Raw genomic sequence first — 57,671 nt, 5'->3', positions numbered from 1 at the left:
GTATACACCATCAACATCGGTCCAGATCTGACAGACATTGGCCTGAATGCACGCCGCTGCAATGGCAGCAGAATAATCCGATCCATTACGACCGAGGGTCGTCAATTCACCGGCACTATTACTGCCTGTAAAGCCAGGCATGATGTAAAACTGTGCCGGTTGAGCCTGTAATTGCGCCGTAAAGCGCTCACGGCTGTCGTCCAGCAAAGCTTCAGCATCCAGATAAGCGTCATTTGTCGCGATACAGGCAGTGGCATCAAGGTAATGGGCTTTGTGCTTACTTAGCATCGCCACCATCAGCGCCACACTCACACGCTCACCAAAACTGATCACATAAGCTTGCACCGCATCCGGGCATTGCTTAAGGAGTTTTACGCCCGCCAGTTTGTCTGCCAGCACGGTAAAATCGGGCCAATGTGTCACGTCACCAAATTCAGCTTCAACCTGTACTTTAAGCCCATTCAAACGCGCTGTGAGCGCTTGCCATTGATCACTAAAACTTTGCCCCTGACGCGCCAGGTCGCATAACTCAACCAGTTTATCTGTGACGCCCCCTGGTGCAGACAACACCACTAAGGCTTCGTGGTTACCCTGTGTCAAGATAAGCTCACGAACTCGTTGCAGGCAGTCGTAATCGGCCAGCGATGATCCTCCAAACTTCAATACTTGCATGTTTATTTTCCTCATTCCAAAAACAAAAAAGGCCTGTGCTCGCAGTGAGCACAGGCCTTTTCGAATACGCACCGACCTATGCCACTATCCCGTTAGGATGGTGGTGGTAATAATGGTCGTGGTGTTAATAATCTTGTTCATAGACTTTAGACTGCCTGAACAATCAATAAACTGTCAAGCACAAAAATTTAATTCGCACTGCAAAAAACTATGCAAAAAACTCAAGTTGTGTACAGCAGCGCGCAAAGTTTATGTCAAATTAATGAATTAACTGATGAACAAAGCAATATAAACTGAGGTGGGTGGAAGAAGTGGTCGTTTACCATTAACCCGATTATTATCGGATCCCGAACTTACTGAGCGTTGCCTGCAGGGATTCTGGCTTCACCGGTTTTTCCAGAAACTCAAGCGCCCCCAGTTTAGCAACTCGTGTCTTCATTTCGTCCTGAATGTCGGCTGAAATAACCACGACATAAGTTTCAATCACCTGGCGCTTGATCGCTTCGAGCACCCCGATACCATCCAAAACGGGCATAGTCAGATCGAGACACAATAAATCAATATGTCGTTCAGCCAGCACCTCCAGCGCTTCGTGTCCGTTATTGGCTTGGCATATATCAGCGTCAATGATCCCGTTAAGACAACGGATGACTTGTTTGCGGGCAACGACTGAATCGTCACAGACTAATACAGAGTAGCTCATAGAGTGAATTGTCAAATAATCTTTATTGTTCTGTTTTGGGATAAAGGTTATTGTTGTGGTTAAACTTATAACACAATAATCTCCATCCAGTAAGTGCCCAAGGAACAAATTCCTTGCGATATCAGATTGAGATTAATATTTATTTTTAGCACTTTATTGGCTAACTTTAAGTGTATTAAGCGCGCAGAAACTCGTTGTTAGGAGCAAAGAACACTTCATGCTGCAAAAAAGTCTGTCTAAGAAGCTGCTCACAAACGTCTTGTCGGTTTACTTTTTGCTCACCTTTGTCGTGACTTGCGGACAAGTGGTGGCCGAATATGTCAACACTAAAGACTATATTCGCAATGAGTTAACTATGCTGCAAAAAACCTTCAGTCGCAGCCTGACTCGCGCTATCTGGGAGCTCAACACCAAACAAACCGTCACTACCGCTGAGGGCTTGTTAGCCATCCCTATGATTGAAGGGATCATAGTGCGTGACGACAGCGGCGAGATCATTTCTCAGCTGGGTCGGTCGCTCAATATTCATGAGCTTTACAGCCAACAACTCGTACAAGAGGAGGCGCTCATTGAAGATACGCCGTCAGGTCTGTTTGGCTATACCTTTCCTTTGATCTTCGAGTTTTCCGGCAGAGCCACGCAAGTGGGCGATGTAACGCTGTTTTCAAGCCGGGAAGTGGTATTCAGTCGTATCATGATCTCTATTTACTTTCTGATTGGTAATGCGATGGTCAAAACCACATTTTTGATTATCTTGTTCTTGCTCGCTTTCAGAAAATTACTCACCGAACCACTCACCGATCTAACCGAACAAATTGACGATTTTGAAATCGACAATGTCGATGGTCATAAAATAGACATTGATACCACAGAGCGCAACGAGCTCAAAGTGATGGAAGAGGCCTTCAACAAACTCATTGATCGCATCGCCGACTATCGAAAAAAACTCGACCAGGCGCAAAAAGAGCTGTTAATAAGTAATGAAAAACTCGACCAGCACAACATCCAGTTAGAACAAGAGGTCGCGCGTAAAACATCTAACCTGTCACAGGCTATGATGGACCTGCAACAACAAAAATATGAGCTGGAAAAGCAAAAACTGACGCTGACAGAAGAGATCGATCTCAGACGCCAAACCGAAGAAGAGCTGCTGACTAAGCAGAAGGAGCTGGAAAAGTATGTTGATGAACTCAACATGGCTCAAGAACGTCTGGTTGGCTCTGAAAAAATGGCTGCATTGGGTGGCCTGGTAGCGGGGATCACCCACGATATCAATACCCCTGTCGGCATCGGCGTTACGGCAACCTCATTCCTGGAAGAGCGCCTGCAAAGACTGGAAACCGCGTATCGAGATAAAACTCTTTCACCCAAGGCGCTGGAAGAATTTATCAACGAGGCGAAACAAAGTACCAGCTTACTGACCACCAACCTGGATCGGGCGTCAGAACTGGTCGCCAGCTTTAAACAAATTGCGGTTGATCAGGCCAGTGAAGCGGTACGCACCATTAACTTTAAACAATACCTGGGCGAAGTTATCCGCTCTTTACACCCCAAACTCAAAAAGACCGCGCACATTGTCAACGTAGATTGCCCGGAAGAATTAACCCTGCATCTGCCCGCAGGGGCCATCAGCCAGATTTTCACTAATCTGATTATGAATTCCCTGATCCATGGCTTTGAAGGTGTTGCGCAGGGCACCATAGACATAGAGATCCGAGAAGAAAACAACGACGTCTTTATCGTCTACAAAGATAACGGCAAAGGCGTTAGCAAAGCGCAGCTTGAAAAACTGTTTGACCCATTCTTTACTACCAAGCGTGAGCAAGGCGGCAGCGGCCTGGGAACACACATTACTTTTAACCTGGTTAAGCAGACCCTGAATGGCGACATTGAAGTCAATTCAGAAGAAGGCAGAGGACTAACTTATTACATCAGGTTCCCTAAAGAACTACAGAAGAACATTGCTATGTTCAGTTAATGAACGCCTATATCAACAAGGCGAAATATCTGCGCTGAGCCTTTGCCCGAGGGTATGTCGATTTGCTATGATGCGGGTCGATTTTACTCTTCGGAACCTGTTCTATGTGGTTTAGCAATCTTATCTGTTACCGTTTTAAACAAGACGTCTCCTACGCCCAGGAAGACTTTGAAGCAGCACTGGAGCACGACGTATTTCGTCCGTGCGGTAGCCAGGACATGAGCACCTTTGGCTGGACCAAAGCCCTTGGCAAACATGGCCAGACCCTGAGCCACTTTTCTCAGCACTGTATTCTGGTTTGTGCCAAGCGGGAAGAAAAAGTCCTGCCTGCCTCTGTGATCAATGAAATGGTTGCAGAAAAGATCGAATCGATCGAGCAAGAAGAGAATCGTCCGGTTAAGAAAAAAGAAAAAGACGAAATTAAAGAAAATATCACTGCAACCTTGTTGCCTCAGGCATTCAAAAAGTCCAGCCTACAATTTGCTTTTATCGACCAGAAAAATGGCTGGTTAATCGTCAACAGTGCCAGCTTCAATAAAGCGGAAGAACTGACCGCATTACTGAGAAAATCCCTCGGCACCTTGCCTATCGTCCCAGCCTTTGCAAATTATGATTTGGATCTGTTCCTGACGGACTGGCTCACCAAATTCGAAGTCCCTGAAGGGTTTGCAATTGGCTCTGATGCCGAATTACAAGAAGCCGATGACAATGGTGCGCAGGTTAAACTTAAACAGCATGACCTGGCCGGCGATGAGATCAAATTGCACCTGGAACACGGTAAGCGCGTAACTAAACTGGGTATGGACTGGCGTGAACGCGTGCAGTTTACCCTGCAAAATGACGGCTCAATCAAGCGCCTGAGTTTCAGCGACACGCTAAAAGAGCAAAATGCCGACATTCCTAAAGAGGACATGGCGGTCAAGCTCGATGCAGACTTTATTCTGGTCTCTGAGGAAATCAAAGAGCTGCTGGAAGAGCTGTCACAAGGGCTCGGCGACCAGGACGACCTGTAGCGTCTGAGAGGCGGGGCTAAATGCCCCAGCCACTTCGTTTTAATAATTACGAAAATGCCGCTTTAATATCGTTCAGCATGTCCTGATAGGCATCATCATAAAACATATCCACTGAACCCAGCACCCCCTTCTCTTCGTAGACATGCAGTGCCGCCGCCTTATCAGACACTTGTAATATCCCTTCAACAATGGCACCGACACGGATAAAGTCCACATAACAAACATGCCCGGGTTTATAGTTTGGATTAGCCCAGCTTTCAGCGACTTCAACAAACTCTTCCGTGAACCCCCACTCGCGCATAATTGCCCCCCCTATGCGACCACCCAGCTTTTGGATTGCATGCGCTAAAAAGCTCGGATTGGCGAAGACTTCAGGGTGATTTTCAGCTTCAGTCAGGATAGGAAGTACCCCGATATTGAATACCAATGACGCCAGCGTAATGGTGTCTTTATTGAGCGAGGTATGTTTGTTAATGCGCAGATAAAAGTCCATCGTGGTGATCGCCTGACAGGCCACTTTCAGCGTCTTCTGCCAAGCTTTATCCATATACGTTTTGATGAGCTTATTTTGCGAAACAAACAGCTGCTCCATCGCCATTGCTGTGGCGACATTTTTGACCTGACGCAAACCTATCCGGGTGACGGCCTGATTAAGAGTGTTAACTTTTACAGTACGGCCCAGAAATGCACTGTTGGCCACTTTAATCATACGTGCCGCCAATGCGGGATCATGAGAAATCACCTCGGACATTTGCATCAAATTAACTTCCGGGTCATCCGCAGCCTGCCGGACCCTTACAGCAATTTCAGGCAAGGTAGGTAGTACCAGGGTATCATTGTTTATTTTATCAATCAGAATCGTCAACAAGGCATTTTCAGTAGACATATTGGTTCAATCCTCGAATTTATTGGCCTCTGGAGCGCAGCAACTGCCTGTGGCGCTGGGCAATGTGCTGTTCATGTTACTAGTATTGTCTAACTTAAAGAGTAAGTTAAGAAAAGTATAAAAATTATTCGTGATAGACAAAAAATTCCAACGCGCTGAGTAAAATAAAATATTCAGCGACTTTGTGCCGCAACAGCAGCAAGTTGCAGTCAATTCATGTAAGGTATAGCACCGAAATAATAATACGGATCCCTGCAGGCTGCTATGTTCCGAGCGGCCTCTATGCAGTAAAGGTCCGACTAACACTCCAAATGAAGGAAAAATGATGAAACGCGCACTCTTATCCACGGCGGTCATGCTGGCTTGTGGCATGCTACTCAGCGGCTGTTCTGAGCCACAGCAACCCAAGACTGAAAGTCAAGCACAACAGAGCACGACACACAGCGGCTATCAGCTACAAGACCTGTCGCCAGAGCGACTGGATATCTATACCCAGGTCACCCTGAATAGCGACCTGTCACACCTCAATGACAACCAGAAAAAAATGCTGGGGTTATTGATTGATGCGTCTAAAATCATGGATGATCTTTTTTGGAAACAAGCATTTGGCATGAATAAAATGGAGTTTCTGGCCAATATTCAGGACCCGAAGGTACGCCAGTTCGCTGATATTAACTATGGTCCCTGGGACCGCCTAAATGGTGACAAAGTATTCCTGAGTGGCTTTAACGCCAAAGCACCCGGCGCTGAGTTCTACCCTGGAGACATCAGTAAATCCGAACTTAATCAGACGGACGTAAAAGACAAAGCAGGTTTGTACTCTTTAATAAAACGAGATGCACAAGGCCAGCTATATAGTGTCCCCTACTCCGAAGCCTACCAGAACGAATTAAACACGGCAGCTCAGCTATTGCGCGATGCCAGCAAACTGGCAGTGGATAAACAATTTTCCAAATACTTAAATTTACGTGCAGACGCGCTGGTAAATAATAGTTACCAAACCTCTGACTTCGCCTGGATGGACATGAAAAATAACTCCATCGATGTGGTGATTGGTCCCATCGAAACCTACGAAGATCAGCTCTTTGGTTATCGTACTGCGTTCGAATCTTATGTCCTTGTCAAAGACATGGCCTGGAGTGAACGTCTGGCAAAATTTGCCGCTTTCCTGCCTGAACTGCAGCAGGGATTACCAGTCGATGAAAAGTACAAGCAAGAAGTGCCAGGTTCAGATGCCGACCTCAATGCGTATGACGTCATTTACTATGCCGGCCACTCTAATGCCGGCAGTAAAACCATTGCCATTAACTTGCCGAACGATGAAGAAGTTCAGCTCCAAAAGGGCACGCGTCGTCTGCAGCTGAAAAATGCGATGCAGGCCAAGTTCGACAAGATCCTGGTGCCCATTGCTGAACAGTTGATTGTCCCGGCACAACGTAAACATATTACCTTTGATGCCTTTTTTGCCAACACCATGTTCCACGAAGTAGCGCATGGCCTGGGCATTAAAAATACCATTACGGGTAAAGGCACTGTGCGTCAGTCACTACAAGAGCATGCCAGCGCCCTGGAAGAAGGCAAAGCCGATATCCTGGGTCTGTATATGGTTGAACAACTGCTGAAAAAAGGCGAGATCACCGAAGGTACGCTGGAAGACTATTATGTCACCTTCATGGCCGGAATTTTCCGCTCTGTGCGCTTTGGCGCATCCAGCGCCCATGGTAAAGCCAACATGATCCGGTTTAATTTCTTCAAACAGGAAGGCGCATTTTCAAAAAATGCGGATGGCCTTTATGCTGTGGATTTGGAGAAAATGGGCGCTGCCATGGAAAAGCTGTCTAACCTGATCCTGACACTGCAAGGTGATGGTGACTACCAACAAGTCGATCAGTTACTGGCCACCCATGGCGACATCAAAGAGGAACTTCAGGCCGATCTGGACAAACTGGCGGCAGCTAACATTCCGGTTGATGTGACGTTTAAGCAAGGTAAAGCGGTACTGGGACTATAATATCCCAATCCACATTTAGGCAGATAAACAGGCGCTAAATATCCAGCGCCTGTTTTATTTCGGCAATTTGCTGGTCACTATAAGGGATGGGTGGTAACAACCCCCACACAGGCTTTGGCCAGGCTGCATCATGCTCAAAACGCGCAATATGATGAACGTGCAGCTGAGGCACCATGTTTCCAAGGGCGGCCACATTCAATTTGTGCGGGTTAAAAACGGCTTTAATTAAGTGACTTAACTGGGCAGACTCCTGCCAAAACAGTTGTTGCTGCTCAGCACTGAGATCAATGATCTCACGCATGCCTGATACACGTGGCACCAGTATAAACCAGGGATACTGACTGTCGTTCAGTAATAGCAATTTACACAATGGCCAGTCGGCCAGTTCAATACAATCACGCACCAGTTCCGGCGCCAGTTGAAATGTACTCATTGGTCTTTTTAAGTTCATTATTGATGAGCTCACTGTAACTAACTTGCCACATAAAATCGACCCGATACGACAACGTTTTGTCTGCCACCACACCCATCGGATTTGTTTGCCATCAGGATTTACAGTCTTTAACATCGGGTGTTCAATCCAACATTACACAATTATAAAGGTGACTCTGTGCGCAATTTGCTATCTTATGCCGCGCTTGCCACCGGTTTGCTGGCCACCAGCCAGTTTACTGTGGCCCAGCCGCTGACGCTGGAACGTATTTTCGATGACCCCTCATTGGCAGGTAAGGCCCCTGTTAACCTTAAGTTTTCACCCGATGGTACTCGGGTAACCTACCTGCAGGGCAAAGTAGACGACTACAACCGCTACGATCTATGGGAATACAATATTAAGGCCGACACAAATCGTCTGCTGGTCGATTCCCAGGCCTTATTCTCTGGCCCTGAAACCTTGTCAGACGAAGAAAAGGCGCGCCGTGAAAGGCAACGTATCTTTGGTCGCGGGATCCTCGAATACAAATGGTCTAAAGATGGTAAAGCACTGCTCTTCCCACTCAATGGTGACCTTTACTATTATGAGCTCAGCTCAGGTAAAAGCCGCAAGCTGACCGATACTGAAGCCTTTGAAACCGATGCCCGTTTCTCTCCTAAAGGCAACTATGTGTCCTTTATACGAGAGCAAGACCTGTATGCTCTGGAGCTGGCAACCGGCAAAGAGATCCGCCTGAGCAAAGACGGTGGTGGCGTGATTAAAAATGGCATGGCAGAGTTCGTTGCACAGGAAGAAATGAGTCGTATGACAGGCTACTGGTGGGCCGGAGATGAAAGCAAAATTGCCTTCACCCGCATCGACGAAAGTCCGGTACAAGAAGCCATCCGCAACGAAATTTATGCCGATGAAGTCAAACTGTTTAACCAACGCTACCCGTTTACTGGCACGGATAATGTCCGCATCGATCTGGGTGTAGTCACCCTGAATGATCAGAAAGTGAACTGGATTGACCTGGGTAAAGAAAAAGACATCTACATTGCCCGAGCGAAATGGCTGGAAGACGACACCACCTTGTCATATCAGTGGCAAAACCGCGCTCAACAAAAGCTGGAATTGAGATTTTACAACGCCGACAGCAAGCAACAACGCGTCGCCCTGACAGAGACCAGCGACACCTGGATCAATCTGCATTTTGATCTGCACTTTTTAAAAGACAAAAAGCACTTTATCTGGGCCTCAGAGCGCGATGGCTATAAGCATCTGTATTTGTACCGCACCAGTGGCCAACTGGTTCGTCAGCTTACTCAGGGCGACTGGATTGTCGAAAAGCTTCAGGGCGTGGATGAGAAAAAGGGCCTGGTCTACTTCTCTGGTCGCAAAGATACCCCGCTGGAAAGCCATCTGTATGCAGTCCCATTGTTCAAAAAAGGCAACATTGAGCGGATCACAGAAGCCGGTGCCTATCACAAAGTGGTAATGGCGGAAGACAATCGCACTTTTATCGACAGTAAATCGTCCGTAAATCAACCTACATCGGTTTCATTGCGTAAAGCCAATGGCGAATTCATTACCTGGCTGGAACAAAATAAGCTCGATGATCAACATCCGCTGACGCCTTTCCTGAATGATTTGTCGACACCAGAGTATGGCACTTTGAAAGCGGAAGATGGGCAATTGATGCACTACCGTTTGTTTAAGCCTAAACAGCTTAAAAAAGGCAAAAAATACCCTGTGATCGTCAATGTTTATGGTGGTCCGCATGCCCAACGTGTTACCAATAGCTGGCGCAGTAAAAACCTTTATTTCCAGTATATGGTGCAGCAAGGTTACATCGTCTTCCAGCTGGACAACCGTGGTTCATACAATCGAGGCAAACGCTTTGAAGACCCCATTTACAAGCACTTAGGTGAAGTGGAAGTCGCCGATCAGATCCGTGGTGTGGAATTTTTACGCACACTGGATTATGTCGACCCGTCACGCATCGGGATTTATGGCCACAGTTATGGCGGTTATATGGCACTGATGACTATGTTTAAAGCAGGTGATTACTTTACGGCGGGCGTGTCTGGCGCGCCAGTAACAGACTGGGCACTGTATGACACGCATTACACTGAACGTTACCTGGGACATCCACAAACCAATGCGAAAGGCTACGAGCAAAGCGCGGTATTCCCCTACACAGACGGTCTGAAAGGCCCGCTGATGATCTATCACGGGATGGCGGATGACAACGTGTTGTTTACTCATGCCACGAAGCTGTTCAAACAATTACAAGATGAAGCAAAGCCTTTTGAAATGATGACCTATCCGGGCTCTAAGCACAGCCTGCGTGGTAAAAAAGTGCAGACGCATCTGCATCAGACCATCACCAACTTCTTTAATCGTCACTTTGACGTGAAGTAACACTCAAACACGGGCCATCGCTGGCCCGTGTCACTTATACGCACAAACACCCTCTGTCACTATTCGACAAATAGCTAATTGCCTTAAGCTTTCCACTGTAAATATATTATTCACTTGATTTAGAACAAGTTTTACCTCTGACCTTGTTGCAGAATACGCAATCATAGCTGATTCAGTGCACAATCTTGTGCTTTAAAAAGGAGTAGGTGCTATGGCATTTTTAAGACAGTTCACCATATTTGGCCGCCTTGCGATGTTGGTGTGCGTCGTCGTGCTTGGCCTGAGCGCACTGGGCATAATGAATTTGCAGCAGCAATATCAGGCATTGAGTGAACAGCAATACGAAAAAACCAAGAACCTGGTAGAAACAGCCCATAGCCTGATCGCCCACTTTCATCAGGCACAGCTCATCGGTACACTCAGCGAAAGTCAGGCCAAAAACGCCGCTCTGAGCGCACTGAAAGACCTCAGATACGATGAAAACAATTACTTTTGGGTCAATGATCATTACCCTCGCATGGTGATGCACCCATTTAAACCCCAACTCAATGGCCAGTCACTACGTGATAGTAAAGACCCAGACGGAGTTGCGCTGTTTCAGGAAATGGTGGCCGTTGTTAATAGTCAGGGAGATGGCTTTGTGCCTTACAAATGGCCCAAACCCGGCAAGTCTGCACCCGTCGACAAGATTTCTTATGTAAAAGGCTTTGCTCCGTGGCAGTGGATCTTAGGCTCTGGTGTGTATCTTGATAATATCGACGAGCAATTTGCTCAACTGCGCAATCAGATGCTGTTTAATATCGTCGCACTGCTCATCGTGCTGATAATTCTAAGCTTTATCATCGGCAATAGCGTGTTACAACCGATGCGTGCAGCTGCCAACATGATGCGAGACATTTCTCAGGGTGAGGGCGACCTGACACAGCAACTTGATGAGCATGGCCGTGATGAGATCTCACGCCTGTCTCGTTTTTTTAATGCCTATACAAGTAAAATGCGCCGCTCGATCACCTCGGTCGCGGGCAACGCCGCAGAAGTAGAAGCACTGGCCGATCGCGTAGATGACACGGGTGAGGTAAACCTGGAATACATTGAACGTCAGAATGACAGCAGTCGCCAGGTCGCAACAGCCGTTGAGCAAATGAGTGCCCAAATCAAAGAGATCAGCCAACATGCTGAGGCTGCAGAGCAGGCAGCCGGAGATGCAATGCGCACCAGTGAAACCGGTAAAACCACCATCAGTGCCACCATCAGTGCCATAGGTACGCTATCAGACACCATTGAAGAGGTCAGTGTGGTGACGCAGGCACTGGCAGAAGAGAGCCAGCATATTGGCTCAGTGCTGGACGTGATCCGGGGTATTTCGGAGCAGACCAACCTACTCGCACTGAATGCCGCCATCGAAGCTGCCCGAGCCGGAGAGCAAGGTCGGGGGTTTGCAGTCGTGGCAGACGAAGTACGTACACTAGCAAGTCGCACCGGACAAAGTACCGATGAGATCCAGACCATGATTGAAAAGTTACAAAAAGGCGCTCAGGCCGCTGTTGATGCCGTGCAAAACAGTCAACGTCTTTCTGCCAATACCGTGAGTCAGGTCCACGAGGCTGAGCAGGCATTGAGTGAAATTGAGCGTCTGATCACCGTCATTCTGGAAATGAACGGCCTGATCGCGCGTGCGACGGATGAACAAAGCAGTGCAGCTGCCGATGTGAATGTGCGTATTAGCGACCTGTCAGACGCAACCCATCATTCACTCGACACTACCCAAACCTTGTCTCAGGCTAGCAAAGAGCTGAAACAGGCAAGCCATCAGCTTGCCCAGATTGTGGAAGGTTTTAAAGTTTAAAGACAGTAGCGCACAAACAAACTGCTGACAGTGGCGGCTGTTGGCTTACCATGTTGCCAGTCACCTCCCTCAACACCACTGCCCGCGATGTCCATGTGGACATAAGGCAGTGGTAAGTCAGACTCACAGCCGTGCTTGTCCAGTCCACCAACAATAGCCAGGAAGGCCATTGGGAACTGGTGACCACGCGCAGTCACTGCCGACGGAGCGTTATTGCTCGACAAAACATCATCCGCCAGAGTACGTGGCTGCACGAAATCGTAATCTTCACGACGACTGCGCGATACCTCAGCACAGTCAGCCCACAGATCACCGATATCAGCAAGCTGACGAGATACCTTTTGTGCACGCGCCGGGCCGTTTTCAACATAAGCACTGTAAGGCCCCATCGCTCGGGCGGCGTGTCCGGTTAGTGTAGCCACCGTAAACAGCTCAGGATTCACTTCCTCAGTGGCCATATCTTTAAGCTCACTCAACAAATCTCCCATTGCCAGACGGCCTTCCGCATCCGTGTTACCAATGCGCACTTTCACGCCTTCACGCGTGGTGATGATTTCATCCGGGACGAAACAATCAGAGCCAATCGAGTTACGCACCACAGCCAGGTACGCGATCACTTTTACGCCTTTAGGTTGAAAGTCTGCAACGGACTTCATAAAGCCGGCGACTGAGGCAGCGCCACCTTTGTCACGGCTCATGCCCGCCATAAACCCGCCAACTTTCAGATCGGCACCACCTGTGTCATAAACCAGGCCCTTACCAACAAACATCAAGGTGCGCTCAATGTCTCCTTGTGGTGTATAGACGAGCTTAACAACACGCGGGTGGTGACGCTCTACCGCATAAGATGCGCGCGCAACGGTGCCCAGCATCGGGTAGTCTTTGTCTATGGTAGCCGGGTCTGACACGACTTCAACGCTGACACATGTGTCCTTAAATAGCTCAACACAGTAATCTGCAAACTTAGGGGGTGCCATGCGCTCCGGCTCCGTACCACACAAGTCTCGGGCTGCATACTGACCCGCTGCCATAGCGTTTAACTGACGACATTGCTCTTCAGAAGCCCCCAACAGAGCAATAGATTCAACAGGTTCGATCGCTGGTCCACGATATTCACGGGCTTCCAGAGGTTGCCACAACGCCTGACACGCTCCCAGGTAAGCCACTTCAAGAGCATTCTGATAACGCGCATCGCCAGGTACCCCAGCCACCATCAATACCGGCTTAACTGCACCGGCTGCTTTGGCTTCCAGCACAGCGGCTTTACCCGCTTCAAAAAAGCGTCGCACGTCATCATAGTCACGGTTAAGCGGGCCTGTTGGTGACACGATCAGGCGCTTGCCAGGTACACCTTCAGCCAGCAGTAAGCTGGCTTTGCTGTGTAATCGTGCGTCAACCGCAAGATAAGGGGCGACCGCACTGTTTAATGCCGCAACAGAAAGATCTGACACATCGGAGGTGACGACGATAACAGCATCGGCGTCCTGAACTTGCCAGTCACTGACCGGCAGAGCGAGAGGAAAAGACATATAATCAGCCCTTGGTTATTAAAATGCTGGGCTGATTATCGGTTATTTGTCCGCAAGAGCCAATACCATAGGGGTAATTGCCGGGACATAACAGAACGCGCGTCAGCGTATGACACACTGACACGCCCTGTTAAGCCGCAAAGTAATCGTTAATCCGACTGTGATATTGCGCCGCTGTCTTTTTGTAATTTGAGCTTACTGACCACAGACCAGGCTTCCAGCATCACCAATACACTGACAACCAGAACCACTATGTCCAGACCTACCAGCAACCAGTTACCCTGCTCATAGTACTCACCCAGCTTGATCAGCCCGGCAAAAAAGGCCATCAGAATCACAAACATCATCGGGATCAGCGTGAATTTTGCCGGACGCCCAAGCTTCATCAGATACACAGAGATCACCAGCAAGGTCAGGCTGGCAAGAATTTGGTTGGTCGAACCAAACAAAGGCCAGATGATCATACCGCCGCTGCCCGACGCACCACCTGCACCAAATGCCAGCAGTAAACAGCAGCCTACTGCCACCAGGGTTGCAAGCACACCGTTTTTCAGGGCATTGAGTTGATAAATTTCACCCCATTCCTGAATAATATAACGCTGCAAACGCACACCAGAATCCATGGTAGTACCGGCAAACAACACCACCATGACCGCAAGCAGAGTTGATGCGATCTCTACCGACAGCCCCCAACCATTGCTGATCAGGTTAGCCCCGCCCTGGATAAATGCACCGACACTGCCCGCGCCGAGGTGACTGTAAATTTCGTGCCATTCCTCAGGTGACACTGCCAGCATGACGCCGCTCACGGCCACCAGCGTGATCAATGCCAATGAGCCCTCGCCCACGGCCCCCAGGTAACCGACAAAGCGGCCATCGGTTTCTTTATCCAGCTGTTTCGAGCTGGTACCAGAGGATACAATGCCATGGAAGCCGGAAACGGCACCACACGCGATGGTAACAAACAATAAAGGAATGATGCTTGGCGTATCAATCGCGGTTTGCGTATTAAAAGCGGGTGCCGTGATATCCGGCATCACCACAAATACCGCACCATACAGCAATACCAGCCCTACCAGTAGCTGCATGCCATTAATAAAATCGCGCGGTTGTAACAACATCCAGACAGGTAATAAAGACGCCACAGCCGCGTAAATAAACAGAATAATAATCCAATTGGCTTTATCGGCCAACCCGAACAATTCGCTGGGCAACGCCAGTGGCATACCCGACCCCACGTAAATGCTGGCGTAAAGAATGGCGACCCCAATCACACATAAGGGTACCAGTGGCACCTGACGTTTAAGTAACTGGCCAATCACCAGCGCCACCAAAATGGCGGCCCAAGCAGGGAACACAGCACTGGGGTTAGCCACAAAGGAATTGGCGATAACGACCCCAAATACGGCATTCACCATCAGCAGTACCAGGAAAACCACAATCATAAACAATGAACGCGTGCGTGTACCTATAACAGTTTCTGACAGCGCCCCCATCGACTTGCCTTTGTGACGCGCACTAGCCCAAAGTGCGCCCATATCATGCACACCCGCAAAAAAGATGGTACCAAACACCACCCATAAAACCGCGGGGACCCAACCCCAGTAGACAGCAATGGCTGGGCCAACAATAGGTGCGGCCCCTGCTACGGATGTAAAATGATGCCCCCAGAGCACCACTTTGTTAGTCGGTACATAGTCTACCCCGTCATTTAACTCATGCGCCGGTGTAACGAACTTATCGTCCATTTTAAATATTTTTTCGGCGATGAATTTTGAATAGACAAACCAGCCAAACAGCATACCAAGTATGCCAAACAGCACGATCATGATTGACTGCATTGTATTCCCCCTGTTGTCCTGTTGTTGTTCTTGATGTCCGCTAAATATCAGTGTGTTATTGCCCGTGCAATTCAGCCATATTGCAGTACGCGGCAAAGCCAGCGACTCAGACAGTATCTGGTCGTCAGGTGATCCGCTATGTGCTATCGAGATTGTATTGCGCTAAATAAGTCTGAATTTAGCCGGATAGGCTATACCCTAGCACACCGCCGTGTGATCACAGAGCCTTGTCATTGTTATCTTTTAGTCGAAGGTCTGAACATCAAACAGGCCCAACTGAGCCTGACCGGATGCCACTTCACCTAACCCCAGCTGTATCCCTATCAATCTGACCGGTTTACTGCCAAAGCGCTCAACGGCCTGCTCCAGCAAAGTGAACAGCACCCCTTCATCAATCTCATGATACTGACACTCTTTGGTGGTTTGCGTAAAATCATAAAACTTCACTTTAACCCCCAGTTTGTTAAAGGTCCGCGTGCCGCGATAGGGCTCAGCACGCCGCTGCAATTCAGGAAGCAGCCGCTCGCGAAGCACGTCCTTAAGTGCATCCAGATCTTGTATGTCTTTTTCAAACGTGGTTTCAACACCGACCGATTTACGAATACGTTCAGTTTCCACTTTACGCTCATCAATGCCCTGACAACGCCGCCAAAGTACATCTCCGAATTTACCAAACCGCTCTGTCATCTGAGTTCTGCTGCTGGCCTTAACGTCGCGGCCATACTGCAATCCCATTGCCAGCAGTTTTTCATGTGTCACTTTGCCCACGCCGGGGATTTTTTTCAGCGGCAAAGTGTCAATAAACACATCCACGTCGTCAGGGGTGATCACATACTGGCCGTTCGGTTTATTTTCGTCGCTGGCGATTTTGGCCAGGAATTTAATGGGCGCAATGCCCGCAGAAGCAGTCAGGCCCGTTTCTTGATAGATATCGTTGCGGATCTGCTGCGCAATTAACGTTGCGCTGCCCTGACACAAAGTGCACTCCGTAACGTCCAGATACGCTTCGTCCAAGGAGAGTGGTTCTATTAGGTCTGTGTAACGGGCAAAAATCGTGCGGATCTGCGCAGACACCGCTTTGTAAACCGCCATCCTGCCGGGCACAATCACCAGCTCAGGGCACAGCTGCTTAGCCTTGTAGTTAGACATGGCAGAGCGCACACCATACTGGCGCGCGATGTAATTGGCCGTTGATAACACGCCACGGTGGCTATTCCCGCCAATCGCAATCGGCACATTGGCCAGCGCTGGGTTATCGCGCATCTCTACGGCAGCATAAAAGCAGTCCATATCAACATGGATAAACTTACGCATGAACTTAACAACTGGTTATTTATACAGTCATTATGGGCAAAGAAATTCAGTATGGCAATATGATTGTGTGTTTTTTGTCATCGCGTCTCACCTGTATTTTATGGCCAAATACTCTAAACTGGTCAGACAATGGCCGCGTATCAGTGCATAACTAAACTGAGCCGCCAGACCTATTTAACACAAGGAGCATTTATGAAGTACAGCCACCTGGGTCATTCCAATTTAGAGGTATCACGTGTCTGTCTGGGCAGCATGACATGGGGCGTGCAAAATAATCAGCATGACGCCGATGAGCAAATCAATTATGCACTTGCACAGGGTGTTAACTTTATCGACACTGCCGAGATGTATGCCGTTCCTCCGTCACCTGAAACCTATGGTAAGACCGAGGAAATTATCGGGGACTGGTTACGTCGCCACCCTGAAAAGCGTCAGGATATGGTCATCGCCACTAAAATAGCCGGTTCAGGGCTAGCCTGGATCCGTGGCGGTGCCCCCATCACGGCCGAAGCCATTGTCGCCGCTGTCGATGCTTCCCTTAAGCGACTGCATACCGATTACATTGATGTATACCAGCTACATTGGCCAAATCGGACTTCCCCCCATTTCTCTAAACACTGGCCCGGCATGATCACTTTCAGTGATGTATCAACGGAACAGCACAAAACAGAAATGTTAGAGATACTGGGTGCACTCAAACAGTGTATGGACGCAGGTAAAATTCGTCACTGGGGACTGTCCAATGACACACCCTGGGGCATAAACACCTACTTGCAACTGGCGCATCAACACCAATTGCCAAGACCGGTATCAATTCAGAATGAGTTCAATCTGTTACATGCTAAAGACTGGCCTTACATCATAGAAAACTGTGTCCATGAAGACATCGCCTATCTGCCCTGGTCGCCACTTGCCGGAGGCGCTTTGTCAGGTAAGTACCTGGGAGGTGCACGACCAGAGGGATCGCGCTGGACCTTGATCCAACGCAACGGCTTATTCCGGGACACTCAGTTTGCACAAGAAGCCACGGCGGCCTACGTCGAGATTGCCAAAGAGCACAACATCACCGCATCTCAGCTCGCACTGGCCTGGTGCGACCAGGTCGATGGCGTGACGTCTACCATCATAGGCGCAACAACGATGACGCAGTTAAAGGAAAATATCAAAGCCTTTGATTTGACTCTGCCACCAGAGGCGTTGGCCGAAATTGATACGGTGCTAAAAGCGTATCCATTGCCCTATTAACAGATACGCGCCCGACGGGGTTCCGCTCGGGCGCTGCTGTCTGAATCGAAATGTGGTAGACTCAGCGCTTTTTCGGGACTCTGCCATGCGCGTTCTTAATCCAGCCCCAGCTGTGCCTTTACCTGGTACCAGTTTCACCCGGCCTGCAACACGAGCCATTATTACCCGTCAATCGCAAATCTTGTTGCTCTACACCCAGCGCTATGATGATTACACCTTACCCGGTGGTGGGGTTGACGAAGGAGAGTCTCTCACAGACGCGCTGGTACGCGAGGTCAAAGAAGAAACCGGTGCCCGCTCTGTAACCAACATCGCGCCCTTTGGTATATACGAAGAATATCAGCACTGGTACAAGCCCGATTATGACAATGTACACATAGTTTCGCACTGCTATCAGTGTGAAATTTGCGGGGAATTTGATGAGCCAGAAATGGAGCATTATGAAGTTAGCAATGGTATGCAACCACAATGGGTGGAGATCACCGAAGCCATTGCCCACAATGAAGCCGTACTGGCAAATAGCGATAAGCAAGGACAATCTCTGCTCAGAGAAACCCGCTTACTCAAGCTCATTGCCAAAGAATTAATGCAACTGAACTTTTAACCCCTAGCCTGAGTCATACGTATGTTTTGGATAGAAAAACAAAATAAGAAAATCAAAACACTAAGGAAAAGTGATGCGTTCATGGCTCAGTGCAATTGTCATTTCCGTTGCCTGTCACTCAATATTACTATGGCTGCTGGCTCAACAAACAGTTGTGGCACCTGTCCGCACGCCTCAACCAAGCATTAAAACCTACTTGATCGTCTCACCGCCTGAACGCACACAGGACCCCAGGGATACCGAGCAACCATCACAGCCACCCACTGAGCCCATACAGGCATCTGAGCAGCAGATAGCCTCGGTGCAGCCAGTGCCCGAAACAAAACAGGCCGAATCACATATCATCTCTACCAAGACTACCCCCACGACTCACACTGACCCTCAGCCACAGGTTCAACAAACCAAAGCACATGTCAACAAACCCTATAAACGTATCGATCCAGCTCTGGGCCTGTCACGTCTGCGCCAGCAAATGCTAAATCAGCCTGTGATACGTCAGACACCACGCAGTAATACCCAGCCAAAACGCCTCGGCGTACCTAAGTCACATCAAACCTTGAACCAACCTCTGCGACAGATTGAATCGAAAAACCACATTTTCACGGAATATCGAGAAGGAGACCGGTGTTACAAAGAGGTTCAGGGTGACCCAAACAACCCACCACCTGAAGGGTTTGCTAAAAACTGGCTTACCGCAAGCAGCACCTGCGACAAAACAGCTATCTCGGATGCTTATGATGCTGCTATGGGCAAGTGGCTGAATAAAAAACGCTGACCACACAAGCTTAACAATGTATGTTTGCCCAACACTGTGCACCAACAAACTGTACTGAGATCAAAACAACTCCTGCTTTGACTCGCAACCTGCAGCTAAAGCGATTAGTATTTAGCTGTTAACCGCCCTTAGTCCGGCAAGTCAAGGAGTTAGTATGAGTATAAAGCGGATCAACCAGTTTTTTAACCCCCGCTCGGTGGCCGTTATTGGTGCCTCCAGCAACCCGGGCCGAGCCGGGAACGTGGTGATGCGCAATTTGCTGCACGGCGGGTTTAAGGGCCCCATTATGCCTGTTACACCAAAATACGCTGCCGTTCAGGGGGTATTGGCCTACCCAACCATTGCCGATCTCCCTCAGGTACCTGATCTGGCCGTTATCTGCACCAATAAGGCGACACTAATACAGATTTTAACCGAGCTATCGGAGCGCGGGTGTAAAAATGCCATTGTTGTGGCTGCGGGGCTCGACAACGAGCAAAAACAACGCTTACAGACACTTGCCAGAGACAAGCAAATCACACTGCTAGGCTCCAACAGCCTGGGTATGCTACTCCCTCACCTGGGGCTAAACGCCAGTTTTTCTCATACCACCGCTGATGCAGGCAAACTGGCCTTTATCTCCCAATCTGCCGCGGTCTGCTCCACCATACTGGACTGGGCAAAAAGCAAACACATCGGGTTTTCCTATTTTATCTCTCTGGGCGACAGCTTGGATATCGACTTCGACGAATTACTGGATCTATTCGGTCGGGATGCCAAAACGAAAGCAATTTTGCTGTATATCGATAACATCAAAGATGTACGTCGCTTTATCTCCGCAGCAAGAGCTGCCGCATTTAGTAAGCCCGTCATAGCTATCAAAACCGGCCGTACTCAGGCAGGTGCTGAGGCAGCTGTGATCCATACAGGCGGGTCAACCTCAGACGATGCAGTGTACGATGCCATGTTCCAGCGCGCAGGTATGCTTAGGGTTACCGATCTGCGAGAACTATTTGCAGCTACACAAACGCTGGCGCTGCACCCTAAGCTATTACAAGTTGAGCACCTCACTATACTCACCAATGGCGGTGGCCCAGGTATTATGGCCGTAGATACCTTGTTACAACGCAGCGGCAAACTCGCCGAGCTCAGTGACAAAACCATCGCTGCACTCAATGCCGTGATCCCACAGTCAAATCACACTGCAAACCCGGTTGATATTTTCGGCGACTCAGCGCCTCACCGCTATCAGCAGGCACTGGAGATTTTACTCAAAGCGGAAGAAGTGAAGAACTTACTCATCATTCATACGCCATCTGCCCTGGCCCCCAGTGAAGCGTATGCCCAGATCATAGCGCAAACCCTGAGTACGTTACCTAAAATGGCTCGCCCCTTTGTGATGACCAACTTTATGGGAGAGGAAGCTGCCTGGGAGGCCCGTGATGTCTGCGCCGAGCACAGCATTCCGACGTACCGCACACCAGAGGGCGCCGTCGGGGCTTTTATGCACCTGATCAGCTACCGGCGTAACCAGAAGCACCTAACGCAAACCCCGGAATCCATCAGTCAGGATGAACTGATCCACAGCCACAGTGCAAAAGCGCAGATTGACAGCTATCTTGATCAATCACTCACGCAATTATCGACCCACCAGGCCAGCCAGATCCTCTGCCATTACGGCATGGAATGCATAGATACCGACATAGCACTGACTCCCAGTGAAGCCAAAGAGCAGGCACAAATACTCGGTTTTCCTGTCGCACTCAAATTGATCAGCCCGTCTATCCCGTCAAAATCTGAGGTCGGCGGCGTGGTGCTCAACCTAAATGATGGCGATGAAGTAGAACAAAGTGCTTTTGCTATACTCCTGCGTATCAAACAAGCCTACCCAGACGCTATTATTGAAGGGTTCTCTTTGCAAAAAATGGCGCCCAGGGCAGGCAGTCAGGAATTACGTATTGCAGTCAAAACCGAGCCCGATGTAGGACCGGTTATATTACTTGGTGAAGCTGGCACCGGATTTAACTTCAATCAGGCGGCCGTTGCCCTACCCCCATTAAACATGAACCTGGCTAAATACCTGATAGCCGCAGCGTATGATAAAGGTGTCCTGAAAGAGCGCCTGTTACCGGAGAAGTAGATAAGTATCGTCTCTGCGCGCTGCTCACCCGCGTCTCCCAGTTAGTGGTGGATCAGCCAGACATTCAGGCTGTAGAATTGAATCCCATTTTGGCGACCGATGGGCACTTTTTGATCCTCGATGCCAATATTGCTTTACAACGCTACGAGCCGCTCCCAGGACGCAAGCGATTAGCCATTAAACCCTATCCAAAAGAATGGGAGCGATCGGTTACCCTGAAAAATGGCACCCAGGCACAGCTAAGGCCAATCCGCCCCGAGGATGAACGCAACCATCAGGAATTTGACCAGTCCCTGAGTAAAGAAGACAGATACCGACGCTTTTTCGGAGAATTGCCACAGTTTACTCATGAGCAATTGGCTAAAATGACGCAAATCGATTATGACCGCGAAATGGCATTTATCATTACCGAGCCCTATAAAAGTGCACAACGGACACTGGGTGTTTCACGGGTGCTGATGGATCCAGACAATTTACTCGCCGAATTTGCTGTGGTCGTGCGTTCAGATTGCCAGGGCCTTGGCCTGGGCAAACTACTGATGGAAGCGGCTATCGACTACTGTAAACGTCAACGCGTCGGGTGTATTGAAGGGATCACCTTACCAGAAAACACCGGTATGATAGGGCTGGCGAAAAAGCTCGGATTCACGGTGACCCGAGACTTTGAAGAAGGCACTGTGGTGATGAAAATGCCACTCACAGCACAATAACGCGGCACAACCCTTAATAGCAAGGTTAACAAGATAACTATGGATCTGACACTCAGACAAAAAACCGCCGGGCTACTGGAAGCCAGCGGGCGATTCAGGAAAGCCGGACATGCCATTGATGTCTTTCTGATCTCGCTCATCATTATCAACGTCATCGCCATAGTACTGGAGTCTGTGCCAGCGCTTGCTACGCGTTATCACAGGCTGTTCTTTTTCATCGAAGTCACGTCGGTGGCGATTTTCACCATTGAGTACTTGCTCAGGCTGTGGTGCTGCGTTGATAAACTGGAATTTAAACATACGCCAGGTAACAACACGAAAAAACGTATGCGTTATGTGTTCTCGCCACTGGCCATTATCGATTTACTGGCTATTCTCCCCACGTTACTCATGGTGTTCTTCACTTTTGACCTGCGTTTTTTACGGGTATTCCGTTTGCTGCGTATCTTCAAACTGACCCGCTACTCGCGCGCAATGCAGCTATTGTTAGCAGCATTCAGAGAAGAGAGCAGTTCATTGCTGGCGGCTTTCTTTATTATGTCACTGGTGTTGATTGTGGCGTCGTGTGGCATCTATCTCATTGAACATGACGTGCAGCCCGATAAATTTGGCTCGATACCGGCAGCCATGTGGTGGGCAATGGCCACACTAACCACGGTAGGATATGGTGATGTGGTGCCCATCACGCCTTTGGGGCGATTTTTTGGCGGAGTGATCACCTTACTGAGTATGGGAATGGTCGCTATCCCTACGGGTCTGCTGGCGTCCAGCTTTGCCGACCAACTGAGAAAACGTCGCGATGCCTTCAATGAAGCCGTGCTGCACTCACTGAGCGATGGGGTCGTCGATGAGCAAGAAAAAGAACATCTCGAAGCCCTCAGAATTGAACTGGGGCTCAGTGCAACGGAAGCCAATCAGGCCATAAAAATGATGACCAGCCAGCGCGTACACAACCACTATTGTCGTCATTGTGGCGGCAAGCTATAGCAAAACAAAGGCCTGCATCACGCAGGCCTGTCACTAGCTGGCGCGCGCAAATACCTGATGCCAGTTACGCCTTAATAGTGCTCCAGCTTCGCTCGCAGGCAGCGCTTTACTGAACAAATAGCCCTGGAAGCGTTCGCACCCAAGCATTCTCAGAAAAGACAGCTGCTCCATTTGCTCTACGCCTTCAGCAACACAATACTTACCCAGACTGTGTGCAAGCGATAAGGTGGAGTGAATGATCACTTCGTGTTCCTTGTCGCAGCCAATGTCGCTGACAAAACTGCGATCAATTTTAAGCGCATCGACTGGATATTGTTTAAGGTATGTCAGTGATGAATAGCCAGTCCCAAAGTCATCCATATAAAGTCGGCAGCCCAGCGCCCTGAGCTCATGCATACGCACAATTGCCTGCTCGGCATCTGCCATCATCACTGACTCGGTGATTTCGAATACCAGATGGCGACCATCCACACCATTACGTGCCAGAATATCGGTGATCCGGACCAGTAATTCTTCGTACTGAAAATCCAGTGCCGATAAGTTAACCGAGATATACAGATCTGGATGGGTTGTGTGCCACTCTTTCAGGTCGACCAGTGCCCTCTCCAGTGTTTGCAACATAACCCGGGTAATGATCCCCGTCTGCTCTGCGGTATGGGCGAGCTCCTCGATGCTATAACTGGGCGTTTGTGGCCAGCGTAGCAGGACTTCAAAACCTTCTACCGACATATGAGTCGCATTAATAATGGGCTGATAATGATTACGAAACGCTTCTTCCTGATAAGCTTTTAACAGCGCCTGTTCAATAGCCAGAGCACGCTGAACCTGCTCATTGATCTCACTGTGATAGAATTGATAATCTGTCACCAGAGACTGTCTGGCATGATTGAGAGCTGTCTCTGCGGCCTGATTGAGGTCAAAGGCGTCACTGGCATCATCCGGGAACATTGCAATTCCCAGCTTCGCTTTCACATGCACCTGTTGCAGCTCAATCTCAAACCCTTTTTCAAATCGCTCAAGCAGGCAATGAATATACCGCATTACCTGTTCCACGCCCGTTAGCTGCTCCATCAGAATATAGAAATCCCGCTCGTTACCGATGGCCAGGCTATCCACTTCCCGAAAACAACACTGCAAGTTGGTTGCGAGCTTTTGCGTAACCAACGCAAGGAAGTCGTTGCCATAGGTATCCGCGAACCTTTGCAAGCGACTGAACTTAATCGCGATAATCGCCAGAGGTTGGCGTGATAAATGCGCCTGCTCTATCGCATGCTGTACGCGATCCATGAATAACACTTTATTTGGCAGCTTAGTCAACGCATCATAGTTAGCCAGTTGATAGAGTTCTTTCTCTGTGCGCTTTTGCTTGGTGATATCGGTGAGCACCAAAATATAATGCTTATCTTCCGTCGCACTGATTTTTAACAGTACCTGACGCTTTTCGCCGCTGGGCAGTCGCAAAGTTTCTTCGGCAACATATAAGTCATCGACTTTTAGTTTGCTGATCGCACGCAGATACTTCATCCTGATATCGCGCTCCAGACCCAAAGTGACGCTGGTACTGGATGAAGGCGCGGCACTAACAGAGAAGGCACTTTGCAGTGCTTTGTTGCAAGCAAGAATGCGCAAATGCTTGTCAAAGATCATGACCCAGTCACGAGTTTGCTCAAACGCCGCACCAAACAGAGTTGCCCGCTCTTCGAACACCCGCTCCCGGGTCAGGTTGGTATACGTCCCGGCAACCTGCACAGGCACCCCATCCTGCCATGCCATTACTTTCCCGTAGTCCTTGTACCAACGCCATTGACCATTGACATGACGTAAACGATAAGTACAGTCAATAAAACCTTTTTCGGTTGAAACAAACTCCAGCCACTCAATCCGGAACAGGGCACGATCCTGTGGGTGGATCAACTCCAAATATTCATCCAATACCAGGCTCTCATTGCTGTAACCCAGGTCGCTCACGAGCCGCGGCTGGTAAACAAACTGGCTTCCAGACTGCCAATCCCAGACACCCGAATTACTGCCCTCCAGAGCCATCTTCAGGCGCGTTTCACTGTTTTGTGTTTCACGGTGGGCAGCCAGGATCATACCCGCCACTTTATTTTTCCGGTGCACCCAAAAAGCGAATAAAGCGGCGGCCAGCAAGACATAGCAAAACAGTGCCCAGGGCGCACGCCAGATAGGGTAATGCACCACAATCTCTAATTGAGCAGGTGGGGTATAATCTCCCGTCAGGGGATCCTTCGCCCACACTTTGAGGCGATAATTGCCGGGGCTTAATTTAGGAAAAACCACCCGGTTACTATTACGGCTCAGAATGCGCTGCTCACCCGAGAGCTGATATTCATAAACGATACGCTCTTGCAGCGTAAACGCCATGGCCGAAAACGACACTTCCAACCCGATATCATCATGGTTCAGTTCGATGTAAGAAAATGACTTGAGCCCGGATGGCAGAAGATCCCGAGACATCAGATCAACATCAGTGATATTGACACGATTTAGCAAGGATTTAGCCGGGCGATGCGCCTTGGGGTCGAATAGCGTAAAGCCCTGTAGCGAGCCATAACCAATGCGACCATCCGACAGCTTGACTGACGCCCCGCCGTTAAACTCATTGCTCATCAGGCCATCAGCCGTAGTGAAGCCCTGCAGATGAAAGTTATCCGGGTCCAGCCGCCAGATCCCCTGGTGAGACGACATCCAGATCATGCCGACATCATCTTGCACCATTTCATACAAGATATTATTGGTGACAGTATGCTGCTCATTAGGCATAGGCAACAACTCGTAACCATCTGCGGTAAGCCTCACCAGACCATGCCTGGCAAACGACAACCACAGCACATTATGCTTATCTATGGTATAGCTCAGCAAATCGACCGCGCTTTGCTTATGTGCTTTAGGCACCTGGTATATCTCTACCAGCTGGTGTGCCTGCGTGTCATACCGGAACAACCGTCCTTCACTGTAAAAAACTGGGTCCTGAGGATGTGTACTCAATGGCTTGTAAAAACCATAGCTCAGAAAAGGATCAAACCGGTCGAATTCTTCGCCCAATTTCGAGAGCGTGCCAGCATTGATATCAAACACATAAAACCCGGTTTTTTCATCAACCAGATAAAGCTGACCATCCCCTACAATCACTGCCCCTTTGACAAATCCGGACAACACGCCTGTGGCAGTGTCATCCTGTGCCTGAGGCCGATAAATTTGCTCAGATTCAGGCTCGAAAATAAACAGCCCACGGTTACTGCTCAGCCATAACTTGTCCTGATAGTTCAGTAAACCAAAGATAGTAAACTCGGGATAAAAACCATCCCCCAAAAAGCCTGCTAAATACTGTTCGGAAGTTCGGGTTTGTGGGTCGTAGCGGGTCAGTCCATCTCGTGTCCCAGCCCAGATAAAGCCATCGTATTCGACCAGGCCCCATACCGTGCCTTTCGAAAAGCGCCCTTGTACAGATCCCGGGTGTACATTATCAAACCCCTGCGACTCGGCTGGTAAGTAAAAAGCGCCGTCTTTTTTGGTTGCGATCCAAATGCCACCAAAATCATCCCGAATGAAGTAAATAACACTGCTGTCTGAAACCGCATAATGGCTGCTGGCCAGTCTTGTATCACGATGAACTGCACCAGTGGCGATGTCATAGTGCATCAGACCATGATCTGTCCCCAGTAACAACTGCGTACCATTACGCTCAATTTGCCAAATATTGAGCTCTTCAATCAAGGTTTGGTAAGGCACTTCGGCGTCAAAGTCACGGCGTAATGCACTGATATCCAGCTGATACATACCAATTACAGCCCCTAAAATCAAGGTGTCGTCATCGAGCAGATACATTGATTTGGTATTGGTCTGAAAAGGGTGAGTGATCTGATCGCGGTGGGTAATGGCACGCAACTGTTCGGTATCTGTGTTATACACAAACAGGCGTTCAGCGGATGCTATGAACAATAGGTTGCCATGTTTGAGTAAGCCGCGCACTGCCATTTGACGATCTTCAACAGGCAAAACTATCTCTTGAGTGATGCTCCCTGTACGCGTATCCATCACCGCGACATTTTGTGCTCTGCCCAGCCAAAGCTCATGCTTACTCTTGCTGAGCATTTGAAATACACTGTTTTTAAAGTAATCTTCTTCAGATTCCGGTGCTGATGTGTAACGACGATAGCTATCTTTCTCGGGGTCATAACTAAACAAGCCTGCGCGCCCCGACGCTATCCAGATGATGCCATTTTCGTCCTGATAAATGCGGTCGATCTGCATTTTGTTCAGGTCCTGATTTGGCCCCCCGACCTCTAACACCTGATATCCGTCGTAGCGATTCAGGCCGCCTTCGGTTGCCAACCAAAGGTACCCATTATCATCAACTAATAGCGTATTTACATAGCTTTGCGACAAGCCCTCTGCTGGAGACAAACGAGATACCTGCGCCAAAGATAGAGAAGAGAGCACAACGAGGATAAAGCTGAGGATTATTCGCAACATAGTCGATTCTACTCAGGGTTAATACATTGCATTGCCAAGATCTGCCGACCTTGTGCAACATAGGTATGATACTTGTCTGCCAGTCCCTGAGGCAGCGCCAATGGGTCAATCGCCGCAAAGCCCAGACCTGCGTAAAACCCACTCAAATGACGATAAGCAAAGGTGTACAAAGGAACCTGTTGTTGCCCCAACACGGCATGCAAAAGAACTTTTGCAAACCCCTTGCCTCGTTGCTCAGGTGCAACCAATACGGTAGACAAAAAACAATGCCCTGTAACGTGCTGCACTCTGCACGCTGCAACAATATCAGGGCCTTTAAGCACCCAGTTCTGATCCTGACGCGTCGCTTTACCCCTGGCTTTGTGGGCTTGATAAAACTTATTCACCAGGGGTGTTTGAATGGCCGGTAATACCTGAGCAACTACTTTCATGGCTATGCCAGCATCAGCCCCAGATAAAACTCAAATTTTTCTTTCAACATCGCCTGCTCTGACAGGGGGCGCTGATTGATTGCATCATAAATGGCCTCACGGCTATTCTTACCGCGTTTGATTTGATAAGCCCAAAAAGACGCTTCGTACTCTAATTGAATTTGATATTTATCTTGTCTCGATAAATTACACAGGTTATAGCTCATAGTAAATTTGGTTACAGCAATCTCTGTAAAAAGTGTATCATAATTACGCTAAGGTGTATCCGTTCATGTACACGCTCAACGCATGTTACCGACGTGCTACTTTGTGCCGCAGCCCCACAGCTAAAATAAGTGGGTCGATTTTTATAGGGAGAACCATTGCGAATTTTTAGTTTGTTATTGTTATGCTGCCTGAGCGCGCACAGCGTCGCAACCGATAACCGCACACTGTACTTTAATCGCCCAGCGGACACCCCTCAGGCGAGATACGTGATTGAGTTATTGCAAACCGCTTATCAGCAGCTTGGTTATAAGTTAGAGGTCGTTGATTTTAATCGCCAAAGCGCCCTTATCGCAGCCAATAATGGCGCTCTGGACGGGCAACTCGGGCGGATCCATGGCGTGACCCAGGCCTACCCTAATTTACTCCAAGTACGCTTTCCCTTGTATACTTTTAACTTGCAGTTACTCAGCCGCTGTTTAAGTTGTACCTTTGAGCAGCTCGACTCGCTGGTCATTCAAAGCGGTTACCTGGTATCAAACCAGTATCTGGATAGCACGCCTTTTAATGGCCAGCTAATCGAGGTAAAAAACAATATCACTCAACTCAATCTGGTTACCCAGGGAAAAGTACAGGCAGCGTTGGTGGTTGACTTTCACTTGCGAGAGCATCTGGCGGATATGGATCTGGAGACATTTAAAATTGATACGCTGCTAACCATTGATACTTATCACTATTTACACATAAAGCACAAAGCCCTAATCCCGCGCCTTGAAGAGGCATTACATGACTTGGCAAAAAAGGGCACTGTGGCTATGCTCAAAGCCAAGTACCAGATTTAAAACAGGTCTTCCTGATTCCCTTGCTGTTGAGCGTCCGTCGGCTCGGCTTCTGCGCTACGCTTCTTCGCGGCCATCACACGCTTTTGGCGTTGCGCGCATAGCTCAATCACCTTACGCTTTTGCTGATCACTCAGCGCATGCCAATGAAAGCGCTCTTCGCGACTGCGAAAACACCCTTTGCAATACCCCCGATTATTCACCTCACAAATACCCCGGCAAGGGCTGGGGATCTCGAAAATCTCAATCTGTTCCATATGCTTCACTGGTTACTCTTTATCCGGTACTATGGCCAAATTGATGCTCAGATCGCGGCTTACCAACATTTAATTGAGTATAATATAGACTAAAATTAATTATCTATAACTGTGTGGCCCTAAGGAGACACCATACATGAAAAAATGGTTTTACTTATTCATACTTTTGCCATGTTTTGCTTACGCTGACTGGCACAGTGGCAAGATTGAAATGATAGCAATAGGCTATGATGGCAAAACAATATCAATTGGTATGGAAGGCTCAACAAAGACCGAATGTACATGCTATCCAACCTGGCCTAATCGGTTTTGCCTGAATAGAAACAGAACCTCGTTTAACGAGGAATTTTCATTACTATTGTCCGCCAAAGCGAAAGGTAAAAGTGTTTCACTGCAGATAGATGAGGCCACTTGTATGGTGAATGCCATGTATGAGAATTAATGCCTGTTCAAGTTTAGCAAGGCTACATTAATAGTGCTTGGTAGCTGATAAGCTGGCCTGTTTCTTCATTGGCATAATCTAGCACCCTCAATCCATTGAGCATTACCTAAAGGTAGACGGCATACCTCACGTACGCCAATTTTAGGTAGCTGTCTATTCAACCGCGGCGCACTAACGCCGATTTCGAAGCGTCTATCTCATCACCCACCCAAAAATCCGAATTGAATATCTACGATTTTGGGTGGGTGTCTTTGTAATTTTCCGGTGCTGTTTAATAAACACATTGGACAGCACCGTTAACCTCTTGTCTGATATCCTTTGCGCTTTCTTATCATCCACATACAACACAACGTGCGTATGATTGCTCATAACGGCATAGCCACACACATCAATACAAAACACCCTAGCAAGGGTCAGCAATTTTTCCTCAACCCAGTCTCGCCGATGTTCATAAGACTTGCCCGTTACGCGGTCTTCGCCGCACAGAAATGCCCGGCGAACACACCGGGATATGCAGTGGTAGTACTTAGTGTCTGATAAGCTGACCTGCTTCTTCCTTGCAGTTGGCATAATTTGTCATCCTCAATCCATTGAGTATCACCTAAAGGTAGACGGCGTACATTCCGTACGCCAGTTTTAGGTGGCTGTCCATGTAACTACTAAAGTGCAAAACTTTTTATGTTCAATTTTTATGATTACAAGCGACTTTCTCCACCAAGTAAAAACCTGGCGACTCGTTACTTTGCTTCTTTTGTTCAAAACATCACTGATTCAAAAAACCCTTACCAGGTGACCAAAAAGCTACTGTATGCAGAAGACGGCTCGAAAAGTGCTCTAACCCAAAAGTACAACCTAAATAAGCTGTTTTATAAAAAGCGTGACGGAGAAGTGATCGGGCGAGAAGGCGTTGTTCGCAACATTGAGCAGAAATTGCAAGAACAGTTGCACATCGAAATTGACTTAATGTACTCAACTATTTGCCATCCTATCTGGCAACTTTTAGATACACCTTATACTGAAGCAAACATTAACTCGATTTTGCTGTCATTGCCACCGGACATATCCTCTAAGTGTATTGCCCGTACAACCAGCGGAAATATAAAACGCAAGCACCCTTATGGAAAAACAGTTCATGCACTTAGTGAGCAGGATAGTCTGGATGCACTCACTTACTTGCTTATTTTGACTTACGAGAAAGTCCACGATACCGAATACGCATCTCTTTGTACTGAACAGATAGCAGCAACAAAAATGTTTATGCGAATGGCAATGACATTGCCCCTTTCACCCATTACGGCAGACTTGTATTATCGCATTTCAGATTGGCTGGGTGCAGACGAATCAGATAATGAGAGTTTTTACCCGGTCCCAATGGGGTTTTACTCCAAACAAGCCATCGATTTTGATGGAGCGATTCAGTGCTATCACTATTGGTTGCAGCTAGCCCTCGAAATCGGATTAATTGAGGACACATATCACCATAAAATGGCCTTTTTAAAATCCATTGACCATTCACTCGCTGGAGAGCTTAATGTAGACCTAAAAGATATGCATGACTATAAATTGGGTACAACTCCATATCTCGAAAAAATCCTCAACCGCATGTCTGACTACCTTTCCTGACTCGACCAGGACTCAGTGAATCCAGTAGCAGAGATCAGTTCAAATCAGCATGATTACTCAGTTTGTACAGTGCCACCACTTGGTGGGACTGGCCGCAAATGCACCCTCCGCTGGTCAACAGTGCTTGCCCGTGCTTATTTTTACTGCACACCGCGCTGGCGTGGTTGCACAGAAAAAAGGCGCTCACTGAGCGCCGATTTTGAATGGGTGTCACCCTAAATTATTATTAATCAGGGGGGCGCATTAACGCCGATTTAGAAGCGTCCACCACATAACCCACCCAAAAATCCAGACTGAAATGCCTACGATTTTGGGTGGGTGTCCATGTAACCCCTTAGGTGGGTGTCCACGCAACTACCACATATATACCCTTGAAACTTTGAAACTTTCCATCAATACCCTTATTGAGTGTGAACATTGATTTGATATCACCCCAAGGTCATAAATTTCGTCACCTACCTGGACTGAAAGCAACTCTCTACCCATTTCAGGAATAGTGGTGAAATTCACTTCCATATCATAACGTGATGCAAAGAACTTCGTATGAATTCCTTGCTCAAGCTTCACCCCAGAAGGCTGAAACTCCACTCTAGTAAATTTAAAAAATTTAGAAAAATAACCGCCACTTTCAGTATCCAGTCTGAGAACCACATATTTATCTGGCACAGATGAACATTCAACTTCTAATGGAATACCAAAGTTCTGATATATTGAAGTAAAAGTTAAAAGTACAATAAATAAAAAAGCTATTTTCATATCAATTTCCTAAAGCTATTCTCATATAAAGATCATCAGGTATGAAGCTCCCCCAATATTTAACACCACTCCCCACAGCCCCAGATTGAATTATTGAATATACAGCTGCACTGGTACAATTTACACTCAGTAAACCATAATCAATATTTGGTGTGTTAAACGAGGCCATTGTGTAAATTGCTTGCTCATACTGACCCTGATCAACACTTAGTTCGAGTAATTGATAATTACCATTACCATCTAGCGCTTTATTAAACTCTTCTAAGTCGCTTTTAACAACTCCTTCACCAGCTCCATAAACAAAAGACTCATAAGCATCTTCAGATCCTGGCCAAAACCCCCAAGCCTCTTTTGTTCCACCTGGAGATATACCTCCAATAAATGCATGCCCTACGCCTTCACCATTAAACAAAGCAGATTTCCTAGCCACTAGATATAATTTATATCGTTTTTTCTGAGCCTCAACTCTTTTAGCTTGCTCATTACCATTAAATGCCTGAGCAAACGCCGCCGTAGTTGCACCATTGGAAAACTTACCACCAGTAACTTTCGATACTGTACCACCCACCACTGCGGCCACAGCGATACGGACAGCATCCCAACCGGCTCCCTGTTGAGTCCCCACAATACCATTTATATTCAGTCCTTTCGTTAATCCCGCACTCCAGAAACCATGACCAAATTTACCGCCCTGCAGTTCGGATATGATCCCGCCCGTAAGTGCATGAGTAGCAACATGACCAATACCACCGGTTTTCCAGAAAGCACCACCTGTGCCATCAAAAGCACGGCCTATCTGGTTGAAGGCTTCTGCGGAAACAGCTGCAATCGCCCCAGCTTTGAATGCCTGTGATGAAGAACCGCCCATCGCGCGGGTAAAGTTGTAACTCCAGTAAGCGGAGCCCAAAGGACCACCCGCCTTATAAAATGCAATGTTGCCGATAATGTTCGTAAGCGTAGGACCAATTATCTTTGACGATAACTTGATCATTGGCCTGAGTGCTGGGTCCAGAATCTTGCCAATGCTGATATAACCACTTGGATCAGTCCGACTAAGTGGGTTGTTCAGTACATAGCTGTACGCGTTGTAACTCTGGATGTTACTCGGCGCCTGAACAAACGGATCCGCCTGCATAAACCGCCCTGTATCTGCATCGTAGATCCGACCATTCATATGGGCGAATGTGATCTTGGATCCCTCTCAATCAGCTCTCTTTATTTGTTCTATGATTATTTTGGTGCCTGAAACCCTCAATGCGGTATCATAGCTCACCATGCTTTCCTAAAAGCGTATAAAAACTTATTGCTTGTATTCAAGTCAGGAAAGCTGGCTATTCTAGAGGTGTAACATGAAAGATTACGGTGTAAAACTGGTACACAGGCCAGCCATCAAGGTGAAGTCCGATTTAGATCTGAGTACCAGTAAAGGCAGGCAAATCGTTAGATCTGAAACCAACCTTATCAAACTTCGTCAGGCTAAAACTTTGGCTAAACTCACCACCTTGTAGGTAAAAATGGCCCGTAGCTATATTTGGCCATTCTTGGTTACTGCTTTACCCCCAGCTCTCAATAATTGCTGTTTTGCTGCGCATCGTGAATACCCACTCCTTGCCTGCTTTTTCTTTTTCAAACAAGTTCAGCTCAACCAGGCCGTTTAAGGCATCTCGTGCGGTATTGTATGAGCAGCCCAGGTTTTCTTTCACATTGACCGCTGTAAACTGCTTGGCCTTACCGCTTTTTGCCACCATAAACAGCGTTTTTTGTTTGTCACTGAGCTTACTGAACAGGCCCGAGTCCCATAGCCAGCGGGTGAACGCTTCAGACTCTCTCAGGTTATTCTCATAGGCATGCTTAAATTCGCCAATCGCACGACCTACAATTTTGCACTGGTAGTCAATGAAGTAGGTTAGATCAAGGTCATCCGTTTCAGTGTATAAGTAGCTTTTTCCATATTGGATAGGGGCTGCTTTTAGTAGCACGCTGATGGCTATATACCTGAATGCCGCATAGTCATTTTTGAACATGTACCAGTAAAATAATGAGCGCGCTACACGGCCATTTCCATCCCGGAATGGGTGCTCAAAGCCAATCACAAAGTGCATAACGATTGCTTTAATAAGCGGGTGCAGGTAGTGACTGCTTTCGACATCCTGATGGTCCTGATTTACCCAGGCAATAAACTGCTCCAGCCGCTCGTGAATTCGGTTGGCTGGCGGTGGGGTGTGTACCGTGTTGCCCTCAGCATCAGCCACTTCAACATCATCTGTCTGCCTGAACGCGCCGGGGTGGTATTTTTCATCATCAATCGACTCCACACCGATTTGGTGCATGGACTGAATAAGGTCAATGGACAACCGTTTGTGGCGGTTTTGCCAGGCGAATTGCATCATTTTAAAATTGCCAATGATCATTTTCTCGTCTGGCGTCCTTGGCTTTCTTGCTCGCTTGAGCAGATCTTTGGCCACTTTTGTTGTGGTAGCAGCCCCTTCCAGTTGGCTGCTACTAATGGCTTCATCCTCGATCAGGTCATTAAGCAGATATTCAAAGTGTTTTTCTTCGCCTACTTTACTGCACATGTACTCGAGTGAGGCGCTGGTTGCATGCCTGTCAGCTTCTGAGATTGCCTTCTGCATGGTCGGTGTCAGATAGAAACGGGCCTGACGCTCGGGTTCATCCAAAGGCAATACTGGGCTCAGCTGTTTGCTTCTGGCTTTCTTGATAAGGCTCCAGGCAATGTCCAGTTCCAGCCCTTTTGGCAGACGAAACCGTAATTCGTCGTAGTGCAGATAGCGCCCCTTGTCATCAACCACGGAGGCGTGATCAAAATAACGGGAGAGCTCATTAGGGGCATGCTCAGTGATCCAGGTTAGTGGATCAGTGTGAGTCAATTGCGGTGGATGCTTAATCATATACTTATCTCAAAATACCTGGATTTTGAGATAAGTATATTATAAAGATAAAAGATATGTCTCAAAAATATCACAAATTGAGATATAAATTCCTGTTAATGTCCATAAACCTCACGATCTCAACTACACATCTTCCCTGACATAGTCATGTAGCTTACTGCCTGCCACTGCCTGCGACCTGGCCGCCGGGTGGCATCGGCTCAGCGTTTCCCTTAATTGCACCTGAGTAACGGTCAGATAGACCTGAGTTGTTGAAATGTCGGCATGTCCGAGGTACTCCTGAATACACCGCACATCCGCGCCGTGCTGTAGCAAGTGAGTGGCGGCCGAATGCCGGAGTACATTGCAGGCAGCCCCAACGTCAAGACCCGCCATCAGCAGATACTTTTTTACCAGCCTGCTTAGCTGTGACGCATTAAATGGTTTTCCCTGGTTATCCAAAAAGAAGTGAGTACCCGAATTCAGTTTCGCCAGTTTTGGTCTGGCAAAGTTCAGATAAGCGTTCAGCCAGGATACCGTTCTGGGATACAAAGGGGTGTAGCGACCTTTACCACCTTTGCCTTTCCTGACCAGTATGGCGCATTTGTCTGAGTCAGTCCGTACGTCCTGTAACTGCAACTTTCCTGCTTCCATACGTCGTGCAGCAGTGCCGTAGTAACACTCCAAAATGGCTCTATCGCACAAGCCGGTGAGGCCGTATGGCCGGGTCTGATACATTAACCATTCAATTTCTTCTTCGCTCAGAAAGGCGGTCACGACGGGCCGTGGTGCCTTAGGTATTCTGGCGCTCACCAGAGGATCTTCAGTAATGAGCCCCGTATAGGCCAGCTCTTTGAAGAGTGTGCGAATGTCTGCTGCACGTTTTCGTCGCGTTGTGGCATTCAGCTGTGCATGTGTTTTCGGGCTAATATGACGACACAAGTAGACCTTGTATTGCTCGAAACAAGCTTTCGTTACCTGCTCCGCACTTTCAATGCCCTGAGCGTGCAGCCAGGCAAAGAACAGCTCATGATTATTGCGCTGCTTGTCAATGGTCATCAGCGACAACCCATCGGCCATCCTGTACTGATCGTTACGATCAAGTAGCTGTCGTGTGGCGCTGTTAATTCGAGGGTTCATCTTGCACCTCCCGCTGGAATTGGCTCAGGCACATCGCCAGCTCATATACAGGCTTAAATCCCTCAGGTAGTGGTTGGCTTAGGTTTTCATGCGACAGGGGTATCCACAACCTCTGAAACGCACCTTTGCGCCTTCTGCCAATGCGCTCACCGTATATCGCATGTAACTGTTCGGCCTGTTGTAGAAAGACGATGACGCACCCGCTCAACACTTCATGGCCACTGGGTCTGATGATGCCCAACCGTTTTAGAACACCACGCACCAGCTGCCCTTCTGCACTGCGGGGCGTTGGAAGGAGATTGCCCAAGGTACGATCTGCAAACCCCAGTAATATTTGCCCGGGCAGGCTACACGCCTCGCCAAGTTGCTCCCGCACATAGTGTTTTGCCCGTGCAGACGCCCGAAAAGAAAGCCTGTAATGTTCACAGAGTAAAGGCAGCGTTTGCGTACGAATTTGCAGATCAAATTGCCGAATATGTTCAGGCTGAGTCATATTATTCATGACGGCCTCCTTTTCGCTGCCTGGCAGAATCTCCTTCCAGTCTGATCACATGTGCATACGAAACAATACGATCCAGGACTGAATCGGCCAGTGTCTGATCCTGGAACGCACTATGCCAGTCAGACACATCATATTGCGATGTGATAATCAACGAGGCCTGACATTCCCGGGATTCGATAAACTCGAACAACAAATGGCGCTCACGTTCAGACAAAGGAGCCAGCCCCCAGTCATCCAACACCAGTATTTTCACTCGATTAAGTTTCGCTCTGAAGCGATTGAGGGTTTGCTCATTTTCAGCAGCAACCAGCTCCAACAGTAGGTCGTAGAAGCGTTTAAACTTTACTGTGATGCCACTTTCTATGGCCCCATTACTGATTGCGCAGGCCAGGTGTGTTTTGCCAGTACCCGTTTTACCTGTAATGATCACATTTTCCTTGCCGTTCACCCAATCAAACTCCATTAAGACCTCCGCAAGTAAGGGCCTGACCTCCTGATGCATTTTAAGTGAATCGGCCAGACAGGCGTCAGGCCAACGCAGTTGGGCCTGCTTTTTCATTCGCATGCGTGCCCGGGTTTTATTGTCATCTAGCTGACTAAGCAGCAGCGCTTCGAGCCGTTCAATAAACGGCATGTCATCGTAAGTGGTGAGCTGAAATTGTCGCTCCAGTTCCTGACTGAATGCGTGATATTTCAGCTCCTCACAGAGCTCAAGCAACCTTTTTTTATTCATGACCTGACCCTCCAAAATACTCCGGACCGCGAATGTTGCCATGCTGCACGTCCGGCGAATTACTTTGCGGCAGCTCCCAGGGGCGCGCACGAGTGACCATTTCCACGTAGGTCGGGTGGTACTGCTGTTTTTCCAGAGCATAGGCACATGCCAACTCAAAAACATCTGTGCCAGCTTTTGCACAGCACTTCTGTAACGCTATGCAGCGCTTGCCAACATGCCTGGAGCGGGTATTTCTGGTCAGATCATATTGCCGCGCCATCAACTCAGCCGCTGCTTTTCCTTGTTCCTCACCCCAGGCTACAAATGACTCCTTCGTCCTTTTTGCATCTTCGCGGTGCTCAGCTGGCATATGCTCAGCCAATATCGTCACGCCGTTATGCTCATCACTGATCCTGTGCTGCGCGATACGCTCATGGTTGTGCTGAATGTCAATCATGTCGTCATCATAGACCCGTATTTCTACTGGTTTACCAATAAACTTATAGGGGACTGAGTAGTGATGATGCAGGTAAGGCACCAAGTAAGTTGCAGGTACTGTCAGCACCTGCTTATGACACAAATATCTAAAAGCGTGAGCTGGTAATGGTGCTAATGACTGCTGCTCTTCTGCATAAAATACATCGTCTCGGCTGAAGTCACATCCCTGCAGCCGATTCGAGTTTAACTTGTCAATTTCCCTGCGTATATGCGAATTAACCGCAGGCAATGTCGTAAACAGAATATCCTGCATCCGATTCAAAATACTGTAGGTGACTATTTTTACGCCATTTTCACCCACGGCATTGTCCTGTGATGTAGCAACTCGAGATGTATCTCCAAGGCACTTGTAATGCCTGAAAAAGTGCTGGGTTTCGTCCCTATAAATAGGTATTAATCCGGGCTGTTTCACCAGAGCTGTGGCGTTGTCGCTGTGGATCACTTCAGTGACACCACCAAAATACGCCAACGCTTGTTTTAGCGCATAGAGCCAGTCTCTGGTAGTCATGCCGCGGGTGGCGAATGCAAATAGCCGCTTGGAGTAACCCAGAACAGCAACGAATACATACAGACGCTCAGTCTGGCCATTCTCTTTCATCGGCACGGTTAGCCCGGCATAGTCAATAAACAGGCACTCGCCAGGTTCATAGTACTGCTTCATAGAGGCCTGATACTCTTTGATCATTTGCCTTGCCAGGTGCTTAAACTGTGTGAGTCGATATGCCGTGCTGGGATCGGCCGATTCGTACTCTAAAAACAAAGCGATCCAGGTGATCCGCCTTTTACCCTTCCTTCGGATCCGGGTCTCTATGATCCTGTCTTTATTGGGCAAGCGCTTCTGATTTTGCTGGCGGGTGATAAGATTGGGATAAAAAACAGACAATAACTTTGTGTCACTGATTGAGTCGACGTAGGCATAGGACAGCGCCTTCGCTTCAACGACCTTTTTCATCCTCCCAAAAGACTGGTGCGAGCATTGAGCACGCTGCGCGCCTTCCCGATGACTACACCCCGGCTTAACTTCACAAACCCAGGAGATTTCTCGAAGTTGATCTGGCTTTAAATACATAAGTGCCTCCTGTTTTTAGCAAACAAGGCACACGCCCGGAACCTGCCAGGATTTCATACTTGACAGTGTTCAGGTTTCAAGCTTTACTGTAGAAGTCGGACCGTAAAATTCGACAGTTCCAGAGAGAGCCAAAGTTGCAGCTTTGGCTTTTTCGCTTTATGTGCCCACTACGTTAAGTTCTATTTTTCAGTTGTTCGTCCTCCTATCTCTGAAGCTAGCCATTTGGCTACGTCACTTGAAAATGCAAAATATTCACGCTGACCTCGTATACGAAAGACCCCAACAGGTAAACAGCCTTGTCTTCTCGCGGTATGAAATGCCTCCACATTTTCATGTTTAAGAATGCGCCATAGTTCACTATCAGGTATCAACAGCCCAAACCACTCCAGTAAACTCAACTCTATGTTCAGTTGTGACGTACTTTCTACTTCTAAAGATTGCTGTTCGCTCATTGTATCGACCTTCTAGAGTCCCCAATTTTTTACCTCACTGTTCGAAACATAGCCTGTCACCCCAGTTTGTCTACTATCAAATGAAATAAAAAAATGACAGAAATTTTGAAAATATGAAAAATTCAACTATCTGATATTTATGAGATAAGTTTCAAAGATTCAAATATGAGTGGAATAAACACGTGAAAATACCGAACAAGCAAATTACCCACCTCAGGAACGACTGTTGGCGAACATTGGCACTGGGCTTGCAGAATGCGGACGATACCCCCAAGAGTATTGACTGCCTGTTAGACAAAAACGCATCATCTAAAGCCAAATCGAGCAGTACCGCAAACCGGCTAAGCAGCGCGAAAAATAGTCCATCACTAAGAACTCGCCAAAGACTATGCCATCCTCGCGACTTTGATTTCTGTGAGCGTTTCTTCCACTCTCCACTCTGGCGCCTCCTGGATCCGGCAGAGCTAAGCCAGGAAGAAATTAGGCACTTTTATCGGATTCTTCCTGTTAATATCTTGCGATACTTACTGGAAGATGAATCATCTTGCAATAATCCTGTTGCCAAACCAATCAGCATAAAACAGCTCAAACTATTTAAACGTATCGACAGTGAAACATGGCTAATATACCTGCTTTTTTTGCTTCGCTGTCCCACTCACATAAAATCGAAAGGTGCCTCCCATATTTTAGCTGAGAAATTAAAACTACAAGTATGCATTTTATCCATGAACGCACCTTTTTTTAAACACAGAGATGCGCTTTGGGATGTTATAAAAAAAAATAAATATCTGACTCAATTATTTGAACAAAATACAGCACACTACTTTAAAGGGTATCATTTTGAAAACCTTTTAGGAAAGCTAAGGGTCACAGAATCAATATTTGATTCTGCCTTTATGCTCATAGAAGACCAGAGTTATTTTAAGTTTGCCGAGCTATTTTTTGAATCAGACAGAAATCAAATCGATGCAGAAGTTAGAAATATTGCGACAGATGAAAGATACACTGTAACCAATGACGGTAAAGGGCTATGGTGGCTGTGTGAGCAACTGAACACACTCCGCCCCAAGCATTGCCAGATGCCGCTCCCTCCCAGGTTTTGCATAACACGAGTGAACTATAAGATGGTCCTCACACTTGACCGAAGTGGTCGAAGACCACCGCCCACCTGGTTACGCAACCCCGGCTAACCTGGTCGCTTAAACCGATATATACAATTGTATATCACACTCCCTGCGGACCACGAGGTCAATGGATACGACCACGCTGGTCAAACCGATGCGACCAAAAAATCGGTGACATATGACCAGAAACAGAAAAGCCCCGGCGGGTGCCTGGGGCTTTAGATTGGGTGTCTTTTATATTTCCCTATCAACTGAATTTTTAATTATAATAAACAAGGATAAATGAATATATAACATGTATGGTAGATTACCTTTATCTTCAAGCAATTCATATGGCAACCCAAAAGGATTAACAAGAGGGCTTAAAAAGCACCACAAGGGTGTGAAAAGGCGTTTATAGCTTTGTATATCCCCTTTATTACACCAAGCAGGAAGCAATGCAATAAAACTTTCTATTTTATAGCTATCAGACTGTTTTCTAGTCACAAAACCAAATGTTATCTTTAAGTCATTTTCAATATCCAAAGAAAGGAAAAGCTGATTATTTGATGACATTTTTTGATCATAATAAAACCCTTTTAGCGAGTCAATATTACTAACAAAACTCTTAGCCAGAGCCTTAAGCCCCTTTATATCTTTATAAGCTTCATTCTGATGAAAGAATGATTTTACTTCCTCCTCAAACTTTAAGATATAACGAGAATAAACAGAGCTTCTCCACTCTTGGAAACCTTTAAAGTCCTGCCTTGACCAGAGCTTAAAGTACAAATCAACTTCATTCGATGCAAGGTCATTAATATTTCCTGACTCATCAAACTTCTCCCTACACTGAGAGAGCAGTGAATCAAGATAGTCAGACTTGTATTCACCCTTACCAATTTCTACTTTGGAGGCTTCCGACAATTGCATATAATAATTATTCCATTTGACAGAAACATTATTACTTGCCAACTTGAATTTCACTTGTTCTTCAAGTTCATTTATCGCGCAAATACCAAGAGATTCCAATTCATCCCTAAAATTTTGCTTATTCTTTAAAAGTGAAATCAGAAGAACATTGAAAGATTCCTCACTTAAAAAACAGGACATGCATTAACCTCTTTATTTTGATGGCCCAATATAGTCGACTTAGCTGTTTGATCAATTGCATAATAGTACGCAAGCGCTTGTTCATTTGTTAACTTTGTAACATCATACAAAACCAACCCATTCGTATATGGGTACAACCCAATATGATAAGCAGCACCATCAAAAAACATTATATTTGCATCAAAGTACTCACCTACTAAATCTATACTATTTCCGATTTTTAATCCGCTAGCGTCTGCATAGCCATTGATTTGTGAAACAGCTTTATTATAAGCCGTTCCTCCCCCATGAGACATTGGCTTAATCTCCCATACCTGAGAAGTTCTTGGGTCAACAATATCAGGCCTACCTCCCCCAAAAAATGAGCGAGCGAAGCCAGCTCCTTCTACCGAGTATCCCATTTGATTAAACTGCCTATTTACATGAGAGTGGACAGCCGTGCCAAAGTTCATAGCTTTTACAGGTCTAGCACCATGATACCAATCAAGATCAACATACAACCCCCAAGTATCCGAAGATTGAATTGGATTTCCTAGTACATACCCATATGTATTCACCCCACCGGCCAAACCAATAGGATCAGACTGAATATAACGCCCAAGACTCGGATCATAATCTCTGAAGTAATTGTAACTGTAGCCAGATTCAACATCATGATATTGGCCTGGGAATCCAAAACCTTGCTCTGCCACCGTGACTTTGTAGCTTTGCCCAAACGGCAGTGTATTACTTCGCCATGTTAATTTACCAGAGATATCAGTTTGCACCATCGGTGACCCTAGATGATCATTGTGAACGTAGTCAACCACATGAGAACTGCCCATATACCTGATACTCGCAACACGTTGCTTGTTCAAATATATGTATTCTACAAGTGGCTCTCCCTGCGCATTGGACTCCGCTATGAGTAAATTATTTTGATCAAAGTGGTAATGTGTCGTGGTTTTCTCACCGTTGGAAGCAGTCTGAACCTTAGCAACTCGCTGCCCTTTTGCATTGTATACGTACTGTACTTGTGAACCATCTCTAAAAGTAATTTCACTTAATCGATTTGCTGCGTTATAAACAAGTGACTTGCCATTCAAGGTATCCACCGTTGTTTGGCCATTAACATTGTACTCAAACACCCGTTCAGGTTTGCTAATCGGCAAAACTTGCTCAAGTTGATTGCTGTTGAGTGCATATTGGTAACTTACGTCTTCCAGCAACTCACTGTATTTTGACAACCATCTGCGATTCAGCCTATTACCAACTGGGTCATAATCGTAGCTCAGTTGGCCATATTCACCTGAAGCAAAAGTTAGCCTGCCCAGGTTATCGTATTCAAAATACTCAGAAAGGACATCATCTTTAACATTAACAATGTTGGTAATTTGGTTTGCTTCATCATATACATAATGGCGATTCAGCAAGGTATTTAATCCACTTGTAAGTAGGATCTCTCCCATTCGCCCATCTGTATCATAAGTGTTTTGCTGCATAATACCGTTCCCATAGGAGATCAATTCAGGCTCCGCAAACGGGAGGTATTCTACATTTTCAACCAAGGTGGTTGTGTTGCCTGCAAATGAATTACTAAAGAGTGTATTGACCCGTCCAGCCTCATCATAGCCATAGCTAACAACCATACCACTTGGATAAACCTGAGAATCTAACAGCCCTTTATCTTTATAGTTAAAGCCTTGGCTATATTGCCTGCCTTCGATTTGGTAGGTTTTCGAAGTTAGATAGCCTTGTCCGTTGTACTGGTATTGGCTATCGCCACTGTTATCGAGAATGCGTGTTACTTTTCCTATTGCACCCGATACCGCTGGAGGCTGCGCGCTATCGAAAAGCTGCTCATCATACTGATAAAATATATCTTCATTAGCAGCACCAACAAAGTGGACATGAGTGACCCGTCCAATTGCATCATATTCATAGCTAACCACCTGTCCTGCGTTGTCAACTTTTTCGATGACTAGGCCCGCTGAGTTATGTTTATACACGGTAGTACCTGTATCAGGACTTATCTGCTTAACTTTCTCACCAAAGCCATTGTATTGGTACTCTGTGGTTAATCCACGTTGGTCTGTTACTTGGGTGACTTTATCTTGTACATCATAGTATTGATGAACTACACCACCGTCTGAGTCGGTTGTTTGTACAAGCCTGTTTAAAGCATCAAACGCATGATGTGTCGTATTACCCAGACCATTTGTCGTTGAGGTCACCTGTCCATTTCCGTTGTACTGATGAGAGACTTGAGAGTTCACGCCAACTTGTGCAATTAGCTGGCTAAGTTCATTGAACTGTTGCCTCTGCTGCTTCACTAATTCGCCGTTACGATTTAAGACATTTTTCTCAATCGGATTGCCTTCAGGATCTCTGACGTATTCAATTGTTTCACCCAGGTGATTACTCATTGTTTTGACACGATAAGCTTCATCATAAGTGTAGCGTGTTACCCCTCCATTAGGGTGTGAAATACGCTCAATCAGGCCTTTTCCTGAATTATCACCACTATGGGCATACTCATAACGCGTTGTAGCATCTACTCTTTCTCCGTCAACAAATGTAACGTTTGTTTTGCTACTGATCCAGCCACTCTCGTTATAAGCAAGCTCCGTCATAGAACCATTCGCGTGAGTAATTACCAAAGGACGCCCGGATGGGTTGTGCTTAGTCACTTCAGTTTTATATCCCAGGGCATTCGTTACTGAAATCTGGTTACCTAACTCATCATATTCGTACGTCGTAACGTCAGCAACATCCGTACGCGGTCCATCGACTTCAACAACTAAACCTCTTGAGTTGTAATGATAGTGAGTCGTACGACTCGGAAATACATCCATCAGATTTTGCAGCCAGTTTTGCTCTGCAGTTAAATCAAATGTTGTATGACTCAACAGTAAACCTGAACCTGAATACTCAAACACTTGCTTAGCTTTCTCTGTTTGGACTAGCTCCTTTACTGGGTACACATCATGCCATTCTGTTAAAGTCGTGCGTTCAATATCTGTACCTAACGCTTCCGTTCTGCTGATCTCCAGATCCCTGTCATTATACGAGTAAGTGGTTATTACGCCGTTCCAATCTGTACTTTTCGTTACATTTCCACGGCCATCATATTCATATTGCTGATTAGTAGACAGACAACTGGTACCGCCATCTCCAGCCACATTTAATGGCTGATTACTATCATTGAATGTATAGGTCGTTTTAAAACCCAGCGAGTTTGTAACAATACTCTGCTTGTTGGGCAAAAACCTGATGTTTACTTTCTCAATGTCACTGCCTAACGCGCTGGAAACAGCTCTTCCATTATCATCATATCTCACTCTATGAAGAATATTCCCTTGTTCATTACTTATATGAGTAATGGCAGATCTATACTCATAGTTTCCGTAATGATATTTTTTGTAGCCGCGTTCACCATCCCGGCTGGCTGGCCGCAACGCTTTTACTAATGTTCGATTAGCTAAGTTGTACTCATATTCAAACGTACCTTCAGGCGTTTCTAACTTAGTGAGTAAACCTGCAAGATTATATTCTAGGTGGATTTCTACACCCATACTGTCTGTTACTGAAGTCAACATGCCTTTGTTGTTGTACTTCAAAAACTGTTGATACAAGCCTATCTCGTGAACTTCAATCAAACGCCCATGTTCATTAAAGATCTCTGTTGTTCCGTCAGCTAACGTTAATACCCATCCGCTATCGATTTGCTGTAAATGCTCTGAGGTATTTGCTGTATTCTCATAAGAATCATGTTTGCTATTTTTGCGACTAAAGGTTCGCTCTTTCTTATTTAAACCCAAGTACCTAACAAGCTGCTTATTGCCTTTGATGAACTCAAGCTTCCTGTCAAAATTATGGCTCCAACCCATACCTAAGCTAGTTTTAGTCTTGGAGTAGCTAAAGTAATATCGCTCGAACTTAAGTCGGCTATTTCCTGCCGCTTGATAGTCTCGCATGGTGAAGTACTTTTCACCTGTGGAAATGTTAATCGGATTAGGAGAACAAACAGAACCGGTTCTGCCATTGCTGTTGTTGTTCGAACCTTGTGAACTCCAATCTGCCCTCATTGCAGCCGAAAAAGCAGCACTGAACGCACCATTAGCAAACTTGCCGCCGGTTACTTTTGAAACCGTTCCACCCACAATCGCACTTATCACAACTTTCCCGAGCGGATTTCTAATTCCTCCACCAATGCTTCCAGCAGCAGCACCCAGTCCAGCAGCAAAGAATCCATGACCAAAGTTGCCGCCCATCAACTTAGATGAAACGCCTCCAATCGCAGCACTCGCAAGTATCGCACCGGCACTTCCACCTCCGGGCATAGCAGCAGCCGTCAAACCAGCGGTTAATCCTTTATTTAAACTTCCCGTAGTTGCAAAGGTAGAGCCCGCACTATATGCCGCAGTTGCCGCAGCGGCACACCAACCCTGACAGCCTGGAATAAAGTTGAGGCCAATGGTGACCACGGTGTTGAGCCAAGGCACTTTGCCAATAGCGCGAAGCATTTGCCACGTTCCCGTCGCCTTCATAGCTCCCTTAAGAAGCTTTTTAAACAAATACCCACTCGGATCCGTATAACTCAGCGGATTATTCAACACATAAGAATACGCATTGTAATTCTGCAAATTACTCGGCGCCTGCACCACCGGATCCGCCTGCATAAACCTACCCGTGTCTGCATCGTAGATCCGACCATTCATATGAATGATACGCTTGTCGCCTCCCAGTGACACCGGCTCATGCCCTGTATAGGCCCTCAGGTTGTCATTGATAGTATTGAACACATCGCCCATCAGCTCTGAATTCTGCTCAACCTCACGCTGCTTACCAAATATATCGTACGCATAACGTGCCAGGACCTTATGTTCGCCATTAGTCACGACAATGGTGGACCCCTGATGGTCAGTAAACAACCACTTGGTTTTACTCATTCCTGTATCAAAATAGGTTTGCTGCGCATCGTTGCCGATATAACGGTTAATCACAGGCTTGCCATCCTCACCTTTTGGCTTGGTCAGCTCCAGAGCGCCCACGTAATATACTGTGTTTGACCCATCCACTCGCTTGTAGCGGCGATTATTCGCATCATACCTGAAGGTGACGGTCTCTCCATTGCCCGTCATTTCAACCGCTTTATTACGCGCACTGTACTCAATCGACGTAGTGCCATCACTGCCTGAGCGCGCTATCTGATTACCATTGGCATCATAACTAAACGACTCTGTCTTAGCAGGCAGTGTGCCCAAACAGCTCGAACTTGCTATACGGCTTCGTGAAGAAATAGCATGTAGTGGCGTATTGTCTTCTCCATATCGCTGGTTCCAGCGACCCAACACCAGCACTGATGAGCCTTCATAACCAGGACAGTCAACGTCTGTACCAATCAGATAATCCGCTTTCTCGGTTAAATTACCCGATGCAGAGTACTTGAACAGATCGACGTTGTTTACTCCCAGCACCCGGTTCATATCATCATAATGATAAGTGCGGGTGTCCATGCCTATCTGCTTGCTGCTTATCAAATTGCCCAGGCTGTCAAAGCTGTAAACGTCACTTTGAATTGCAAAGTTACTGTCTGAAATCTTTTCGACCATGCCCTTTTGGTCATAGACGATGTTCATGGTCACACCGCCTTTTTCGTACGTGGTGACCTGACCACGGGCATTGAGCGCCGTCACTTTGTAGTAAACCTGGCCCTTATTGCTATTACGCGCCTCTGTTTTTGCCAGCAGCTGACCGTTTTGATAAGTCATAGCAACACCGCGCGCTTCTATAAGTTCGCCCTGTTCATCTCGACGGTAGTCATCAAACTGCAAGGCCAAACGACTGTAGCTATCATAGAAGCTCTGTTGGATCACACAGAGATTGTCAATTGGATCCAGGTTTGAGCCATCCGGAATACGTAAATCGCCCGTTGACCCTACAAAACTGACTTGCCCTGCGCACTGGCTCGTACTATCCAGTGACGTCAGCGTTGCTGCTGCACGCCCTAATGTGTCGTAATAATAGGTTTGCCCCCAGTCAGAACCCTGCGAACTTGATATCAAGCGATGAACGGTGTCGTTTGTATCTCCATACACCCAGGTACTGGTGCCTTCGGCAAACACCCCCTCTGGCGTCGTTTGCTCCTGTTTGATTTTTCGACCTAAGAAGTCGTAATCCATGGTCAGTTTCACACCACGTGCATCAGTTTGCGTAAGTAGTTCACCAAAGGCATTGTAGGTGTATTGCCAATAGCCTCTGTCTGAATCCTGTACAAACTCTTTACGGCCCATGTCGTCATAAGTAATGGTACTCAGCAGGCGATCATTGGCCGCTTCTGCCGATGACTGAACGGTGAGCTGAACGCCCAGTGCGTTATAGGTATAGTCCAGCGTGTGATTAATGTTGTCTATCACCTGTACTGTCTGGCCAATGGTATTACTCAGCGTAGATTTAACCTGATCACGGATATCAGAACCCCTGACAGTGACTGTGGTCTTTCGACCCTCAAACGTTGTCTCTGATTCTGTGTCAGAATTGGCGTCGTAGACTTTCTTTACCCTGTCTAGCGCATCATAGGTGCTTGTCACAGTCTTTGAGCCAGCTTCAATGACCACATCATTACGACCGTAACGATCAAACTGATATTCTGAAGTCAACCACTGGTTCTCAAGTACTGTCAGCTTGCTCACTGAATAAGTGCGTCCCATTTTATCCAGCAAGTGTTTTTCGCGCAGTACGCCGTTAACTTCTTTATTCAGACGTACCACGCAGTTTTCATTCGTTTTGCACGCCGTGAAATAGCTGTATGCCTGAGCTCCGGTCTTACTGTAAGACCCCACTTTTCCACCAAAGTGATCATAGGTCAGTTTGGTCAACACGCCGTTATTGTCAATCAGTTCAGTTGGTTGGCCAAATTCATTACGACGCGTCAATGTATGCTGGCCTTTCTCGACGGTACGGACTTTTTCGGAAATCAACGACAATGCACTTTTGCTGCCACTTTTTTTGGTGTGGAGTACATAACGCCCTTGTGGATCAAAGATAGATTCAGAGGTACGCGTTTCACGCTCCGACCCCGTACATGCGGTGTTTTCGCTTTGTACTTTTACTTTGTTGCCAAAGCTATCGTATGAATGTTCTGTCGTTAATTCATATTCACAACCTAAGCCTTTACCGACAACCTCCTTATAAAGCATATTTTCATGGGCATGGTTCTCGGGATAATATTCAAAGTGACTGGTTTTAGATATCGCAGTGAGGCCTGCGCCACTGTGAGTCACCTTAGTTTCGGACAATCGGCCCAAGCGCTTGTGTACGTCTGTTGTGCCATATTGGTTTTCGGTGACAACACTGTGCTGCACAGTGCCCGTTGCCCCAACCGTGGTGAAATGCTCAGCACCTGAGGCATCCACATCGTAGGTATTCACGCTAAGGTTTTCAACATTGCCATACGTATCTTGTAAGGTTGTTGTATCCGTACACGTGTAAGCACTTACACTCATTCCTGAATCAACTACGGCACTACATTCACGGCTGTCCGAATTATAAACCCGATAAGCGGTCACATCATTGAGTTGCTGCGATTTATGCTTGCTGTACTCGTTAACCGAGATGCTGAGCAGCTCACTGGTGTCTGCTGTTTGCATTCGTTTTTGGGTTGAGTACGGCATGCCGGTGAACGGAAATGCCTGATGGTAGCGTGTGGTCGTCTCAAAAGTCTTGCCATCTTTTTGTGTGGTGGTCTTGAGCACTTTAAAGCCCAGAGGTCCGCGACCACCAAATTGCACACGTGCGCCCTGATAATGATAATCCACTTTCGCTTTATCGGCCGACAAGGCGCCACTGCGATTACTCGGGCTGTCGGTTTCAACACTGGCAACCAATACACCCGCGCCGGTCATCTTGCTGACTAATAGCTGTTGCGCATTGAAGAGCCCTAAATCTGCCGTGAGGTCATCGTTAACGTCTGTATAAACTGCTCTGTCCGACATTAACCCATAGTGGATAGTCGTACTGTTTGTATGACCGGCATACCCTTGATTGACCTCAAGCAACATGCCTGCTGTGGGGCGCTGACTCAGGTTATACCTGACACTGACACCATAGTCGTGTTTAATCAGAATGTCTGCAACACCATTGCCATCGTAATCACTGAAAAAGGCAAAGTCTCCGCCTCTGGTATCAACGGCAAGCTCAAACGCGTTGTCACTGAGCTTAGTGAAGCGCTCACTTTGAGTCGACCACTCATAACGACGCCATTTTTTCGTGTTCTTTTCTTTGAAGAACAGATCCGCTTTGCCGTTTTTGTCTATGTCCATCGACATAGGCGGAATCAGCTCGCTGACCGACAAAGTGTCATTGCTGGATTTGGCTGTCGCAATAAACACCCTTCTGAATTTAACTCGCTCACTAGATTGATTAAGCTGTACATGCCACTGCTTTACATCATGGTTATACTCAGGCGTAGCCAGATATATCAGGTCCACCAGGCCATCGCCATTGACGTCACTTGGCGTTAACAGTTCTATTTTCTCATCCGATGCTATCGTTTCCGTCAGGAAAGGATTAAACCCGCCGTAGCCAGATTCTCCCTGGTTGTAATGCACCGCCAGACGTTTAGCATCGTCATTATTACAGTGGGTAGAGTCACATTTTAGTGCAACAATATCTGCCAGGCCGTCAAAATTCATATCGATGACATGCCAGTCTGTGCCCTTACTCGTAAAGTCGCCGTAGCCATAAAAATTGCCTTCGCCCACGTCAGTACCGAGCACGTACTGATGACCAAATGCTTTGGTGTCAGGATCAGCTAACCTGACGTACAAGTTGGGGTCGTCTTTTTTATGCTTATACACTAGGTCTGCGTAGCCATCGCCATTCAGATCGGCAGGTTTGATTTCACGCATGTAATGATTAGCAGGCCAGCCTTCTGGCAGACTCAGTGTTTGCAGCTGATTGTTGTCATTCAGTGCGTAATGGGCCCAATAGCCTGGATTGGCATCAGACGTATGCTCTGAACGCAAATTGATCATCAGAGTCTGTCGGCCATCCAAATCATGATCTATGGCAAACATACTGACACTTTCCTGATCATCCTTTCGGTATATATCCCGGCATGCCAGCTCTTCGGCTGCTTGATAGGTATGACCCTGATAAACACACAATGTATAACGCTTAGCGCCCTTGTCTGTCTGCTCCAGCGTGACCAGTTGTGCCAGACCTGACGCTTTTAAATCGGCCAAAGTGACTGACGACAGTGCATTATCCATCCGCTCTTTTGAATACACATTACTAAACGCTTCAAAGTCCAGTTTGCTGGCAAAAGCATCATAACTGAAGGAGACAGGGGCACGACAAACACTGCCACGGCAATGCGCAATACTTTGCAGCAGGCGAGTGCCATTGGCCGCATCCACAAAATCCAGATCATAATGGGCAAGCTCCGCCCCCTCATGATTAAATACCTCAATATTGCTCAGGCGTGCGAACTGAGTCACTTTTGCTGTATCTACGTAGCCTGCATGGCGCAGCGCCCCTACCTCATGGGTAAACACGACTCGGTTACCACTATAGTTAATTTCTGACAGGACTTTTTCAGAGTTTGCACTGTGATCTGGGTCTGTAAGCTCTGTGTAAACATAGTTGATGGTCGTGCTTTGGTGGCCCAGGTTGTCTTTCACTTCTGACAGCATCCAGCTCATGGTATGAACAACACTATCGGCATCAGTCAGGTTGGTACGGCTAGTTTCTGATACGCCGTATCGTTTTACCGAGCCATCCTTTGCAAGTACAACAAATTGAGACTGGCTACCCTCACCCAGTTTATAAACGGTTATCTGGGCATCTATCTCAGTCATATATTCGTCAGCAATTTGCTCACCCTCGAAGCTACCACTGTGCGTTTGCACCGCTTTACTGATCAAGCGCTGACCATCAAGGCAATAACGGTCATCCTCACTTAATGTCAGCCCTTTAAACTGGCCGTCCTGTGCTTTAGTTTGCCGACAGCGTGAAATACCTGATGTCGCACTCAAATTCCAGCCAAGGGCAACTAAGCCATCACCGCCTTGAGAACTGTAGTTCAGACTGACCTCAGGCTGCACTCCTGTGATACCGGCGGGTAACGCAATGGGCACACTATAAGATGCAGCGCCGCTTTCGGTTACTCGGAAGCTGCCTGTGGTTGGTTGTAAACGAGCATGGGCAAGCAACACACTTTTGCTCGGCGCTTGCTCTGGTGCAACGTCAACCGATGGCAACGCAACAGACGGGCTTCCCTCTACAGCCGAGCTAGTGATGATAATTTGCGCTTCATTGGAGTAATTATTGCTACAACGAGATACCACTTTATCCGCAAGAGAGTCCGGAAGTTTTAAACATGCCAGTGCCTTAAACTGATAACTGCCGTTTTGTTTAAATATACTGGTAAGAACACCGACATTATCGGCTTTGGTTTTGTCAGCATCCAGGGTTGCAAACAGTTGATACTGAGGGTTGCCTGGCTGAAGCGCATACAGTTGATATTCTTCAACCCGCCCCGGTGCTGTCAGCATGAATTCGATTATGCCACTGTGCTCCGTTGCGCTTAATGTGGGGATATGCAGGCCATCTCTATGATCCGCCGGATTAGTGCCAATTGCTTCTTCTAACCTGTCACTCAGACCATCTTTATCACTATCATAGTCATAATCACAGTAGTCACTTACTAAGCAACGACCATAGAAGTACTTAAGCAGGTTAAAAGTTGCCGCTTCATATTGGTTATGGCTCTGTCCCAGCAGGTCAATGATCACATCAGCCCGGGTAACCCCCATTTCGAGAACGCGGACCCAATACGCCTGATCACCAGAGCCATACTTGGCGCCACTCAACACCTGATCAGCGACATCTTTTAACTGCAAATATTCAAATAACGTACTGATGAATTGTGCATTGGACGACTCAGACAAAGATGGCTCAATATTAATCAGTGCATTGATCATCTCATTGAGCGGATGACCATTTACCATCAGGTAAGCCATGAAACTCAACTCTTTTTTACTGGGTGTTCGTTGTAACAGGACCAGCATGGCTTTCGTCAAAATCACAAGGCCATCGGTATTTTGGTCTGGATGCCACCACTGAGCTTCCCACTCTTTTATTTCGTCTTCGAATTGCAGCGCTAAAGCATCGATTTCCTGCCATTTCACAGCATTGGCACCAATCATACGTTGATCGATGACGTGTACCTCTCTATCTGCTGTCGTGACATAAATATGTCCGGAAGCCGATACCTGAGGCGCCATCACAATCCCGCCACTGCGAGGGAATGTATAATGCCAGTTCGCTAACCCCGTTTTTGAATCCAGTGAATAAATCGCTTCATCCATAGAGCCAATTAACAGGGCATTATTTTGATCAAATTGCGCACCGGCGCGGATCTCACCTTGCGTTTGGAATTGCCATTTTGTAGTCACTTCCAGGTTCGCTATCGGATCATAAGTCAAACGGTAGAAATGATGGTTTAGTGAACCAAAATAGATATTGTCTACTTTTCTGGCACCGGCAATATCAGAAATGGGCTCAAGCCTGACTAGAGGTTTGGCGGTAACCTGCACATTTTGATGACCTGATTCAGGGTAAGTCCACAAATATTGAAGATCACCATCCAGGTTCACTTTGTGTGCATTAAGGCCACCTTCTTCACCACCAACATACAGTACTTTACTTTCGCTGACTGTGAATTCGCGCCCACGCAGGTTAGGTCGCTGTGCTGACCCCGTCTTATCCAAAATGACAGTATTTTCCAGGTGTGTATTGTTTTCGCCCTCTCCCGACAGCACGCCATTTGTAATGGTTATCTCTACACCATTGTCCAGCAGGCCATCACGCACTATTTCCGGCAATGTGCCTGTCAGCGTGTACCCGCTTAAAGACAAGTTCTGCGGTGGGATGTAAAACGTATCTCCCGTTCCGCGTAAGCGAGCATAAAGAGTTGATTGAGAAGCACTAAATCCAACCCCAGACACCGTCACTTTGGCTTTAGGCTCAGCGCACTCAGCGCCACATTCCTCTATTTTCGCTGCATCAATATATGGCGCAATATGCTCAACAGTATGTTGTTGGCCTGCGGTACACACCCCCTGACTGTTACAAGCGCGGATTTCATAGGTGTAATGACCCTGAACTATGTCCGTGACTAGATGGCTCGTGCCCGAGGTGTTTGTCAGTACAGAATGAGGCGCCCGGGACCTGTCACTGGGCAAGCCTTTCCAGGTCACTAATTGATAGCTTTGTGTGACGCCATCTGTATTAGCAGCCCAGTTCAGCGCAAAATGACCACCTGCTTGCGTGATTTCACTATTAAAAACGGGCGCATGAGACTTGACCTCATGGTTTACGACCGGGATTGGTTCTGAGCTGCCTTCTTCACCCTTAATAATTTCCCGATTATGGGTTCTTGTTCCATACCCATAAACCCGAAGTTGCTTGCCATGGTCTGCAAACTTGGTCTGGATAGTCGTTATATATGAAGCTCTGCTAGAAACAGGCACTTCACTCACTTTCATCGGGTACGGGACACCATCCAAGGTTGCCCTCATATTAAGCGAACCCATATTAGTTAATTTTGAAAAATTAACTTCAATTAAACCCGCTCCAAGATCTATTAATTGAATCTCCGGCACCCCTGGCTTATCCACTTTTTCCTCTACAATCCTAATATCAGGGAGACGGGCAGTGGATGAATTACCATCATTATCTTCGGCAACTAAAGCAAGCTCGATATTGCTGCCAGCATCTTCATTTGATGGCATCCAACTAAAGTTGATAGTTTTTGCTTCTTCTCGATTGCTGGCCAACGGCAGCTCTAAATTATCTATTGAAGGCGAGATATAGACACCACCAGATACAGGCGAGCCATTTCTGAGTAAGGTCAGAGAAGTAAGCTTTGGGCGCCCACCACTTGCAGTATGACGAGAAAAAGCCGACGCATATACAGTAAATTTGACCTGTTCTCGGCCTACTACATAAGTGGATTTACTTGGCTTGGAGTAACCAATTCCAAAAAAATCTGCATAATTAATTACTTGTGAAAAGGCATTAGAAGCGCCCTCCTGCGTCACTGCATAAGCATAGTATGTGAACTGACCTGACTGACCAGGCGCCTCAAGGGTCACTGTACAATGACTACTAGTGGTACTACACGTTTTTATCGCGGTAACACACCCATTGTTGATCGTCTGAAAATTACCCGGTGCACGACAAATCTTGTACTCTTGTAAGCCAGACGCATGGCTCGCTGTTGCCGCTAAAGTCACAGATTCATCAACAAAGGGGGTGGTATTAGTTGCTGCTAAAGTAACTGCCGGAGGTGTTGCCAGATTAACATTAAACGACATTGTCTGGCTTGCACCTGCGCGGTCTATCACTCTGACTTTCATCCCAGAGATAGGTTGTGTGACCGGGATGACGATACCAGTGCACTTCAGCGTAAGTGTAGAACGCTTACAGGTGTTACCAGTAAAAGAAGCTATATCAGTATAACCATTGCCTATATCAAGCTCTATTTTATCTATTCGGTTCGTATACGCTTTATCATTATCATGCCCTTTCACTTCTAAGGTGAGATTATGACCTGACACGACCTGATATTTACTCCCATCCTCAGCTTCTGTGCCATCTATTTTTACCTGAAGCGTAGGGGGCGTATTCTCCTCTTTGACCAAATAAGAATAGGTATGCGTGGTTTCATTGCCTTTGCTATCTATTACTTCAGCTCTGAACTTATAAGTCGCATTCGCAAAAAACTGGCTCTTCCAGATAGATTTGCCGCATACGTAGAAACCATCATCATTCCGTTTTAAACTGCATATTCTTGTAGCACCGCTGTCTTCTCTTTTAACACCATTGATATATATTTCGTATGACAGTTTGAAAGAGGTGACATCATTATTGATATCTTTAAATGTAACTTTGCTAAAAGCATGCCATGCATCATAGCTGACTTCATTGTTAGTTCCCGAGTAAGTCGCATCCACTAATTCGGGCGCGGTATTATTATTTACTATTATGTCTCTATTGCAACTGTACCATGGGTCACTTTCGCTACTGGGATTGTTTAGCGTAAGTGATAATGTATATTTACCGGCATGCGGAAAAGTATAATGCAGGGAAGTGTTCGCAGAACTCGTTCTCAGAGTCGTAGACCCTTTTTTTAACTCAAGATTTTGATAAGGTTGGCGACTAAATTTATAAATTGTAGTAGTGCTACCAAGCATCAGATGTGTACTTTCGCCTTTAATAACATGTAAGTCAGATGCATTACATACAGGTACACGTGCGTTATAGGCTAGCACTGTGCTGGTTAACAGCGTAAAGCAAGCCAGTATAATGGATTTGATTAAGCTCACAGCTTTTCCCTCCACACCACGGGCAATACTTGTATTTGACTGTTTGTTGAAGACGCCTGAATTTGCGATTGCTCTGAACCAAACCACTGATTCATAGTATTACTAATAGTGGATGGTACGGTCCGTGTCGGCACATCAACTCCAAATATCTCATTTTCACTATTTTGCATAATAAATTGCTGGCGCTCGCTTACTTCATCGACAATTAGCGAAGGTGTGTTTATAAATTCAGCGGTTACACCACCAATTCGATACTCATTGAGTACGATACTCAGGTCATTCGAGTCTAAGACTTGTATCAAACCATCACGTTGGAAAATATATATTCCACTCTGTATTGTTTGGGATTCTGCAAAGAATTTGCTGACCGAGCTCAGGTTACTTGATGGTGCCTGGCTTATAATGACAGGGCTTGCGAGCACATTGCTGTCCTTCTCTTCACTACATGATTGCATTATTCCATCAGCTAACAACGCGCTACATATTTTTCCTTTGCCATTGCGCATGCTAATCGTAAAGATAAGCCTATTCCCTTCAATCACCGGGGCACTGTTTATCACCCCAGCCAGAGGTATGTCCCAATCCGCTTGCCAGTCAACAATTTTGCCAGCTTGTTTGGTCACCGAATAGCGATGCAACCTGCCACCATGCGTTGCAAAATACAGGTTATCCTCATGCTCAAGAACAGAACGCTCAATAACATCAATACCGGACAAAAATAAAGGCTGGCGAAAGTTGCCTTTAACACCGCCAAACTGAACCGGGTTCTCAGGTAAAGTTGCGATTGAAAGTACTCTTGATGTTGATTTACCATCAAAGTCATAAGCAGTCAGTTTAAAGCGGGACATGCTACTTACATGGATTTTTACGGTCCCATAATTTGGATTTACCACATCCCAATGGTACGCAGCTCTGTCCTGTATCATTTTTGTTATTGATACGCTGGCAGCGCCGCTAACCTGCCAACTCACTTCGGCCAAACCAAAGTCATCAACCTGACTGCGGTTGCTGTAGAAAGCCTTAACCGAAAATGGCTCACTGACTACTCTGTTTTGCTGCTTCGCCGCGGCACACCCATATTTATGACATGCTGTCACACGATAAACGCCTGATGCCGTTGCAGGCATAGTGTACTGAGTCGCCGACACGTTCGCGTTTACCATCACCCATTGGTCGTTAACATATTGCTCTACTCGATAATATTCTGCTAAACGCACAGCCGTCCATACCAGTTTATCACCTGCGCTATCTAGTTTAACCGACACATAAATAGGCGCATCAGGGGTACGCTCAATTTGCTTCAGAATGATTCTTGACCCGACTTTAATAGGCACATATGCCTGCTTAAACTCAGAAGCCATGGGGCGATTAACGATGAGAAGGTTCAGGAAAAAAAACAAAATAGAGAGTTGAGTAGCCATGCAGACTTTGACCTGATTTTATTTATTAAAATTAAGTTATTTATATATGGTATATTAAAAAGGTACGCAAAAGAACACAATGAAAACATCAACCAAAAACGAAAAGCAAAAAAAACAAAACAATGGAAAAATTAACAGGAAACACGCATTAAGTGAATTAGTTCCGACCAGACCTGACATTTCGATTTGAAAAATTGAGAGTTACCCGTTTTGATAAAGGTGTCGAATCTTTGTTCAAAACAACTAAGGAGTAACTCTCATGTTACATACTAACAATCCA

At 46.9% G+C, this 57,671-nt stretch carries 36 protein-coding genes and 3 pseudogenes (1 of these 39 running past the window's edge); 16 read left to right on the top strand and 23 right to left on the bottom strand.

Features of this window, described 5'->3' with window-relative positions; genetic code table 11:
* A pseudogene (gene thrA / locus IY568_RS18960) lies at positions 1-672 on the bottom strand (bifunctional aspartate kinase/homoserine dehydrogenase I); it reaches 1,745 nt to the left of the window's first position.
* 337 nt (positions 673-1,009) lie between these two features.
* Complete coding sequence (locus IY568_RS18955) at positions 1,010-1,375, bottom strand: response regulator (RefSeq protein ID WP_194868408.1); 366 nt, start codon at positions 1,373-1,375, stop codon at positions 1,010-1,012.
* Positions 1,376-1,592: 217 nt separating this feature from the next.
* Here IY568_RS18955 and IY568_RS18950 point away from each other — a divergent pair, with 217 nt between their 5' ends.
* Together IY568_RS18950 and rdgC are read left to right on the top strand one after the other, a co-directional pair.
* The gene (locus IY568_RS18950) at positions 1,593-3,353 is read left to right on the top strand and encodes a sensor histidine kinase (protein WP_125563559.1); all 1,761 of its coding nucleotides are present in this window, start codon (positions 1,593-1,595) and stop codon (positions 3,351-3,353) included.
* A gap of 104 nt (positions 3,354-3,457) precedes the next feature.
* A complete protein-coding gene (gene rdgC, locus IY568_RS18945) occupies positions 3,458-4,366 on the top strand; it encodes a recombination-associated protein RdgC (protein ID WP_010382806.1) in 909 nt (302 codons plus the stop codon).
* Positions 4,367-4,412: 46 nt separating this feature from the next.
* On the opposite strand, the gene IY568_RS18940 is transcribed toward rdgC, so the two are convergent.
* A complete protein-coding gene (locus IY568_RS18940; RefSeq protein ID WP_010382808.1) occupies positions 4,413-5,252 on the bottom strand; it encodes an HDOD domain-containing protein in 840 nt (279 codons plus the stop codon).
* Positions 5,253-5,577: 325 nt separating this feature from the next.
* Between IY568_RS18940 and IY568_RS18935 the strand changes: the two genes are divergently transcribed.
* The gene (locus IY568_RS18935) at positions 5,578-7,263 is read left to right on the top strand and encodes a dipeptidyl-peptidase 3 family protein (protein WP_194868407.1); all 1,686 of its coding nucleotides are present in this window, start codon (positions 5,578-5,580) and stop codon (positions 7,261-7,263) included.
* A gap of 34 nt (positions 7,264-7,297) precedes the next feature.
* Here IY568_RS18935 and IY568_RS18930 read toward each other — a convergent pair whose 3' ends face one another.
* Positions 7,298-7,696, bottom strand: a complete 399-nt coding sequence (locus IY568_RS18930) for an HIT domain-containing protein (protein ID WP_125563563.1) — start codon at positions 7,694-7,696, stop codon at positions 7,298-7,300.
* 186 nt (positions 7,697-7,882) lie between these two features.
* Here IY568_RS18930 and IY568_RS18925 point away from each other — a divergent pair, with 186 nt between their 5' ends.
* Together IY568_RS18925 and IY568_RS18920 are read left to right on the top strand one after the other, a co-directional pair.
* On the top strand, positions 7,883-10,099 hold the full coding sequence (locus IY568_RS18925; RefSeq protein WP_228553452.1) for a S9 family peptidase: 2,217 nt from the start codon (positions 7,883-7,885) through the stop codon (positions 10,097-10,099).
* 211 nt (positions 10,100-10,310) lie between these two features.
* A complete protein-coding gene (locus IY568_RS18920) occupies positions 10,311-11,945 on the top strand; it encodes a methyl-accepting chemotaxis protein (RefSeq protein WP_194868405.1) in 1,635 nt (544 codons plus the stop codon).
* On the opposite strand, the gene IY568_RS18915 is transcribed toward IY568_RS18920, so the two are convergent.
* The 3 genes from IY568_RS18915 to dinB form a co-directional block, all read right to left on the bottom strand.
* The gene (locus IY568_RS18915) at positions 11,942-13,474 is read right to left on the bottom strand and encodes a M17 family metallopeptidase (RefSeq protein ID WP_125563569.1); all 1,533 of its coding nucleotides are present in this window, start codon (positions 13,472-13,474) and stop codon (positions 11,942-11,944) included. The two genes, IY568_RS18920 and IY568_RS18915, sit on opposite strands and share 4 nt — an antisense overlap.
* A 149-nt stretch (positions 13,475-13,623) precedes the next feature.
* A complete protein-coding gene (locus IY568_RS18910; protein ID WP_138538656.1) occupies positions 13,624-15,315 on the bottom strand; it encodes a carbon starvation protein A in 1,692 nt (563 codons plus the stop codon).
* 243 nt (positions 15,316-15,558) lie between these two features.
* On the bottom strand, positions 15,559-16,629 hold the full coding sequence (gene dinB, locus IY568_RS18905) for a DNA polymerase IV (RefSeq protein ID WP_125563573.1): 1,071 nt from the start codon (positions 16,627-16,629) through the stop codon (positions 15,559-15,561).
* Here dinB and IY568_RS18900 point away from each other — a divergent pair.
* The 6 genes and pseudogenes from IY568_RS18900 (at position 16,628) to IY568_RS18875 (ending at position 23,069) form a co-directional block, all read left to right on the top strand.
* The gene (locus tag IY568_RS18900) at positions 16,628-16,780 is read left to right on the top strand and encodes a hypothetical protein (RefSeq protein ID WP_194868404.1); all 153 of its coding nucleotides are present in this window, start codon (positions 16,628-16,630) and stop codon (positions 16,778-16,780) included. The two genes, dinB and IY568_RS18900, sit on opposite strands and share 2 nt — an antisense overlap.
* A gap of 41 nt (positions 16,781-16,821) precedes the next feature.
* Positions 16,822-17,874 carry an aldo/keto reductase gene (locus IY568_RS18895; protein ID WP_194868403.1) on the top strand — a complete coding sequence of 351 codons (1,053 nt, stop codon included), beginning with the start codon at positions 16,822-16,824 and terminating at the stop codon, positions 17,872-17,874.
* A gap of 85 nt (positions 17,875-17,959) precedes the next feature.
* Positions 17,960-18,478, top strand: a complete 519-nt coding sequence (locus tag IY568_RS18890) for an NUDIX hydrolase (RefSeq protein ID WP_125563577.1) — start codon at positions 17,960-17,962, stop codon at positions 18,476-18,478.
* A 73-nt stretch (positions 18,479-18,551) separates the two neighbouring features.
* The gene (locus IY568_RS18885) at positions 18,552-19,253 is read left to right on the top strand and encodes a hypothetical protein (protein WP_194868402.1); all 702 of its coding nucleotides are present in this window, start codon (positions 18,552-18,554) and stop codon (positions 19,251-19,253) included.
* Positions 19,254-19,407: 154 nt separating this feature from the next.
* Positions 19,408-22,082, top strand: a pseudogene (locus IY568_RS18880) (bifunctional acetate--CoA ligase family protein/GNAT family N-acetyltransferase).
* Between the two features lie 39 nt (positions 22,083-22,121).
* A complete protein-coding gene (locus IY568_RS18875) occupies positions 22,122-23,069 on the top strand; it encodes an ion transporter (RefSeq protein WP_125563583.1) in 948 nt (315 codons plus the stop codon).
* A 33-nt stretch (positions 23,070-23,102) separates the two neighbouring features.
* On the opposite strand, the gene IY568_RS18870 is transcribed toward IY568_RS18875, so the two are convergent.
* The 3 genes from IY568_RS18870 to IY568_RS18860 are packed head-to-tail and all read right to left on the bottom strand — an operon-like array spanning position 23,103 to position 28,203.
* Complete coding sequence (locus IY568_RS18870; RefSeq protein WP_194868401.1) at positions 23,103-27,566, bottom strand: EAL domain-containing protein; 4,464 nt, start codon at positions 27,564-27,566, stop codon at positions 23,103-23,105.
* Between the two features lie 8 nt (positions 27,567-27,574).
* Positions 27,575-27,997: a GNAT family N-acetyltransferase gene (locus tag IY568_RS18865; RefSeq protein ID WP_194868400.1), complete on the bottom strand. Its 423-nt coding sequence runs from the start codon at positions 27,995-27,997 to the stop codon at positions 27,575-27,577.
* Positions 27,998-27,999: 2 nt separating this feature from the next.
* On the bottom strand, positions 28,000-28,203 hold the full coding sequence (locus IY568_RS18860) for a DUF3283 family protein (RefSeq protein WP_010387258.1): 204 nt from the start codon (positions 28,201-28,203) through the stop codon (positions 28,000-28,002).
* 156 nt (positions 28,204-28,359) lie between these two features.
* On the opposite strand from IY568_RS18860, the gene IY568_RS18855 reads away from it, so the two are divergent.
* Positions 28,360-29,043 (top strand): substrate-binding periplasmic protein, encoded by a 684-nt coding sequence (locus IY568_RS18855; RefSeq protein WP_194868399.1) that lies wholly within the window; start codon positions 28,360-28,362, stop codon positions 29,041-29,043.
* Here the strand turns inward: IY568_RS18855 and IY568_RS18850 are convergent.
* Entirely contained in the window at positions 29,040-29,297 is a 258-nt protein-coding gene (locus tag IY568_RS18850) for a DUF1289 domain-containing protein (RefSeq protein WP_138538680.1), read from the bottom strand. The two genes, IY568_RS18855 and IY568_RS18850, sit on opposite strands and share 4 nt — an antisense overlap.
* 136 nt (positions 29,298-29,433) lie before the next feature.
* On the opposite strand from IY568_RS18850, the gene IY568_RS18845 reads away from it, so the two are divergent.
* The gene (locus IY568_RS18845; protein WP_194868398.1) at positions 29,434-29,739 is read left to right on the top strand and encodes a hypothetical protein; all 306 of its coding nucleotides are present in this window, start codon (positions 29,434-29,436) and stop codon (positions 29,737-29,739) included.
* A gap of 291 nt (positions 29,740-30,030) precedes the next feature.
* Here IY568_RS18845 and IY568_RS18840 read toward each other — a convergent pair.
* Positions 30,031-30,309 (bottom strand): annotated as a pseudogene (locus IY568_RS18840) (transposase); the annotation flags it as partial.
* Between the two features lie 108 nt (positions 30,310-30,417).
* Here IY568_RS18840 and IY568_RS18835 point away from each other — a divergent pair.
* On the top strand, positions 30,418-31,362 hold the full coding sequence (locus IY568_RS18835; RefSeq protein WP_194868397.1) for a hypothetical protein: 945 nt from the start codon (positions 30,418-30,420) through the stop codon (positions 31,360-31,362).
* A gap of 354 nt (positions 31,363-31,716) precedes the next feature.
* On the opposite strand, the gene IY568_RS18830 is transcribed toward IY568_RS18835, so the two are convergent.
* Both IY568_RS18830 and IY568_RS18825 read right to left on the bottom strand, forming a co-directional pair.
* Positions 31,717-32,118, bottom strand: a complete 402-nt coding sequence (locus IY568_RS18830) for a hypothetical protein (RefSeq protein ID WP_194868396.1) — start codon at positions 32,116-32,118, stop codon at positions 31,717-31,719.
* A gap of 1 nt (position 32,119) precedes the next feature.
* Entirely contained in the window at positions 32,120-33,109 is a 990-nt protein-coding gene (locus tag IY568_RS18825) for a hypothetical protein (RefSeq protein WP_228553456.1), read from the bottom strand.
* A gap of 358 nt (positions 33,110-33,467) precedes the next feature.
* On the opposite strand from IY568_RS18825, the gene IY568_RS18820 reads away from it, so the two are divergent.
* Positions 33,468-33,626, top strand: a complete 159-nt coding sequence (locus IY568_RS18820; RefSeq protein ID WP_194868394.1) for an acetyltransferase — start codon at positions 33,468-33,470, stop codon at positions 33,624-33,626.
* A gap of 45 nt (positions 33,627-33,671) precedes the next feature.
* On the opposite strand, the gene IY568_RS18815 is transcribed toward IY568_RS18820, so the two are convergent.
* The 6 genes from IY568_RS18815 to IY568_RS18790 all read right to left on the bottom strand — a co-directional run bounded on the left by IY568_RS18815 (position 33,672) and on the right by IY568_RS18790 (position 39,382).
* Complete coding sequence (locus IY568_RS18815; RefSeq protein ID WP_194868393.1) at positions 33,672-35,027, bottom strand: Fic family protein; 1,356 nt, start codon at positions 35,025-35,027, stop codon at positions 33,672-33,674.
* Positions 35,028-35,150: 123 nt separating this feature from the next.
* Positions 35,151-36,146 carry a tyrosine-type recombinase/integrase gene (locus tag IY568_RS18810; protein WP_194868392.1) on the bottom strand — a complete coding sequence of 332 codons (996 nt, stop codon included), beginning with the start codon at positions 36,144-36,146 and terminating at the stop codon, positions 35,151-35,153.
* Positions 36,130-36,648, bottom strand: coding sequence for a hypothetical protein (locus tag IY568_RS18805; RefSeq protein WP_194868391.1), 519 nt, complete (start codon positions 36,646-36,648; stop codon positions 36,130-36,132). The genes IY568_RS18810 and IY568_RS18805 overlap by 17 nt, the downstream gene beginning before the upstream one ends.
* Complete coding sequence (gene istB, locus IY568_RS18800; RefSeq protein WP_194868390.1) at positions 36,641-37,381, bottom strand: IS21-like element helper ATPase IstB; 741 nt, start codon at positions 37,379-37,381, stop codon at positions 36,641-36,643. The genes IY568_RS18805 and istB overlap by 8 nt, the downstream gene beginning before the upstream one ends.
* Positions 37,374-38,930 (bottom strand): DDE-type integrase/transposase/recombinase, encoded by a 1,557-nt coding sequence (locus IY568_RS18795; protein ID WP_194868389.1) that lies wholly within the window; start codon positions 38,928-38,930, stop codon positions 37,374-37,376. Before IY568_RS18795 ends, istB begins: the two co-directional genes overlap by 8 nt.
* 179 nt (positions 38,931-39,109) lie before the next feature.
* On the bottom strand, positions 39,110-39,382 hold the full coding sequence (locus tag IY568_RS18790; protein WP_194868388.1) for a hypothetical protein: 273 nt from the start codon (positions 39,380-39,382) through the stop codon (positions 39,110-39,112).
* Positions 39,383-39,564: 182 nt separating this feature from the next.
* On the opposite strand from IY568_RS18790, the gene IY568_RS18785 reads away from it, so the two are divergent.
* Positions 39,565-40,572 carry a hypothetical protein gene (locus IY568_RS18785; protein WP_194868387.1) on the top strand — a complete coding sequence of 336 codons (1,008 nt, stop codon included), beginning with the start codon at positions 39,565-39,567 and terminating at the stop codon, positions 40,570-40,572.
* Positions 40,573-40,740: 168 nt separating this feature from the next.
* Here IY568_RS18785 and IY568_RS18780 read toward each other — a convergent pair whose 3' ends face one another.
* Genes IY568_RS18780 through IY568_RS18770 form a run of 3 tightly spaced genes read right to left on the bottom strand, consistent with a single transcriptional unit; the run spans position 40,741 to position 57,391 of the window.
* Positions 40,741-41,595 carry a hypothetical protein gene (locus IY568_RS18780; RefSeq protein ID WP_194868386.1) on the bottom strand — a complete coding sequence of 285 codons (855 nt, stop codon included), beginning with the start codon at positions 41,593-41,595 and terminating at the stop codon, positions 40,741-40,743.
* Positions 41,580-55,970: an RHS repeat-associated core domain-containing protein gene (locus tag IY568_RS18775; protein WP_194868385.1), complete on the bottom strand. Its 14,391-nt coding sequence runs from the start codon at positions 55,968-55,970 to the stop codon at positions 41,580-41,582. Before IY568_RS18775 ends, IY568_RS18780 begins: the two co-directional genes overlap by 16 nt.
* Positions 55,967-57,391 (bottom strand): hypothetical protein, encoded by a 1,425-nt coding sequence (locus IY568_RS18770; RefSeq protein ID WP_194868384.1) that lies wholly within the window; start codon positions 57,389-57,391, stop codon positions 55,967-55,969. The genes IY568_RS18775 and IY568_RS18770 overlap by 4 nt, the downstream gene beginning before the upstream one ends.
* Between the last annotated feature and the right edge of the window lie 280 nt (positions 57,392-57,671).

The sequence above is a fragment of the Pseudoalteromonas sp. PPB1 genome (assembly GCF_015356275.1).
Classification (GTDB): domain Bacteria; phylum Pseudomonadota; class Gammaproteobacteria; order Enterobacterales; family Alteromonadaceae; genus Pseudoalteromonas; species Pseudoalteromonas rubra_D.
This window is presented reverse-complemented; position numbering and strand designations above follow the sequence as displayed.

Coding starts and splice junctions, on each gene's coding strand:
- IY568_RS18955 (WP_194868408.1), bottom strand. CDS start 1,375: ATGAGCTACTCTGTATTAGTCTGTGACGATTCAGTCGTTGCCCGCAAA.
- IY568_RS18950 (WP_125563559.1), top strand. CDS start 1,593: ATGCTGCAAAAAAGTCTGTCTAAGAAGCTGCTCACAAACGTCTTGTCG.
- rdgC (WP_010382806.1), top strand. CDS start 3,458: ATGTGGTTTAGCAATCTTATCTGTTACCGTTTTAAACAAGACGTCTCC.
- IY568_RS18940 (WP_010382808.1), bottom strand. CDS start 5,252: ATGTCTACTGAAAATGCCTTGTTGACGATTCTGATTGATAAAATAAAC.
- IY568_RS18935 (WP_194868407.1), top strand. CDS start 5,578: ATGAAACGCGCACTCTTATCCACGGCGGTCATGCTGGCTTGTGGCATG.
- IY568_RS18930 (WP_125563563.1), bottom strand. CDS start 7,696: ATGAGTACATTTCAACTGGCGCCGGAACTGGTGCGTGATTGTATTGAA.
- IY568_RS18920 (WP_194868405.1), top strand. CDS start 10,311: ATGGCATTTTTAAGACAGTTCACCATATTTGGCCGCCTTGCGATGTTG.
- IY568_RS18915 (WP_125563569.1), bottom strand. CDS start 13,474: ATGTCTTTTCCTCTCGCTCTGCCGGTCAGTGACTGGCAAGTTCAGGAC.
- IY568_RS18910 (WP_138538656.1), bottom strand. CDS start 15,315: ATGCAGTCAATCATGATCGTGCTGTTTGGCATACTTGGTATGCTGTTT.
- IY568_RS18900 (WP_194868404.1), top strand. CDS start 16,628: ATGAACTTAACAACTGGTTATTTATACAGTCATTATGGGCAAAGAAAT.
- dinB (WP_125563573.1), bottom strand. CDS start 16,629: ATGCGTAAGTTTATCCATGTTGATATGGACTGCTTTTATGCTGCCGTA.
- IY568_RS18895 (WP_194868403.1), top strand. CDS start 16,822: ATGAAGTACAGCCACCTGGGTCATTCCAATTTAGAGGTATCACGTGTC.
- IY568_RS18890 (WP_125563577.1), top strand. CDS start 17,960: ATGCGCGTTCTTAATCCAGCCCCAGCTGTGCCTTTACCTGGTACCAGT.
- IY568_RS18885 (WP_194868402.1), top strand. CDS start 18,552: ATGCGTTCATGGCTCAGTGCAATTGTCATTTCCGTTGCCTGTCACTCA.
- IY568_RS18875 (WP_125563583.1), top strand. CDS start 22,122: ATGGATCTGACACTCAGACAAAAAACCGCCGGGCTACTGGAAGCCAGC.
- IY568_RS18870 (WP_194868401.1), bottom strand. CDS start 27,566: ATGTTGCGAATAATCCTCAGCTTTATCCTCGTTGTGCTCTCTTCTCTA.
- IY568_RS18865 (WP_194868400.1), bottom strand. CDS start 27,997: ATGAAAGTAGTTGCTCAGGTATTACCGGCCATTCAAACACCCCTGGTG.
- IY568_RS18860 (WP_010387258.1), bottom strand. CDS start 28,203: ATGAGCTATAACCTGTGTAATTTATCGAGACAAGATAAATATCAAATT.
- IY568_RS18850 (WP_138538680.1), bottom strand. CDS start 29,297: ATGGAACAGATTGAGATTTTCGAGATCCCCAGCCCTTGCCGGGGTATT.
- IY568_RS18845 (WP_194868398.1), top strand. CDS start 29,434: ATGAAAAAATGGTTTTACTTATTCATACTTTTGCCATGTTTTGCTTAC.
- IY568_RS18835 (WP_194868397.1), top strand. CDS start 30,418: ATGTTCAATTTTTATGATTACAAGCGACTTTCTCCACCAAGTAAAAAC.
- IY568_RS18830 (WP_194868396.1), bottom strand. CDS start 32,118: ATGAAAATAGCTTTTTTATTTATTGTACTTTTAACTTTTACTTCAATA.
- IY568_RS18825 (WP_228553456.1), bottom strand. CDS start 33,109: ATGATCAAGTTATCGTCAAAGATAATTGGTCCTACGCTTACGAACATT.
- IY568_RS18820 (WP_194868394.1), top strand. CDS start 33,468: ATGAAAGATTACGGTGTAAAACTGGTACACAGGCCAGCCATCAAGGTG.
- IY568_RS18815 (WP_194868393.1), bottom strand. CDS start 35,027: ATGATTAAGCATCCACCGCAATTGACTCACACTGATCCACTAACCTGG.
- IY568_RS18810 (WP_194868392.1), bottom strand. CDS start 36,146: ATGAACCCTCGAATTAACAGCGCCACACGACAGCTACTTGATCGTAAC.
- IY568_RS18805 (WP_194868391.1), bottom strand. CDS start 36,648: ATGAATAATATGACTCAGCCTGAACATATTCGGCAATTTGATCTGCAA.
- istB (WP_194868390.1), bottom strand. CDS start 37,381: ATGAATAAAAAAAGGTTGCTTGAGCTCTGTGAGGAGCTGAAATATCAC.
- IY568_RS18795 (WP_194868389.1), bottom strand. CDS start 38,930: ATGTATTTAAAGCCAGATCAACTTCGAGAAATCTCCTGGGTTTGTGAA.
- IY568_RS18790 (WP_194868388.1), bottom strand. CDS start 39,382: ATGAGCGAACAGCAATCTTTAGAAGTAGAAAGTACGTCACAACTGAAC.
- IY568_RS18780 (WP_194868386.1), bottom strand. CDS start 41,595: ATGTCCTGTTTTTTAAGTGAGGAATCTTTCAATGTTCTTCTGATTTCA.
- IY568_RS18770 (WP_194868384.1), bottom strand. CDS start 57,391: ATGGCTACTCAACTCTCTATTTTGTTTTTTTTCCTGAACCTTCTCATC.